Annotated in this window: 49 protein-coding genes and 1 pseudogene; 34 read left to right on the forward strand and 16 right to left on the reverse strand. The window is 71.7% G+C overall.

Features of this window, described 5'->3' with window-relative positions; translation table 11 throughout:
• Positions 1-132: 132 nt before the first annotated feature.
• The 7 genes from GWK25_RS16010 (at position 133) to GWK25_RS16040 (ending at position 9,382) form a co-directional block, all read left to right on the forward strand.
• Positions 133-972: an RNA methyltransferase gene (locus GWK25_RS16010; RefSeq protein ID WP_215450888.1), complete on the forward strand. Its 840-nt coding sequence runs from the start codon at positions 133-135 to the stop codon at positions 970-972.
• A 53-nt stretch (positions 973-1,025) separates the two neighbouring features.
• Complete coding sequence (locus GWK25_RS16015; protein ID WP_215450889.1) at positions 1,026-2,162, forward strand: ATP-binding protein; 1,137 nt, start codon at positions 1,026-1,028, stop codon at positions 2,160-2,162.
• Positions 2,163-2,297: 135 nt separating this feature from the next.
• Complete coding sequence (gene pheS, locus GWK25_RS16020; RefSeq protein WP_215450890.1) at positions 2,298-3,419, forward strand: phenylalanine--tRNA ligase subunit alpha; 1,122 nt, start codon at positions 2,298-2,300, stop codon at positions 3,417-3,419.
• Entirely contained in the window at positions 3,419-5,932 is a 2,514-nt protein-coding gene (pheT, locus tag GWK25_RS16025) for a phenylalanine--tRNA ligase subunit beta (RefSeq protein ID WP_215450891.1), read from the forward strand. The genes pheS and pheT overlap by 1 nt, the downstream gene beginning before the upstream one ends.
• 247 nt (positions 5,933-6,179) lie before the next feature.
• Complete coding sequence (locus GWK25_RS16030) at positions 6,180-7,187, forward strand: PP2C family protein-serine/threonine phosphatase (RefSeq protein ID WP_215450892.1); 1,008 nt, start codon at positions 6,180-6,182, stop codon at positions 7,185-7,187.
• A 211-nt stretch (positions 7,188-7,398) separates the two neighbouring features.
• Positions 7,399-8,739, forward strand: a complete 1,341-nt coding sequence (locus tag GWK25_RS16035) for a transcriptional regulator (RefSeq protein ID WP_215450893.1) — start codon at positions 7,399-7,401, stop codon at positions 8,737-8,739.
• Positions 8,740-8,836: 97 nt separating this feature from the next.
• Entirely contained in the window at positions 8,837-9,382 is a 546-nt protein-coding gene (locus GWK25_RS16040) for an NUDIX domain-containing protein (protein ID WP_215450894.1), read from the forward strand.
• A gap of 30 nt (positions 9,383-9,412) precedes the next feature.
• On the opposite strand, the gene GWK25_RS16045 is transcribed toward GWK25_RS16040, so the two are convergent.
• Both GWK25_RS16045 and GWK25_RS16050 read right to left on the reverse strand, forming a co-directional pair.
• Entirely contained in the window at positions 9,413-9,670 is a 258-nt protein-coding gene (locus GWK25_RS16045; protein ID WP_184896212.1) for a hypothetical protein, read from the reverse strand.
• Between the two features lie 207 nt (positions 9,671-9,877).
• On the reverse strand, positions 9,878-10,753 hold the full coding sequence (locus GWK25_RS16050; protein ID WP_215450895.1) for a 3-hydroxybutyryl-CoA dehydrogenase: 876 nt from the start codon (positions 10,751-10,753) through the stop codon (positions 9,878-9,880).
• Between the two features lie 178 nt (positions 10,754-10,931).
• Between GWK25_RS16050 and GWK25_RS16055 the strand changes: the two genes are divergently transcribed.
• Entirely contained in the window at positions 10,932-12,191 is a 1,260-nt protein-coding gene (locus GWK25_RS16055) for a glycoside hydrolase family 10 protein (RefSeq protein WP_251828880.1), read from the forward strand.
• A gap of 54 nt (positions 12,192-12,245) precedes the next feature.
• Here the strand turns inward: GWK25_RS16055 and GWK25_RS16060 are convergent, their stop codons facing one another.
• Together GWK25_RS16060 and GWK25_RS16065 are read right to left on the reverse strand one after the other, a co-directional pair.
• Positions 12,246-12,443, reverse strand: coding sequence for a DUF1918 domain-containing protein (locus tag GWK25_RS16060; protein ID WP_215450896.1), 198 nt, complete (start codon positions 12,441-12,443; stop codon positions 12,246-12,248).
• Between the two features lie 110 nt (positions 12,444-12,553).
• The gene (locus tag GWK25_RS16065) at positions 12,554-13,492 is read right to left on the reverse strand and encodes a DMT family transporter (protein WP_215450897.1); all 939 of its coding nucleotides are present in this window, start codon (positions 13,490-13,492) and stop codon (positions 12,554-12,556) included.
• Here GWK25_RS16065 and GWK25_RS16070 point away from each other — a divergent pair.
• The 3 genes from GWK25_RS16070 (at position 13,491) to GWK25_RS16080 (ending at position 16,124) form a co-directional block, all read left to right on the forward strand.
• Entirely contained in the window at positions 13,491-14,957 is a 1,467-nt protein-coding gene (locus GWK25_RS16070) for a PLP-dependent aminotransferase family protein (protein WP_215450898.1), read from the forward strand. The genes GWK25_RS16065 and GWK25_RS16070 overlap by 2 nt on opposite strands.
• Positions 14,954-15,397, forward strand: coding sequence for a GNAT family N-acetyltransferase (locus tag GWK25_RS16075; protein WP_215450899.1), 444 nt, complete (start codon positions 14,954-14,956; stop codon positions 15,395-15,397). The genes GWK25_RS16070 and GWK25_RS16075 overlap by 4 nt, the downstream gene beginning before the upstream one ends.
• Before the next feature lie 151 nt (positions 15,398-15,548).
• Positions 15,549-16,124, forward strand: coding sequence for a histidine phosphatase family protein (locus GWK25_RS16080; protein WP_215450900.1), 576 nt, complete (start codon positions 15,549-15,551; stop codon positions 16,122-16,124).
• On the opposite strand, the gene GWK25_RS16085 is transcribed toward GWK25_RS16080, so the two are convergent.
• Entirely contained in the window at positions 16,069-16,581 is a 513-nt protein-coding gene (locus tag GWK25_RS16085; RefSeq protein ID WP_251828881.1) for a DUF6314 family protein, read from the reverse strand. The two genes, GWK25_RS16080 and GWK25_RS16085, sit on opposite strands and share 56 nt — an antisense overlap.
• A 171-nt stretch (positions 16,582-16,752) precedes the next feature.
• On the opposite strand from GWK25_RS16085, the gene GWK25_RS16090 reads away from it, so the two are divergent.
• Entirely contained in the window at positions 16,753-19,236 is a 2,484-nt protein-coding gene (locus tag GWK25_RS16090; protein WP_215450901.1) for an alpha-L-arabinofuranosidase C-terminal domain-containing protein, read from the forward strand.
• A 122-nt stretch (positions 19,237-19,358) separates the two neighbouring features.
• Here the strand turns inward: GWK25_RS16090 and GWK25_RS16095 are convergent, their stop codons facing one another.
• Positions 19,359-20,150 (reverse strand): LysR family substrate-binding domain-containing protein, encoded by a 792-nt coding sequence (locus GWK25_RS16095; RefSeq protein WP_215450902.1) that lies wholly within the window; start codon positions 20,148-20,150, stop codon positions 19,359-19,361.
• A 163-nt stretch (positions 20,151-20,313) separates the two neighbouring features.
• Here GWK25_RS16095 and GWK25_RS16100 point away from each other — a divergent pair, with 163 nt between their 5' ends.
• The gene (locus tag GWK25_RS16100) at positions 20,314-20,715 is read left to right on the forward strand and encodes a DUF5997 family protein (protein WP_215450903.1); all 402 of its coding nucleotides are present in this window, start codon (positions 20,314-20,316) and stop codon (positions 20,713-20,715) included.
• 138 nt (positions 20,716-20,853) lie between these two features.
• Positions 20,854-22,389: a hypothetical protein gene (locus tag GWK25_RS16105; RefSeq protein WP_215450904.1), complete on the forward strand. Its 1,536-nt coding sequence runs from the start codon at positions 20,854-20,856 to the stop codon at positions 22,387-22,389.
• 60 nt (positions 22,390-22,449) lie between these two features.
• Here the strand turns inward: GWK25_RS16105 and GWK25_RS16110 are convergent, their stop codons facing one another.
• Together GWK25_RS16110 and GWK25_RS16115 are read right to left on the reverse strand one after the other, a co-directional pair.
• Positions 22,450-23,190 (reverse strand): VOC family protein, encoded by a 741-nt coding sequence (locus GWK25_RS16110; RefSeq protein WP_215450905.1) that lies wholly within the window; start codon positions 23,188-23,190, stop codon positions 22,450-22,452.
• Positions 23,191-23,439: 249 nt separating this feature from the next.
• Complete coding sequence (locus GWK25_RS16115; protein ID WP_215450906.1) at positions 23,440-24,165, reverse strand: hypothetical protein; 726 nt, start codon at positions 24,163-24,165, stop codon at positions 23,440-23,442.
• A 252-nt stretch (positions 24,166-24,417) separates the two neighbouring features.
• Here GWK25_RS16115 and argC point away from each other — a divergent pair, with 252 nt between their 5' ends.
• Genes argC through GWK25_RS16140 form a run of 5 tightly spaced genes read left to right on the forward strand, consistent with a single transcriptional unit; the run spans position 24,418 to position 29,266 of the window.
• Positions 24,418-25,446: an N-acetyl-gamma-glutamyl-phosphate reductase gene (gene argC, locus GWK25_RS16120; protein WP_215450907.1), complete on the forward strand. Its 1,029-nt coding sequence runs from the start codon at positions 24,418-24,420 to the stop codon at positions 25,444-25,446.
• Positions 25,443-26,597, forward strand: coding sequence for a bifunctional glutamate N-acetyltransferase/amino-acid acetyltransferase ArgJ (argJ, locus tag GWK25_RS16125; protein ID WP_215450908.1), 1,155 nt, complete (start codon positions 25,443-25,445; stop codon positions 26,595-26,597). Before argC ends, argJ begins: the two co-directional genes overlap by 4 nt.
• On the forward strand, positions 26,594-27,502 hold the full coding sequence (argB, locus tag GWK25_RS16130) for an acetylglutamate kinase (RefSeq protein WP_215450909.1): 909 nt from the start codon (positions 26,594-26,596) through the stop codon (positions 27,500-27,502). Before argJ ends, argB begins: the two co-directional genes overlap by 4 nt.
• Entirely contained in the window at positions 27,499-28,716 is a 1,218-nt protein-coding gene (locus tag GWK25_RS16135; protein WP_215450910.1) for an acetylornithine transaminase, read from the forward strand. The genes argB and GWK25_RS16135 overlap by 4 nt, the downstream gene beginning before the upstream one ends.
• 7 nt (positions 28,717-28,723) lie before the next feature.
• On the forward strand, positions 28,724-29,266 hold the full coding sequence (locus GWK25_RS16140) for an arginine repressor (RefSeq protein ID WP_184896243.1): 543 nt from the start codon (positions 28,724-28,726) through the stop codon (positions 29,264-29,266).
• 158 nt (positions 29,267-29,424) lie between these two features.
• Here GWK25_RS16140 and GWK25_RS16145 read toward each other — a convergent pair whose 3' ends face one another.
• From GWK25_RS16145 to GWK25_RS16165, 5 genes and pseudogenes are all read right to left on the reverse strand, one after another.
• Positions 29,425-30,219 (reverse strand): FAD:protein FMN transferase, encoded by a 795-nt coding sequence (locus tag GWK25_RS16145; protein ID WP_215450911.1) that lies wholly within the window; start codon positions 30,217-30,219, stop codon positions 29,425-29,427.
• Between the two features lie 4 nt (positions 30,220-30,223).
• The gene (locus GWK25_RS16150; protein ID WP_215450912.1) at positions 30,224-31,312 is read right to left on the reverse strand and encodes an FMN-binding protein; all 1,089 of its coding nucleotides are present in this window, start codon (positions 31,310-31,312) and stop codon (positions 30,224-30,226) included.
• Between the two features lie 153 nt (positions 31,313-31,465).
• Positions 31,466-32,803 carry a ferric reductase-like transmembrane domain-containing protein gene (locus GWK25_RS16155; protein ID WP_215457396.1) on the reverse strand — a complete coding sequence of 446 codons (1,338 nt, stop codon included), beginning with the start codon at positions 32,801-32,803 and terminating at the stop codon, positions 31,466-31,468.
• Between the two features lie 167 nt (positions 32,804-32,970).
• Positions 32,971-33,558 carry a pyridoxamine 5'-phosphate oxidase family protein gene (locus GWK25_RS16160; protein ID WP_215450913.1) on the reverse strand — a complete coding sequence of 196 codons (588 nt, stop codon included), beginning with the start codon at positions 33,556-33,558 and terminating at the stop codon, positions 32,971-32,973.
• 786 nt (positions 33,559-34,344) lie between these two features.
• Positions 34,345-35,172, reverse strand: a pseudogene (locus GWK25_RS16165) (hypothetical protein); the annotation flags it as partial.
• 219 nt (positions 35,173-35,391) lie between these two features.
• Here GWK25_RS16165 and argH point away from each other — a divergent pair.
• From argH to GWK25_RS16185, 4 genes are all read left to right on the forward strand, one after another.
• Complete coding sequence (gene argH / locus GWK25_RS16170; protein WP_215450915.1) at positions 35,392-36,825, forward strand: argininosuccinate lyase; 1,434 nt, start codon at positions 35,392-35,394, stop codon at positions 36,823-36,825.
• A 267-nt stretch (positions 36,826-37,092) separates the two neighbouring features.
• Entirely contained in the window at positions 37,093-38,064 is a 972-nt protein-coding gene (locus tag GWK25_RS16175) for an aldo/keto reductase (protein WP_215450916.1), read from the forward strand.
• 109 nt (positions 38,065-38,173) lie between these two features.
• The gene (locus GWK25_RS16180) at positions 38,174-38,758 is read left to right on the forward strand and encodes a TetR/AcrR family transcriptional regulator (protein WP_215450917.1); all 585 of its coding nucleotides are present in this window, start codon (positions 38,174-38,176) and stop codon (positions 38,756-38,758) included.
• On the forward strand, positions 38,755-40,278 hold the full coding sequence (locus GWK25_RS16185; protein ID WP_215450918.1) for an MFS transporter: 1,524 nt from the start codon (positions 38,755-38,757) through the stop codon (positions 40,276-40,278). The genes GWK25_RS16180 and GWK25_RS16185 overlap by 4 nt, the downstream gene beginning before the upstream one ends.
• Positions 40,279-40,383: 105 nt before the next feature.
• Here GWK25_RS16185 and GWK25_RS16190 read toward each other — a convergent pair whose 3' ends face one another.
• Positions 40,384-41,058: a 1-acyl-sn-glycerol-3-phosphate acyltransferase gene (locus tag GWK25_RS16190; protein WP_184896260.1), complete on the reverse strand. Its 675-nt coding sequence runs from the start codon at positions 41,056-41,058 to the stop codon at positions 40,384-40,386.
• Between the two features lie 331 nt (positions 41,059-41,389).
• Here GWK25_RS16190 and GWK25_RS16195 point away from each other — a divergent pair, with 331 nt between their 5' ends.
• From GWK25_RS16195 to GWK25_RS16205, 3 genes are all read left to right on the forward strand, one after another.
• Entirely contained in the window at positions 41,390-42,601 is a 1,212-nt protein-coding gene (locus GWK25_RS16195) for a glycerophosphodiester phosphodiesterase (RefSeq protein ID WP_215450919.1), read from the forward strand.
• 142 nt (positions 42,602-42,743) lie between these two features.
• Complete coding sequence (locus tag GWK25_RS16200; protein WP_215450920.1) at positions 42,744-43,250, forward strand: RNA polymerase sigma factor; 507 nt, start codon at positions 42,744-42,746, stop codon at positions 43,248-43,250.
• 45 nt (positions 43,251-43,295) lie between these two features.
• Complete coding sequence (locus GWK25_RS16205; RefSeq protein ID WP_215450921.1) at positions 43,296-43,793, forward strand: GNAT family N-acetyltransferase; 498 nt, start codon at positions 43,296-43,298, stop codon at positions 43,791-43,793.
• An 84-nt stretch (positions 43,794-43,877) separates the two neighbouring features.
• Here GWK25_RS16205 and GWK25_RS16210 read toward each other — a convergent pair whose 3' ends face one another.
• Complete coding sequence (locus tag GWK25_RS16210) at positions 43,878-44,330, reverse strand: hypothetical protein (RefSeq protein ID WP_215450922.1); 453 nt, start codon at positions 44,328-44,330, stop codon at positions 43,878-43,880.
• Positions 44,311-44,670, reverse strand: a complete 360-nt coding sequence (locus tag GWK25_RS16215) for a hypothetical protein (RefSeq protein WP_215450923.1) — start codon at positions 44,668-44,670, stop codon at positions 44,311-44,313. Before GWK25_RS16215 ends, GWK25_RS16210 begins: the two co-directional genes overlap by 20 nt.
• A 454-nt stretch (positions 44,671-45,124) precedes the next feature.
• Here GWK25_RS16215 and GWK25_RS16220 point away from each other — a divergent pair, with 454 nt between their 5' ends.
• The 8 genes from GWK25_RS16220 to GWK25_RS16255 all read left to right on the forward strand — a co-directional run bounded on the left by GWK25_RS16220 (position 45,125) and on the right by GWK25_RS16255 (position 57,164).
• Positions 45,125-46,210 carry a methionine ABC transporter ATP-binding protein gene (locus GWK25_RS16220; RefSeq protein ID WP_215450924.1) on the forward strand — a complete coding sequence of 362 codons (1,086 nt, stop codon included), beginning with the start codon at positions 45,125-45,127 and terminating at the stop codon, positions 46,208-46,210.
• Positions 46,207-46,944 carry a methionine ABC transporter permease gene (locus GWK25_RS16225; RefSeq protein WP_215450925.1) on the forward strand — a complete coding sequence of 246 codons (738 nt, stop codon included), beginning with the start codon at positions 46,207-46,209 and terminating at the stop codon, positions 46,942-46,944. Before GWK25_RS16220 ends, GWK25_RS16225 begins: the two co-directional genes overlap by 4 nt.
• 78 nt (positions 46,945-47,022) lie before the next feature.
• Complete coding sequence (locus GWK25_RS16230) at positions 47,023-47,856, forward strand: MetQ/NlpA family ABC transporter substrate-binding protein (protein WP_215450926.1); 834 nt, start codon at positions 47,023-47,025, stop codon at positions 47,854-47,856.
• A gap of 180 nt (positions 47,857-48,036) precedes the next feature.
• Entirely contained in the window at positions 48,037-48,675 is a 639-nt protein-coding gene (locus GWK25_RS16235) for a GNAT family N-acetyltransferase (protein ID WP_215450927.1), read from the forward strand.
• A 125-nt stretch (positions 48,676-48,800) separates the two neighbouring features.
• On the forward strand, positions 48,801-50,012 hold the full coding sequence (cbiE, locus tag GWK25_RS16240; protein WP_215450928.1) for a precorrin-6y C5,15-methyltransferase (decarboxylating) subunit CbiE: 1,212 nt from the start codon (positions 48,801-48,803) through the stop codon (positions 50,010-50,012).
• A gap of 347 nt (positions 50,013-50,359) precedes the next feature.
• Positions 50,360-54,820, forward strand: coding sequence for a nicotinate-nucleotide--dimethylbenzimidazole phosphoribosyltransferase (gene cobT, locus GWK25_RS16245; RefSeq protein ID WP_215450929.1), 4,461 nt, complete (start codon positions 50,360-50,362; stop codon positions 54,818-54,820).
• A gap of 181 nt (positions 54,821-55,001) precedes the next feature.
• A complete protein-coding gene (gene cobA / locus GWK25_RS16250) occupies positions 55,002-56,234 on the forward strand; it encodes a uroporphyrinogen-III C-methyltransferase (protein ID WP_215450930.1) in 1,233 nt (410 codons plus the stop codon).
• Positions 56,235-56,339: 105 nt separating this feature from the next.
• Positions 56,340-57,164: an RNA methyltransferase gene (locus GWK25_RS16255; RefSeq protein ID WP_215450931.1), complete on the forward strand. Its 825-nt coding sequence runs from the start codon at positions 56,340-56,342 to the stop codon at positions 57,162-57,164.
• Positions 57,165-57,260: the final 96 nt, after the last annotated feature.

Genomic DNA, 57,260 nt, shown 5'->3' on the forward strand with positions numbered 1-57,260 from the left:
CTTCAAAGATTTATTTCAAGTAATTTTCTGCTTTTCCAAGGACATTTTTTTTTTTTTTCAAGCAGAAGACGGCATCCGAGATGACGTCGAGTCTCGTGGGCTCGGAGATGTGTATAAGAGCCAGCCCCTGAGTTGATCTCCCCCCGCTCCGCCCGCGTCTCCGCGGCCCGGCGGCTCGGGAAGCGGAACTTCCGGGGGAAGGACCGGCTCTTCCTCGCGGAGGGACCGCAGGCCGTGCGGGAGGCCACCGGGCACCGGCCGAACGGCACGCCCACCCTGGTCGAGCTGTTCGTCACGGTCGACGCCGCGGAGCGGTACGCCGACATCGTCGGCGACGCCCGCACCGCCGGCGCCCGCGTCCACCTCGCCGACGAGTCCGTCATCGCCGACATCTCCACGACCGTCACCCCGCAGGGCCTCGTCGGGATCTGCCGGTTCCTCGACACCCCCTTCGCGGAGATCCTCGACAGCCGCCCCAAGCTCGTCGCCGTACTCGCCCACGTCCGCGACCCCGGCAACGCCGGCACCGTGCTGCGCTGCGCCGACGCCGCCGGAGCCGAGGCCGTCGTGCTCACCGACGCCTCCGTGGACCTCTACAACCCCAAGGCCGTGCGGGCCTCCGTCGGATCGCTGTTCCATCTGCCGGTGGCCGTCGGCGTACCCGTGGACGAGGCCGTCGCGGGGCTCAAGGGCATCGGCGTACGCGTCCTCGCCGCCGACGGCGCGGGCCAGGACGACCTCGACGACGAACTCGACAAGGGCACGATGGGCGGGCCCACGGCCTGGGTGTTCGGCAACGAGGCCTGGGGGCTGCCCGAGGAGACACGGGCGCTGGCCGACGCCGTCGTCCGGGTACCGATCCACGGAAAGGCGGAAAGCCTGAACCTGGCGACCGCCGCCGCCGTATGTCTCTACGCGTCCGCCCGTGCACAGCGCGCCTTCGGAGGGTGCCGCACCGTCACGCCCAGCTAGTAGGGTGACGGGCTCGGGGGCCCACTGCACAGAGCGAGAGGTGGGGTACGGGGATGAGGGTCGGCACCAGCGGCACACCGGTGGCACGGGACGTGCGCGCCACATCCGCGGCCCGGCAGGGCGATCTCGCCGAACTGGGCATCCACCCCGACGACCTCCCCGACGGACTGGTCGTGGCCGACGAGAACGGCCGCGTGATCTGCTTCAACGCCGCAGCCGCCCGGATCACCGCCACCCCCGCCGCCGACGCCCTCGGCCGCCCGCTCGAATGGGCCCTCCCCTTAGAAGACCTCGAAGGCCGCCGCTGGTGGCAGCTGACCGACCCGTACGGGGGCCTCGCCATCCGCGTCGGACAGCCCGAGCGGAACCTGCTGCTGCCCGGGGCGCGCGAGATCCTCGTATCGGCCCGCTACCTCCGCAGCGAACCCACCGGCCCCGTCCGCCGCGTCGTCGTCTCCCTGCGCGACACCGAGGCCCGCCGCCGCACCGAACGCAGCCACGCCGAACTCATCGCCACCGTGGCCCACGAACTGCGCTCACCCCTGACCTCGGTCAAGGGGTTCACCGCGACGCTGCTCGCCAAGTGGGAGCGGTTCACGGACGACCAGAAGAAGCTCATGCTGGAGACCGTCGACGCCGACGCCAACCGGGTCACCCGGCTCATCGCCGAGCTGCTCGACATCTCGCGCATCGACTCGGGGCGGCTCGAAGTACGACGCCAGCCCGTGGACATGGGCGCGGCCGTCGGACGGCACATCCAGGCCTATGTCGCCGCCGGACAGCCCGCCGACCGCTTCCTGCTGCGGATCGAGCAGCCGCTGCCCGCTCTGTGGGCCGACCCCGACAAGATCGACCAGGTGCTGAGCAACCTGCTGGAAAATGCGGTGCGGCACGGCGAGGGAACCGTCACGATTGACGTCACGGCCACGGAGTCCCCCCGGGAGGGCGAGGACACCGCCACGTCGGTCACGGTGAGCGACGAGGGCAGTGGCATTCCGGAGGAGTCCATGAACCGCGTCTTCACCCGCTTCTGGCGGGGCAGCAAGCGCGGTGGCACCGGTCTCGGGCTGTACATCGTCAAGGGCATCGTCGAAGCCCACGGCGGCACCATCACCGTCGGACGCGCCCCCGGCGGCGGCGCCGAGTTCCGATTTACGTTGCCCGTGGCGGCGCCGGCCTATCTGGCCTGAGCACCACGGGCGCGTTCGTACACCTCCACCCCGTTAGACTCGGCCTTTGGCACCTTTGTGTCCCAAAAACCGTGACGATCTGTCCACGAGTCGGTACGGGGACCATCCGCCAGCCAATCGGAAGCACGGGAAGAGATGTCGGCACCGAATAAGTCGTACGACCCTGTAGAGGTCGAGGCCTTGAAACCGGAAGAGATCGAGCGCATGCGGGACGAGGCGCTCGCCGCCTTCGCCGCCGCGGACTCCCTCGACGCGCTCCAGGAGGCCAAGGTCGCCCACACCGGGGGCACCTCCCCGCTGGCCCTCGCCAACCGCGAGATCGGCGCGCTGCCCCCGCAGGCCAAGGCCGCGGCCGGCAAGCTCGTCGGCCAGGCCCGGGGCGCGGTGAACAAGGGCCTCGCCGCCCGCCAGAGCGAGCTGGAGGCCGAGCGCGACGCCCGGGTGCTGGTCGAGGAGGCAGTGGACGTCACGCTGCCGTACGACCGCGTCCCCGCCGGCGCCCGCCACCCGCTCACCACGCTGTCGGAGCGCATCGAGGACATCTTCGTGGCCATGGGCTACGAGGTCGCCGAGGGCCCGCAGGTCGAGGCCGAGTGGTTCAACTTCGACGCGCTCAACATCGGCCCGGACCACCCGGCCCGGGGCGAGGCGGACACCTTCTTCGTGCAGGGCCCCGAGGGCGGCACCGAGTCCGGTGTCGTGCTGCGCACCCACACCTCGCCCGTGCAGATCCGCTCCCTGCTCGACCGCGAGCTGCCGGTGTACGTGATCTGTCCCGGCCGTGTGTACCGCACCGACGAGCTGGACGCCACGCACACCCCGGTCTTCCACCAGGTCGAGCTGCTCGCCGTCGACGAGGGCCTGACCATGGCCGACCTCAAGGGCACCCTCGACCACATGGTCCAGTCGCTGTTCGGCGAGGGCATGAAGACCCGGCTGCGGCCGAACTTCTTCCCGTTCACCGAGCCGTCCGCCGAGATGGACATGCTCTGCTACGTCTGCAAGGGCACCTCCGTCGGCAACCCCGACCGCCCCTGCCGCACCTGCTCCAGCGAGGGCTGGATCGAGCTGGGCGGCTGCGGCATGGTCAACCCCCGGGTCCTCGTCGCCTGCGGCGTCGACCCCGAGAAGTACAGCGGATTCGCCTTCGGGTTCGGCATCGAACGGATGCTGATGTTCCGCCACAACGTCGAAGACATGCGAGACATGGTCGAGGGTGACGTCCGGTTCACCCGGCCGTTCGGGATGGAGATCTGATGCGGGTCCCGCTTTCCTGGCTGCGGGAGTACGTCGACCTGCCGGCCACCGAGACCGGTCGTGACGTACAGGCCAAGCTCATCTCGGCCGGCCTGGAGGTGGAGACCGTCGAGCAGCTCGGCGACGGCCTCAAGGGCCCCCTCGTCGTCGGTCAGGTGCTGACCATCGAGGAGCTGACGGAGTTCAAGAAGCCCATCCGCTTCTGCACCGTCGACGTCGGAACCGCCAACGGCACCGGCGAGCCCCAGGAGATCGTCTGCGGCGCCCGCAACTTCGCCGTCGGCGACAAGGTCGTCGTGGTCCTCCCCGGCGCCGAACTGCCCGGCGGCTTCGCCATCTCCGCCCGCAAGACCTACGGCCGCAACTCCCACGGCATGATCTGCTCCAGCGACGAGCTGGGCATGGGCGACGACGGCACCAAGGGCATCATCGTGCTGCCGCCGGAGACCGAGGTCGGCAAGGACGCGATCGAACTCCTGGAGCTGGTCGACGAGGTCCTCGACATCGCCGTCACGCCCGACCGCGGCTACTGCCTGTCGATCCGCGGCGTCGCCCGCGAGACCGCCATCGCCTACGGCCTGCCGCTGCGCGACCCGGCCCTCCTCGACGTACCCGGCCCGAACGCGTTCGGGCACCCCGTCCAGGTCTCCGACCCGATCGGCTGCGACCGCTTCACCGCCCGCACCGTCACCGGGCTCGACGCCGAGGCGCGCTCCCCGATCTGGCTCAAGCGCCGGCTGCAGAAGGTCGGCATGCGCCCGATCTCGCTCGCCGTCGACATCACCAACTACGTGATGATGGAGCTGGGCCAGCCGCTGCACGCCTACGACCGCGCCCTCGTCCAGGGCACCATCGGCGTCCGCCGGGCCGAGGAGGGCGAGAAGATCGTCACCCTCGACGGCACCACCCGCACCCTGCACGCCGAGGACCTGGTGATCACCGACGAGCGCGGCCCCATCGGCCTCGCCGGGGTCATGGGCGGCGCCAACACCGAGATCGCCGATCACGACGATGTGGAGAACGCCTCCGTCGACGTCGTCATCGAGGCCGCCCACTTCGACCAGGTCGCCATCGCGCGCACGGCCCGTCGGCACAAGCTGTCGTCGGAGGCGTCCCGCCGCTTCGAGCGCGGCGTCGACCCGCTGGCCGCGGCCGCCGCCGCCCAGCGCACCGTCGACCTGCTCGTGCTCCTCGCGGGTGGCACCGCCGACGCGGGCGTCACCGAGGTGATCGCCCCGTCCGCGCCCCGCACGATCACGATCCCGGCGGACCACCCGGACCGGGTCGCGGGCGTCGCGTACGGCCGCGAGACCGTCGTACGCCGCCTCCAGGAGGTCGGCTGCGACGTCTACGGCCAGGACGAGCTGATCGTCACCGTGCCGTCCTGGCGGCCCGACCTCACCGACCCGAACGACCTCGCCGAAGAGGTCATCCGGCTGGAGGGCTACGAGAACCTGCCCTCCACGCTGCCCAAGCCCCCCGCGGGGCGCGGCCTCACCCACCGGCAGCGACTGCACCGCCGGGTCGGGCGGGCACTGGCCGGTGCCGGATACGTCGAGGCGCCGAACTACCCCTTCATCGGCGAGCAGGTCTTCGACCAGCTCGGCCTGGAGGCGGACGACCCGGCCCGCCGCGTCGTCCGGCTCACCAACCCGCTCAACGACGAGGAGCCCGCGCTGCGCACCTCGCTGCTGCCGGGTCTGCTGGGCGCGCTGCGGCGCAACGACGGCCGGGGCACGCACGACCTCGCCCTGTTCGAGACCGGCCTGGTCTTCCTGCCCCGCGAGGAGCAGCGGGTCGCCGTCGCGCTGCCGGTCGACCGTCGGCCCACGGACGAGGAGATCGCGACGCTGAACGCCGCGCTGCCCGAGCAGCCGCGCCACGTCGCCGTCGTCGTCGCCGGGGCCCGCGAGCAGGCCGGCTGGTGGGGCAGGGGCCGCCCGGCCGACTGGGCCGACACCGTCGAGGCGGGCCGCGCGGTCGCCCGCGAGGCCGGTGCCGAACTGGTCGTCCGCAAGGGCCAGTACGGTCCCTGGCACCCCGGCCGCTGCGCCGAGTTCGTGGTCGTCGCCGACGGCACCGAGGGGGTCGTCGGCCACGCCGGTGAGCTGCACCCGCGCGTCCTGAAGGCGCTCGGGCTGCCGGCCCGGACCGCCGCGATGGAGATCGACCTGGACGCCCTGGAGCAGGTGGGGGACAGTACCCCGCAGGCGCCGAGCATCTCCACGTTCCCGGTCGCCACGCAGGACGTCGCGCTCGTCGTCGACGCGTTCGTGCCGCACGCCGACGTGGAGGCCGCGCTGCGTGAGGGCGCGGGTGAACTCCTCGAGGGCATCCGGCTGTTCGACGTGTACGAGAACGCGGAGCAGCTGGGTGACGGGCGGAAGTCGCTGGCGTACGCGCTGCGCTTCCGGGCCGCGGATCGCACGCTGACCGTGGACGAGGCGTCGGCGGCCCGGGACGCGGCGGTCGCCCTCGCGGGCGAGCGTACGGGGGCCGTGCTGCGCAGCTAGGGCACCTGAGGGGTGGGGGAACTGCGGTTGTACGGCGGCTGCGGATCGTTCGTGGCCTGTCGCGCAGTTCCCCGCGCCCCTGAGAGGCATGGGGCAAGCCCTGATGCCCCCAGCCCTCCGTGTGGTCACCTCACTCATTCGGGTGACAAAGGTGAGTGATCGCCCCCAACCGGGCGTGCTGTGGACAGAATCGGACCGGCCTCTCTGGGCCGTACGCGCTGTCCGGGCCTGATGGGGGGCCAACGGCATGATTCGAAACAGGGTTGAGGCCCCTCGTCGGGCGTGGTCCCGGGGGCGCCGCCTCTCCGGTCGGCTCGGTGCCGGGATCGTCGGCGGTGCCGTCGTCCTCGCAGTCGGCACCGGGCTGATGCTCCACGTCAGGCGGAAGTTGCTGCGGGAAGTGCGGCAGGCGCGCGTGGTCGCGGGCGTCGCCCGGAACGTGCTGCTCAGGCCGCTGCCCGCACGGATCGACGGGCTCGCCACCGCCGCCGCCCAGCTCTCCGCCGACCGGGGCGCGACCGTCGGCGGCGACCTGTACGAGGTGATCGCCACCGAGCACGGGGTACGGGTCGTGATGGGCGACGTGCGCGGCCACGGCCTCGCCGCCCTCGGGACCGTCGCCGCCGTCCTCGGCAGCTTCCGCGAGGCCGTCCACGACGAGGCCGAACTCGCCGGAGTCCTCGCCCGTCTCGACCGCGCCCTCGCCCGCCATCTCCGGGACCGTGCCGGCAGCGAGACCGCGGAGGACTTCGTCACCGTCCTCCTGCTGGAGATCACCCCCGACGGCGAACTCCACGCCCTCAACTGCGGCCATCCCTGGCCCTACCTGCTCAGCGTCGGCCGCGCGTCGCCCGTCACCCGGGCCGACCCCCTGCCCCCGCTCGGCCTCTTCCCGCTGCCCGCCGAGCTCCCGGTCACGCCCTGCGGCCAACTCCTCCCGGGCGAGGCCCTGTTCCTCCACACGGACGGCGTGGAGGACGCGAGAGACGGCCAGGGCCGCTTCTTCCCCCTGGCGGCCGCGCTGAGGGAAGCCGTGAGCGGCCGCCCCATCTGTCCTCAGGCCGTCCTGCGGGCGGTGTTCTGGCAGCTCCTCCGCCACGCAGGAGGAAGGCCCAAGGACGACATCGCGATACTGCTACTCCGCAACGAACGTCCACTTGTCTTGAGGGGCGCGGGGAACTGCGCGACCAGAGTCCCGGGGCACGGCCACCAACGACCCGCAGCCGACAACCCTCCAGTCGCCCCCACCCCGTAGTCGCCCCCGCTCCGCCCGGACGGGCCACCGCACTGTACGAGGGGGAGCCGGCGGCCCGGCCGGCCTCTTGGCGAGGGATCCCAGTCAACCTGTCCGAAACTCTCTGCGACAGCGCGCACACAGCCCGAATTCGGGCGTTCCCTTCACACCCCGTGTGAAGAGGGAGGCGCTACGCTGCGATTCGCCGGCACCGAGCCACCGGAGGGCCTCCATGCAGCCCAACACCCTGCTCGACGCGATCCTCGACGAGGCCGGTATCTCCCACGCCGGTCTCGCCGCCCATGTCAATCAGGCGGGGCGGGCCCGGGGGCTGGAGCTGAGATACGAACACACCGCCGTGGCACGGTGGTTGAAGGGGCAGCGGCCGCGAGGACAGGTGCCCGACCTGATCTGTGAGGTGCTCGCCGCACGCCTGCGCAGAACCGTCACCCTCGACGACATCGGGCTCGGTGTGCCGGGCGAGGCGGCTTCCCCGCACGGTGCCGGGCTCTCCGGTTTCGTGGAGCGCGCCACCGCCCTGTGGCGCTCCGACGAACAACAGCGGCCGCACGTCCTGGGCGCCCCCGCCGTCACCGGGACCCCCGCCGTGATGCCCGTCTGGGAGTGGGAGAACCCGCCGGAGGACGTCGACGTCTCCCGTGGGGGACGACATCACGTCAGCCTGGCCGACATCGAGATGCTGCGCGCCGCCCGGACGCACTACGAGCAGATGTACCGCAAGGCCGGGGGTGTCGCCACCCGCACCCGGATCGTCGGGTTCCTCAACGCCGAGGCCGCACCGCTGCTGCGGGGCAGCTACACCGACGCCACCGGCCGCCAACTGCACCGCGCCACCGGGGGGTTGGTCGCGATCGCCGGGATCTGCGCGTACGACTCCGACGCCCATGGCCTGGCCCAGCGCTACTTCCACCAGGCGCTGCGGCTGGCCAAGGCCAGCGGGGACCGGGGGCTCGGAACGTATGTGATCGCGCTCCTCGTCAACCAGTCGCTGTTCATGCGGGAGTACCGGCAGGCCGTCGCCTTCGCCGAGGCGGCGCTGCGTACGGCCGGTACGGACATCACCCCGGCGCTCGCCTCCGATCTGTACGCGATGCAGGCGAAGGCGTACGCGCACCTCGGCGACGGCACGAGCGCGCTGTCCTGCATCCGGCGGGCGGAGCAGGCCGCCGAGCGCATCCGGCGCGGGTGCGAACCCGATGAGACCGGCTATGTCCAACCCGGCCTGGTGAACGTACAGGTGGCGGAGGCACTGCTCAGCCTCGGTGACCTGACGGCCGCGGCGGAGCATGCCGCGGCGGCCGTCGAATCCCCGGCGCACGACCGGGGGCGGGTGCACCGGCTCGCGATGTTCAGCCAGATCGAACTGCGGCAGGGCAACGCGGACAAGGCGGCGGCCACCGCCGTCGAGATGGCCGAGCGGGCGCGCGGAATGGAGTCCATGCGCCTGCGTGACAGACTGCGGGCGGTCCGCGAGCACCTCGTGCGCAGCGGCTGCGCGGGGACCTCCGAGGCCGCCGAACTCATCGACGGGGCACTGCGCGTACCGCTCTGACGCCGCCCCGGGGCGCGGCCGTGCACCGGCTGTGCGCCTGCTGTCACCAAGCTCCTGCTGCGATATTGCCACTTACTCGGCGGAAGGTGGCAGAACCGTGCAGTGGACGAAACAGAGCGAACAAACTGTGTACTCGAACCGCTGGTTCAGCGTCAATCTCGCGGATGTGGCGTTGCCGGACGGGCGGCACCTCGATCACTTCCTGATACGGCTGCGGCCCGTCGCCGTGGCCACCGTGGTCAACGACTCGAACGAGGTGCTGCTCCTGTGGCGGCACCGCTTCATCACCGACAGCTGGGGCTGGGAGCTCGCGGCGGGCGTAGTCGAGGACGGCGAAGCCATCGCCGAGGCGGCGGCCCGTGAACTGGAGGAGGAGACCGGATGGCGGCCGGGACCCCTGCACCACCTGATGAGCGTCGAGCCCTCCAACGGGCTAGCCGACGCCCGGCATCACATCTACTGGGCCGACGAGGGCGTGTACGTCGGCCACCCCGTGGACGACTTCGAGTCGGACCGTCGGGAATGGGTCCCCCTCAAGCTCGTCCCCGACATGGTCGCCCGCGGCGAGGTCCCGGCCGCCAACATGGCGGCCGCCCTGCTCCTGCTGCACCACCTACGGCTCGGGCAGGACGCCCAGCCCTGAACCCCCCGTCACGTCCCGCCCGAGGGGCTCTCAGCGGCCCAGCGCCTGCCAGATGGACACCACCAGGGCGCCCAGTGCCGTGAGGGCCGCCACCGCGGGCAGCGGCCAGCGGGCGTGCTCCAGGCTGACGACCCGCGCGCTCAGATCGTCCAGTTCCTTGGCGGTCTGCTCGGCGCGGTGGCTCAGCAGGGTGTGCCCGCCTTCGACGCGCGCGTGTGCCACGTCCAGACGGCGGCGTAACTCTGCGAGTTCGCCATGGAGCACGGGATGTTCGGGGTCGATGGCCACGAGTCCGCTCCTCTCTGTAGTCGTCCTCATCCCTTGCATGCGCACGTGAAGTCAACTCGCCTGGTGGGCGGGTGGGGAGAGTGTGCGAGCGGCATATGCGTGTCCGCCGCGCACACGGTGTGTGAATACGACGGGCCCGGCACCTTCTCCGGTGCCGGGCCCGTGCGCGAAAGGGAACTGACCGTGCGTAGTCGAACGGTCGGGAGATCAGGCGTAGGCGTAGAAGCCCGAACCCGTCTTGCGGCCCAGCCGCCCCGCGTCCACCATGCGCTGGAGCAGCGGGGGAGCGGCGTACAGCGGCTCCTTGTACTCCTCGTACATGGAATTGGCGATGGAGACGATGGTGTCCAGGCCGATCAGGTCGGAGAGCTTCAGCGGGCCCATCGGGTGGGCGCAGCCCAGCTCCATGCCGTTGTCGATGTCCTCGCGGCCCGCGATGCCCGACTCGAACATCCGGATCGCGGAGAGCAGATACGGCACCAGCAGCGCGTTGACGACGAAGCCCGAGCGGTCCTGGGCCCGCACGGCGTGCTTGCCCAGCACCTTCTCGGCGAACAGCTGCGCCCGGCTGAGCGTGCCCTCGGAGGTGGTCAGCGCCGGGATCAGCTCGACGAGCTTCTGCACCGGGGCCGGGTTGAAGAAGTGGATGCCGATGACGTGGTCGGGCCGCGAGGTGGCGACCGCGAGCTTCACCAGCGGGATCGAGGAGGTGTTGGAGGCGAGGATCGCGTCCGGGCGGGTCACCACCTGGTCGAGCACCTGGAAGATCTCCGTCTTCACCTGCTCGTTCTCCACGACCGCCTCGATGACGAGGTCACGGTCGGCGAACTCGCCGAGATCGGTGGTGAAGCTCAGGCGCGCCTGGGTCCCGTCCAGCTCCGCCTCGGTGATCTTGCCGCGCTCGGCGGCCTTGGACAGGGAGTTGAACAGCCGGGTACGGCCGATCTCCAGGGCTTCGCCGGTGGTCTCGGCGACCTTGACGTCCAGTCCGGCGCGGGCGCACACCTCGGCGATGCCCGCTCCCATCTGGCCGCAGCCCACGACTCCGACGCGTGCAATGTCTCCCGCCGGGATGTCCGTCACATCGTCCCTTTCACAGTATTTCGTGCCTGGCAGATACCCCTGGTGGGGGCCTGCGCCAAACCTGCACGTTACCCGCGACGCCTACTGATCAGTATTCCGGGTGTCACATGGAAGGCTTGGTCCGGGAACGGTCCGCGACGGGGCGGACACGCGGGACGCGGTACGCGGAGGTACGAGGATGCATCGCAAGCCACGGATGTCACGGCGGGCCTTCTGGGCGACCGCGGCGGCGACCCTCGTGGCGGCCGGCGGAGTGGCGGCGGGCACCGCCATCGCCGGCGGGGAACCGAGACCGCGCCGCAGGGCGGGCGAGGGCGAGCTGCGCGGTATGTGGCTGGCCTCCGTCCTCAACCGGGACTGGCCCTCGAAGGCCGGCCTGACCGCCGCCGAACAGCGCGCCGAACTCCTCGCCCACCTCGACACGGCCGTGGACCGCCGTCTCAACGCGGTGATCTTCCAGGTCCGCCCCAGCGCAGACGCCCTCTGGCCCTCACCGCACGAGCCCTGGTCGCAGTACCTCACCGGAACCCAGGGCAAGGACCCCGGGTGGGACCCGCTGGGCACGGCCGTCGAGGAGGCGCACGCCCGGGGGCTCGAACTGCACGCCTGGTTCAACCCGTACCGGGTCGCGGTCCACACCGACCCGAGCCGGCTGGTCGCCTCGCACCCGGCCCGGCAGCACCCCGACTGGGTCGTCCCCTACGGCGGCAAGCTCTACTACAACCCCGGCATCCCCGCCGTCCGCGCCTTCGTGGAGAAGGCCATGCTCGACGCCGTCCGCAGGTACGCCGTCGACGCCGTGCACTTCGACGACTACTTCTACCCGTACCCGGTGGCCGGTCAGGTCTTCGACGACGACGAGGCCTACGACCGGTACGGCGCGAGCTTCCCCAACCGGGCGGCCTGGCGGCGCGACAACATCGACCTGCTGGTGCGGGAGACCGCGGCCCAGATCAAGACGATCCGGCCCGGCACCCAGTTCGGGATCAGCCCCTTCGGCGTGTGGCGCAACGCCGAGACCGACGCGTCGGGCTCGGACACCCGAGCGGGCGTGCAGACCTACGACGACCTGCACGCGGACACCCGCAAGTGGGTCCGGGAGAACTGGATCGACTACATCGTCCCGCAGCTGTACTGGAACATCGGCTTCGCCGCGGCCGACTACGCCAAGCTGCTGCCCTGGTGGGCGCAGACCGCCCGGGGCAGCGGGACGCGGCTGTACATCGGGGAGGCCCTCTACAAGGCGGGCGACCCGGCGCAGCCCGCGGCCTGGCAGGACCCGGCCGAGCTGTCGTCGCACCTCACCCTGGCCCGCGACTTCCCCGAGGCGCGCGGACATGTCTTCTTCTCGGCCAAGGAGGTCGGCGTCGACAAGATCGGCGCCATGGCACGCGTGGTCGCCGACCACTACCAGCGGCCGGCGGAACCACCGCGCTGACGGAACCCGGGGAAGGGCTCGTGGTACTGGGCCCGGGGGCGCCGGGAAGGACGATTACCTGGGGTCCTCGGGGTGGCGGACGACGGTGTCCGGGCCGGGGGACATCAGTGCCTCGTGCCCGTCGTCGTCGAACCTGACCCGGTAGGGCGGATTGCCGTCCTGACCGAGCACCTCCAGGACCTCCGCGGTCCGGTCGTGGTGCCCGACGGTCCTGCCGTGCACCAGCAGGGTGTCGCCTACAACTGCTCGCATCGGGGGCCTCCTCGTTCTGCACGGGAGTGGCGGTCCGTGACCGCAGTCTATTGCGGGCGGCGCCGGATGGACCTGTGTGCGTACGGCTCTCGCGTGCTCCCGCACCCGACTCAGGCGGACGAGCGCTGGGTGACCGCGATGCAGACCAGCACGGCGGCGGCCGTCAGGGGCGCGGCCGGGGTGAGCTGCTCGCCGAGGAGCAGCACCGACCACACCAGTGTGAGCAGCGGCTGCGCCAGCTGCAACTGGCTGGCCTTCGGTATGCCGATCGCCGCCATGCCCCGGTACCAGACGACCAGCCCCAGGAACTGGGACCCGGCCGCCACCCACAACAGCCCGGCCACGCTGTGCGCGGTCAGCAGGGCGGGCTCGTACGACAGGGCCAGCAGTGCGCCCGGCACGCTCAGCGGCAGGCAGAGCACCAGGGCCCAGCCGATGACCTGCCAGCCCGGCATCACCCGGGCCAGTCGCCCGCCCTCGGTGTAGCCGGCCGCGCACACCAGCAGGGCGCCGAAGAGACAGAGATCGGCCGTGGTGAGGGCGCCGCCGCTCTGGGTCACGGTGAACGCGAGCACCGCGGCGGCTCCGGCGAGGGCGGCGGTCCAGAAGGTACGCGAGGGACGGGTGCCCATGCGCAGGGCCGAGAACAGGGCGGTCGTCAGCGGGAGCAGCCCGACCACGACGGCGGCGTGCGCGGTGGTGGAGGTCTGGAGCGCGAGAGTGGTCAGCGTCGGGAAGCCCAGCACGACACCGGCGGCCACGACCGCGAGCCCCGCCCAGTGCCGTCGGCCCGGCAGGGGGACCCGCAGGGCCAGCAGACAGACACCGGCGATGACGGCGGCCAGCACGCTGCGCACGCCGACCAGGGACCAGGGGCCGAAGCCCTCCAGGCCCCAGGTGGTGGCGGGGAAGGTGAGAGAGAAGGCGGTGACACCGAGGGCGGCCTGGAGCGTGCCGCCGGCGCGAGGACGTGGACCGGGCGCGGCGGGGGCGTGATGGCTGCCCACCGCTACTGAAGTTTCGGTGATAGCGCTACTCTCTACTCTCATGCACGAGCGTAGCAGTGTCGCGGAACTGGTGGAACAGCTGAGAAAAGAGCTCGACCGCTACTCTGTCGGTGGAAAGCTGCCGTCGAGCCGTGCCCTCGTCGAGCGGTTCCGGGTGAGCCCGGTGACCGTGTCGCGGGCCTTGGCGCACCTGGCCGCCGAGGGGCTGGTGGTGACCCGGCCGGGTGCGGGCGCCTTCCGGGCGAGCCCGCGCGAGAGCGGCACGGCCTCGGTGGGGGACACCTCCTGGCAGGAGGTCGCGCTGAGCGCGGACGGCAGCGCCGAGCCGTCGCCCCGCACGGTGGACGCCTCCGGGGTCCTGGTCTCGCTCGCCTCTCCGCCGCCCGGCGTCATCGAGTTCAACGGAGGCTATCTGCACCCGTCCCTCCAGCCGGAGCAGGCGATGGCCGCCGCCCTGTCCAGGGCGGGGCGGCGGCCCGGGGTGTGGGCGCGGCCGCCGGTCGAGGGGGTGCCCGAGCTGCGCGAGTGGTTCGCGCGGAGCATCGGCGGGGCGATCACCGCGGCCGAGGTGATCGTCGCGGCGGGCGGCCAGTCCGCCCTCACCACCGCGCTGCGCGCCCTCGCGCCCCCAGGGGCGCCCGTCCTCGTCGAGTCGCCCACGTACCCCGGCATGCTGGCGATCGCGCGGGCGGCCGGACTGCGCCCCGTACCGGTGCCCGTGGACGCGCACGGGGTCAGGCCCGCCCTCCTCGCCGACGCGTTCAAGGCGTCCGGGGCGCGGGTCTTCGTCTGCCAGCCGCTCTTCCAGAACCCCACCGGCGCCGCCCTGTCGGCCGACCGCAGGGCAGAGGTGCTGCGGATCGCCCGCGAGGCGGGGGCCTTCGTCGTGGAGGACGACTTCGTACGCCGACTCGTGCACGAGGACGCCGGGCCCCTGCCCCGGCCACTGGCCGCCGACGACCCCGACGGCGTGGTCGTGCACGTCTCCTCGCTGACCAAGGCGACCTCGCCCAGCTTCCGGGTGGGCGCCCTGGCCGCACGGGGCCCGGTCCTGGAACGGCTGCGCGCCATCCAGGTCGTCGACACCTTCTTCGTGCCGCGCCCCCTTCAGGAGGCCGCACTCGAACTCGTCGGCTCGCCCGCCTGGCCCCGCCATCTTCGCGCCGTTTCACGGGAGTTGAAGCTCCGTCGGGACGCCCTCACCTCCGCGCTGCGGTCGCTTCTGCCCGAACTCGCCCTGCCCCACATCCCCTCCGGCGGCTACCACCTCTGGCTGCGCCTGCCCGACGGCACGGACGAGGCGGCCCTGGTCGCCGCCGCCCTGCGCGCGGGCGTAGCCGTCACCCCGGGCCGCCCCTACTTCAGCGCCGAACCCCCGGCCGGGCACCTGCGGTTGAGCTTCGCCGGGGTCGCGGGCGCGGGCGAGATCGCGGAAGGGGTGCGGCGGCTGGAGGAGGCCGTAAAAGGTTCGACAGCGGGCGCCCCGGCTGCGAACGTCCTGTCATGAACGACGAGTTGACGCCCACCGTCCCGGAGGGCTACGAGATCTCCGACGATCCCGGACGCATCGACGTCGGACGGGTCCACCACTGGCTGTCCACCGACGCCTACTGGGCCCTCGGCCGCACCCGCGAGAAGCAGGAGAGCGCGATCCGGGGATCCCTCAACTTCGGTGCGTATGAGGCGGGTTCGGGGGAGCAGGTCGCGTACGCGCGGGTGGTGACCGACGGGGCCACCTTCGCCTGGCTCTGCGATGTGTACGTCGCCCCCTCGGCGCGGGGGAACGGGCTCGGCACCGCGCTGGTCGCGGCCGTGCGCGAGCACCTGCGGCCCAGCGGGCTGCGACGCCTCCTGCTCGCGACGCACGACGCGCACGGCGTCTACGCGAAGCTCGGGTTCGAGCCGCTGGCCAAGCCCGAGCAGTACATGGCGCTGCTGTTCGACTGAGGGGCGGCGGAGGGGCGGCGGAGGTGCGATGGATAGGTCGCGTGCGGCGTCCGGTGCGGTGTCGCGTGCGCGGAGTGCGGGACGCAGAACCCCGGGTAACTCCTGAGTAACGCCTCTTGACCTGCGCAGGGCCCCGTTCCACCATCGCCGCATGCATCTTCGGGTCACGTTCGTCGCCGCCGCGCGCTGCTCCTCGCTGCTCGCTGAGCGTTTCGAGGACGACCGGCCGCTGGACCAGGCCGGCTGGGACGAGGTGCAGCGCGCCGCCCATGAGCTGGTGCCGCTGGCGGCGGCCGAGCTGCGCTACTGCTCGCCCACGCCGCGCAGCCGGGCCACCGGGGACGCCCTCGGCTACGCGCCGCTGGCCCAGCCCGCGCTGCGGGACTGCGACATGGGCCGGTGGCGCGGCTTCACGCTCGGCGAGGCCATGGCGCGGGAGCCCTCGGCCGTGGACGCCTGGCTGGCCGACCCGCGCGCGACCCCGCACGGCGGGGAGTCGCTGGTCGGCTTCATCTCCCGCATAGGCGGCTGGCTCGAGACCCGGCCGGTGGGCGCGGGCGGCCGGGTCGTCGCGGTGGCCGAGCCGTCGGTGCTGCGCGCCGCCCTGGTCTACGCCCTGAAGGCCCCGCCGTCGTCGTACTGGAACATGGACATCCGTCCCCTGTCGACGGTCACGGTCGCGGGCCACGCGGGCCGCTGGAACCTGAGGCTGGGCGCCGCGCAGTAGGGAGGGCCCCGGCCGGGGGGTCTCGGGTGTAGTCGGTGACCAGGAGCTGGTCCTTCGCGGGGCCGCCCACCCGCCAGGTCGTCCGCCAGCGGTCCTCGCCGTACACCGAGAACTCGCCCCGGTAGAGGTCGGCGGCGCAGGGGTGTTCCGTCCGCCAGTGGCCCGTGGTCAGATCCAGGTCGTGGAAGGGGCGGCCGTCGGCGAAGCGGACGTCCACCGTCCCGGGCGCGGCCCCCGGCAGGAAGCGCAGCGTACGTTCGGCGGGACGCGCGACGCTCTGCCAGACGAAATTTCCGGTCTCCCGGTGCAGGAGGCCGCCGCCGTCCAACGGGCTGAAAACGGTCGTTCCGGAGAACTCCCCTTCCGCGCCGCTCGCCAGATCCCGCACGGACCGCAGGACCCGCCACTCGCCGCGGAGATACGCCGACGCGTCGGGAACTGGCAGGAAACCGCTCATCCGTCCTTCCTCTCCGAGACTTTCGGTGCCGTGCGACCCGTTGACGGTGTCTTGGTGGCCTCCCTATCTTGCCGTTCGAAGTGCTGATCATCATTCAGTATTTCGAACAACTTCCATCCGTCCATGTAACTCCTGCACCTCACGACCCCCACCCCGAGCCGCGGAGTATCCATGTCACGCAGTACCCGCACCCGTTGGAGACTCGGCCTCACCGCCACCGCCTTCCTGGTGGCCGCCGCCTCCGTCCCGGCCCCCGCGCACGCCGAGGACGTCACCGACTACGCGATCACCGTCGACCCCAGGGCCAGGGGCGCGAAGATCGACGACACGATGTACGGCGTCTTCTTCGAGGACATCAACCGGGCCGCCGACGGCGGTCTGTACGCCGAACTCGTGCAGAACCGGTCCTTCGAGTACTCGACCGCCGACAACCGCGCCTACACCCCCCTCACCTCGTGGGCCGTGGACGGCACCGCACAGGTCGTGAACGACGCGGGCCGACTCCACGAGCGCAACCGCAACTACCTCTCCCTGGGCGCCGGTTCGGCCGTCACCAACGCGGGCTACAACACCGGCGTCCACGTCGAGGAGGGCAAGAAGTACGACTTCTCCGTATGGGCGCGCGCCGACGGCCGTACCGCGCTGACCGTCACCCTCCAGGACACCGACGGCACGCTCGCCGAGGCCCGTCGGGTCTCGGTCAAGGGCGGCTGGGCCAAGTACCGGGTCACCTTCAAGGCGACGCGGACCAGCTCCCACGGCCGTCTGACCGTCGCCTCCGCCGACGCCGTCTCCCTCGACGAGGTGTCGCTCTTCCCGCGCGACACCTACAAGGGGCACAGGAACGGCCTGCGCAAGGACCTCGCCGAGAAGATCGCCGCACTGGAGCCGGGCTTCGTCCGCTTCCCCGGCGGCTGCCTGGTCAACACCGGCTCCATGCAGGACTACAGCGAGGCCTCGGGCTGGGAGCGTACGCGCTCGTACCAGTGGAAGGACACCATCGGCCCGGTGGAGCAGCGCGCCACCAACGCCAACTTCTGGGGCTACAACCAGAGTTACGGGCTCGGCTACTACGAGTACTTCCAGTTCTCCGAGGACATCGGCGCGATGCCGCTGCCCGTGGTGCCCGCCCTGGTCACCGGCTGCGGCCAGAACCGGGCCACCGACGACGAGGCCCTGCTCCAGCGGCACATCCAGGACACACTGGACCTCATCGAGTTCGCCAACGGGCCCGTGACCAGCACCTGGGGCAAGAAGCGGGCGCAGATGGGCCACCCGAAGCCCTTCCGTCTCACCCACCTCGGCGTCGGCAACGAGGAGAACCTGCCGAACGAGTTCTTCGCCCGCTTCCAGAAGTTCCGGGCCGCCATCGAGGCGAAGTACCCCGACATCACGGTGATCTCGAACTCCGGCCCCGACGACACGGGCACCACGTTCGACACCGCCTGGAAGCTGAACCGCGACGCGAACGTCGACATGGTCGACGAGCACTACTACAACAGCCCGCAGTGGTTCCTGCAGAACAACGACCGCTACGACTCGTACGACCGGAAGGGCCCCAAGGTCTTCCTCGGCGAGTACGCCTCCCAGGGCAACGCCTTCAAGAACGCGCTCTCCGAAGCCGCGTTCATGACCGGCCTGGAGCGCAACGCCGACATCGTGAAGCTGGCCTCCTACGCGCCGCTCCTCGCCAACGAGGACTATGTGCAGTGGCGCCCCGACATGATCTGGTTCAACAATCACGCGTCGTGGAACTCCGCCAGTTACGAGACGCAGAAGCTCTTCATGAACAACGTCGGCGACCGTGTGGTGCCGTCGACGGGCACCGGCACCCCGGCGCTGACCGGCCCGATCACCGGAGCCGTGGGCCTCTCCACATGGGCCACGACGGCCGCGTACGACGACGTGCGGGTGACCTCGGCCGACGGGACGTCCCTGTTCGCCGACGACTTCAGCGGTGACGCCTCGAAGTGGAACCACACCGGTGGCGGCAACTGGAGCGTCCAGGACGGCCAGTACGTGCAGAGCGACGCGGCCGCCGAGAACACCATGGTCACCGCCGGCGACACCGCCTGGCACGACTACGACCTCAAGGTGAAGGCCACCAAGAAGTCCGGCAAGGAGGGCTTCCTCGTCGCCTTCGGCGTCAAGGACACCGGGAACTACTACTGGTGGAACCTCGGCGGCTGGAACAACACCACCAGCGCGGTCGAGCAGGCCGTCGACGGCGGCAAGTCCTCGCTGATCTCCAAGCCGGGCACGATCGAGACGGGCCGGACCTACGACGTCGAGGTCGAGGTGCGCGGGCGGCAGGTGACCCTGCTGCTGGACGGCAAGGAGTGGGGGAGCTTCACCGACGACAAGCCGGCCGAGCCGTTCCGGCAGGTCGTGACGCGGGACGTGAGGACGGGCGACCTGATCCTCAAGGTCGTCAACGCCCAGGGGGTGGCCGCGCGTGCGGCGATCGACCTCGGCGGTGCGAAGGTGCGCTCCACGGCGGCCGTGACCACGCTCACGGCCGCGCCGGACGCGGTGAACACGGAGACGGCCACGCCGGTGGCGCCGGTGAAGTCCACGTTCAGTGGGGTGGCCGCGAAGTTCGGCTACACGTTCCCGGCGAACTCCGTGACGTTCCTGAGGATCAAGAAGCGGTGAGGAGAGGGGGCCTGGCTTCGTGAGTCGGGTGCGGGTGTGTGGGGGACGGTCGCGCCCACGCGGCGGAGCCGCAGATCGACACGTCCCGCACCCCTGATCGGCCTGCGGCCCGTCGAGGGCGGCTACGAGCGGCGGCGGGGCTTTCCGGGCCTGCCGCCGCTCTTGGCGTTCCTGCCGCCGGACGAGCCGCCCCGGGAGGTGCGGGCGGTCGGCTTGCCGGTGCCGGGGCGCTTGGGCTTCTGGTGCGCGTTCTGCTGCGCCTTCTGCTGTGGCTTCTTCTCCTCCGGGGGCTTCGCCCGGCCCCGCGAGCTGTTGACCGTGCGGCCGCGGACGATGCCGATGAAGTCCTCGACCATGTCGGTGGTCGCGTCCTGGGGCCAGGACAGGGCGACACGGGACTCGGGGGCGTCCGTGACGGGCCGGTAGGTGAGGTCCTTGCGGTGGTGGAGCCGGGCCAGCGACTGGGGGACGACGAGCAGTCCGATCCCGGCCGCCACCAGCTCGATCGCGTCCGCCGTGGTGGCGGGACGCTCGAACGCGGGCTCTCCCGGCGGGCGTTCCCAGTCGAGGGTGTCGTCCAGAGGGTGCAGCACGACCTCGTCCGCCAGGTCCTCGGTGGTCACCTCCTCGACCGCCGCGACGGCGTGGTCCTTGGGGACCACGACCACCGTGGTCTCGGTGTAGAGGGGGATCGCGCTGAGGTCGGTGTCGTCCACCGGCAGCCGTACGAAACCGGCATCGGCCCCGCCGTCCCGCAGCACACCGAACGCCTCGGCGGCGGACACCTGGAGGAGGGTGAGGGGGATGTCGGGCAACCGCTCGTTCCAGATCCGCACCCACTTGGCGGGCGTCACCCCCGGGACGTAGGCGAGCCGGAACGAAGGGAGCGAGGAGGATGCTTCCGAGCCTGTCACGTGACCAGGCTAACGGGCGGGGCGACGGGCCCGGTCCTCGCCGCCGGGCAGCGGTCTCCTCGCCACCGAACAGGCAAGGGGCCTCGCCGCCGGGCAGCGGTGTCCCCGGCGCCGGGCGGCGGCGTGGTCGGAGGTCGCGCACGCGCTCGATACCCTTGACCCCATGACGTCGCACCAGACCACCCAGACCATGAAGCCCGCCACCGCGGCGAAGAAGCTGGGTGTGTACCTCCAGGCCACGCCCGCCGAGTTCCAGGAGGGCGTCGTCTCGCGCGCCGAGCTGAGCGCGCTCCAGACGAACCCGCCGGCCTGGCTGGAGGAACTGCGCCGCAACGGCCCCCACCCCCGCCCGGTGGTCGCCGAGAAGCTGGGCGTCTCCATCGCGGGACTGGCCCGCGGCGGAGTCACCGAGCCCCTCACCACCGAGCAGATCGAGGCCCTGAAGCAGGACAGCCCCGAGTGGCTGCAGAAGGAGCGCGCCACCCAGGCCGAGGTCCGCAAGGAGGGCGCCCGCATCAAGAAGCGCAACGCCGAACGAGCGGCCCAGGCGGACGACCGACGCTAGGGCCTTTGCCTTTCCGGCCGCGACGCGGCGGCCGTGGACTGCAGCGGCACCACGACAGCCGCGCTGCGGTGGTACGAGGAGCCGCGCGGCGGTAAAACCACGAGCCGTGCGGTGGGGGCCCGGGGCAGGATGCCCCCTGTGGATCCTCTCCTGTGCGGGCTCGCCGGCAATCCGGGGCTGCCGGTCGCGCTGCTCGACCGGCTGATCGCGCTCGCGGACCCCGAGATCGACGACGAACTCGCCCACCGCGACGATCTGGGCCGGGCGCAGGCGATCACGTTGGCCGCGCGGGACGAGGCGGGCGGTGTGCTGCTGGCGTACGAGGGCCTGCTGACCGCCGCCGACGTCGACCCCACGGCACAGCCACGGGTCGCCCTCGCCCTGCTGGACGAACGCGTCGGCGACCCCGCGTGGGCCCGCCTCCTCGCCGCGTCCCCGGTCGTCGCACACCGGGAGCGGCTGGCCGCCTGCCCGGGCCTGCCGCCGGATGTGGTGGAGACCCTCGCGGCCGACCCGGACGTAGGGGTCGTCGTGGAGCTGGCCCTGTGGGGCGAGCCGGACGTGGCCGCGCGGCTCGCCCGGCATCCGCACGCCGAGGTCCGCCGCGCGGTGGCGGCCAACGAGGCGACGCCACCGGAGGTGCTGGCCGCCCTCGTCGGCGGCGAGGCGCTGCCTCCGGCGCGGCACTGCCTGGTCTGCGACCGGGAGGAGCCGCCGTTCGCACACAGCCCGGACTGCGCACGGCCCGACTGCGATCTGCGGCCGGGCGCCTCCTGCGACGGCTCCCACGAGTCCACCGCCCTGGACATCCTGCGGGCGGCCCTGGAGAACCCGGCCACCCCGGCGGACGCGGCGGCGGGCTTCGCCGACCACCCCTCCATGCTGCTGCGCTGGGCGCTCGCCGGCCGCCCCGGCCTGCCCCCGCAGGCGTACGAGCGGCTCGCCGTGGACCCCACGCCCGGCGCGCGCGCCGACCTCGCCGCGAACCCCGCGATCGGCGAGACCCTGATGCGCGCGCTGGCCGGCGACAGCTCCCCCGACGTACGGCGCGCGCTCGCGCACAACCCGCGCGTGCCGCTCGACGTCCTCACGGAACTGGCCGCCACCACCCGGATCGGTGCCACGGTGCTGCCGCGGATCGCCTCCGCCACGGCCGCCGAGGCCGAGGAGCTGGCCCGGTCGCCGCACGCCGCCGTACGCGCACTCCTGGCGCGACGGCGTGATCTGCCGGCCGGCATCCGTGATGCGCTGGCCGACGATCCCGACGCCAAGGTGGTCGCGGCCGTCGCCGCGCACCCCGGTCTCTCCGAGGCCCGGCTGCACGCCATGGTCGACCGGCACAGCGTCCAGGTCCTCACCGGCACGGCGGCCAATCCGGACGCCACCCCGGCCGTCCTGGAGCGCGTGGCCCGGCACCGGCCGCCGGCGCGGAAGGCGCTGAGCGAGATCGCCCGGCACCCCCGGGCCACGGCCCCCGCGCTCCTGCCGTGCCTGGCGGACGAACGGTTCCGGCCCCTCGCCGCGCGCCACCCGGCCCTCCCGCCGGAGGTGGTCGTCGAACTGCTCTCCGACCCCGCCGCCCCGGTGGCGGAAGCCGCGGCCGCCAACCCGTCCCTGCCGCTGGCCGTGATGGAGGAACTGACCAGGAGGGCGACCGACGGCCGTGCCTCCTGAGAGGGAGGGCCGTGCGCGAGGTGCCGGGGTGACGGGCCCGACGCGATCGCGGACTCCGCGTCAGGGCAGCGCGAGGACGCAGAACTCGTGGCCCTCCGGGTCGGCCAGACAGGTCCACGGGACCTCGCCCTGACCGATGTCGAGGTCGGTGGCGCCGAGGGCGCGCAGCCGGGCCACCTCCGCCGCCTTGTCGTCACCGGGGTACGGCAGCAGGTCGAGATGGACACGGTCCGGGACGGGGGCGGTGGCGGGCGTGCGGAGGAACTCCAGGTAGGGGCCGACGCCCCGCGCGGAGCGCAGCACGGCCTGGTCGTCGGTCACCTCGTGCACGGCCCAGTCCGTCGCCCCGCCCCAGAACCGGGCCATGACCCGAGGATCCGCGCAGTCGACGACCACCGCGGCGATCGGGCCGGTGTCCCGGTAGACCTCGCGGGGCTCCAGCACACAGAACTCGTTGCCCTCGGGGTCGGCGAGGACGGTCCACGGGACGTCTCCCTGACCCACGTCGACGGGGGTCGCGCCGAGCGCCCGCAGCCGCGCGACCAGCTCCGCCTGGTGCGCCTCGGAAGCGGTGGCGAGATCGAGATGCGTACGGTTCTTCGTCGCCGTCTTGCCTTCGGGGACGGGAACGACGTCGACGCCGACCGCGACCGGGTGCGGCCAGACCAGGCCGCCGACGGGCCCGACATAGGTGGTCACGCCAGGGCTGTAGGCGGTCCAGCCCAGCGCCTGCGCCCAGAACCGTCCGACCGCCCCGGCGTCGAGAGCCTTGATGTTCACTTGAACGGGTCGCAGCGCCATGCCGGCGATCTTATGCGCCCGCTCCCGCCGACCTGTGACTGAGCGGCGTAGCTGGCCTGTCTGGCCAACTACGTGCACACGCGGGACACAGCTTCGGGCGTGGACGGTGGCGTGCTGGTCAGAGTTCCCAGTCCGCCGAGGCGAAGGTGTCTTATGGGCGAGAAAGCGTGCTCGGGGGTAGCTGGAGCCGGACCGCGAGAACGTCGATGCGTTCAACGAGCCGAAGCGTGCGGCGGGCCGTAGTCGAGTTCAGGTACTCCGGGCTGTGGTGACGTTCTCGATGAGAGTGGCGATGACCGCCTCGTCGGGGCCCGGATCCGGCTTGAACGTGGCGAGCTTCTCGGGTGGGAGCGGCCCGGTGGTGTCCAGGACCTGCATCGTCGCGATGACGCCTCCGACCCGTACGGCGGTCACCAGGGTCCAGGCGAAGCCTCCGTTGTCCATCCGGGACAGGGTCCGGTAGCGCAGTGCGTTCTCCCCGAGGGCCGGGACGTCTAGCGCCTCGGTCGTGACGGACGCCTTTCCGATCGTGTTGCTGAAGCTGAACCGGCTGCATGCCCCGACGGCCTCGCGCAACTGCTTCATGCGGGCCCGTGCGGCCCCTTCCGGATAGCTCATCAGGTTGGTGCTCCTGGGAGCTATGGAGGTCCCAGCCCGGTACATGATCGACGAGGCTGCGGCAGCCTCCTCACCATCACCCCCGGTGGCCTCCCTCACATGCCGGCAGACCTCCGGGGAGACGGTCTCCTTGACGTCGAGGGAGGAGTCCGGTTCAGCCCCGTCCCGAGAACTGCTCCCCGTGATCTCGAAACCGACGGCCTGGTCCGCGGTGAGCAGCGCGGCCTTCAGCTCGGCAGCGGTCAGCGGTTCGGAGTGCTCCGCCGCCTTACCGGCTGCCGTGCTCGTCGCCGGCCCCGGCTTTCTCCCGGCTTCGATGGGCTCGGCACTGTCCCCGCACCCTGCGGTCAGTCCCATCGCAGACAGGAGCGCCACCGCTGGCACCAGTCTTCGTCCGCTCTTTCGCACCATCAGGTCCCCACCCTCGAACTCGCACTGTTCACATACGTACTGGCGAACGATATCCGTGCATGCCCAGCGTCCTGACGTACCAGTGAGTGATGGTGATCGGCTTTCCAGGTGGTCAACGACCCTCGCGCGTGCAGCGGAGGCAAGATTGCATAAACGTGCAACGAAACGTATAGTCATGCCATCCAAGAGGAGGGTTCCATGGCGGTACGCGTGGCGGTGGCGGGAGCGAGTGGTTATGCGGGCGGCGAAGTGCTGCGCCTGCTGCTCGCCCACCCCGAGGTCGAGATCGGTGCACTGACCGGCAACTCCAACGCCGGCCAGCGCCTGGGCGCGCTCCAGCCGCACCTGCTGCCGTTGGCCGACCGAGTGCTCCAGGAGACCACCGCCGAGGTGCTGACGGGCCACGACGTGGTCTTCCTCGCCCTGCCGCACGGGCAGTCCGCGGCCGTGGCCGAACAGCTCGGCCCGGAGGTGCTCGTGGTCGACATGGGCGCCGACTTCCGGCTGAAGGACGCGTCCGACTGGGAGAAGTTCTACGGCTCGCCCCACGCCGGCACCTGGCCCTACGGCCTCCCCGAACTACCGGGTGCCCGCGCCGCGCTGGAGGGGTCCAAGCGCATCGCGGTACCCGGTTGCTACCCCACGGCCGTCACCCTGGCCCTGTTCCCGGCCTACGCGGCGGGCCTCGCCGAGAACGAGGCCGTGATCGTCGCCGCCTCCGGCACCTCCGGCGCGGGCAAGGCGCCCAAGGCGCACCTGCTGGGCAGCGAGGTCATGGGGTCGATGACCCCGTACGGCGTCGGCGGCGGACACCGGCACACACCCGAGGTGATGCAGAACCTCGGCGGCGTCGCGGGCGAGCCGGTCACCGTGTCCTTCACGCCGACCCTCGCACCGATGCCCCGCGGCATCCTCGCCACCTGCAGCGCGAAGGCGAGGCCCGGAGTCACCGCCGAGTCCGTGCGCACCGCGTACGAGAAGGCCTTCGCCGACGAGCCGTTCGTCCACCTGCTCCCCGAGGGGCAGTGGCCCGCCACGGCGTCCGTCTACGGTTCCAATGCCGTTCAGGTGCAGGTCGCGTACGACGAGGCGGCGGGCAGGATCATCGCGATCAGCGCCATCGACAACCTCACCAAGGGCACCGCCGGTGGCGCCCTGCAGAGCATGAACATCGCCCTCGGACTCCACGAGACGACGGGGCTTTCCACGATCGGAGTCGCACCGTGAGCGTGACGGCAGCCAAGGGATTCACGGCGGCGGGCATCGCCGCCGGGATCAAGGAGAACGGCAACCCGGACCTGGCCCTCGTGGTCAACAACGGGCCCCGCCTCGCCGCCGCGGGCGTCTTCACCTCCAACCGTGTGAAGGCCGCGCCGGTGCTCTGGTCCGAGCAGGTGCTGAAGGGCGGCCGGGTCTCGGCGGTCATCCTCAACTCCGGTGGAGCCAACGCCTGTACGGGCCCGAAGGGCTTCCAGGACACCCACGCGACCGCCGAGAAGGTCGCGGAGGTCCTCGACGGGCACAGCGCGGGCGAGATCGCCGTAGCCTCCACCGGCCTCATCGGCGTACTCCTGCCGATGGACAAACTGCTGCCGGGCGTGGAGACGGCCGCCGCGCAGCTCTCCGAGCACGGCGGCGAGAAGGCCGCCATCGCCATCAAGACCACCGACACCGTGCACAAGACGTCCGTCGTCACCAAGGACGGCTGGACCGTCGGAGGCATGGCCAAGGGCGCGGGCATGCTCGCCCCCGGCCTCGCCACCATGCTCGTCGTCCTCACCACCGACGCGGACCTGGAGAGCGACGTCCTCGACAGGGCCCTGCGCGCCGCCACGCGGACGACCTTCGACCGGGTCGACTCCGACGGCTGCATGTCCACCAACGACACCGTGCTGCTGCTCGCCTCCGGTGCCGCCGAAGTCACCCCGGAGTACGCGGAGTTCGCCGAAGCCGTACGCCAGGTCTGCGACGACCTCGGCCAGCAGCTCATCCGGGACGCCGAGGGCGCCAGCAAGGACATCAAGGTCGAGGTCGTGAACGCGGCGACCGAGGACGACGCCGTCGAGGTGGGCCGCTCCATCGCCCGCAACAACCTCCTCAAGTGCGCCATCCACGGCGAGGACCCCAACTGGGGCCGTGTCCTGTCCGCCATCGGCACCACGTCCGCCGCCTTCGAGCCGGACCACCTCAACGTCGCCATCAACGGCGTCTGGGTCTGCAAGAACGGCGGCGTCGGCGAGGACCGCGACAAGGTCGACATGCGCTACCGCGAGGTGCACATCGTCGCCGACCTCGCCGCCGGGTCCGAGACGGCCACGATCTGGACCAACGACCTCACCGCCGACTACGTCCACGAGAACAGCGCGTACTCCTCATGAGCACCACGCGGAAGCACACCGCCCTCCCCAAGGCCCAGATCCTCATCGAAGCGCTGCCCTGGCTGACCCGCCACAACGGCAGGACGGTCGTCATCAAGTTCGGCGGCAACGCCATGATCGACGAGGACCTGAAGGCCGCCTTCGCCCAGGACGTCGTCTTCCTGCGGCACGCCGGCCTCAACGTCGTCGTCGTGCACGGCGGCGGCCCGCAGATCAGCGCCGCCCTCGACCGGCACGGCATCGTCAGCGAGTTCAAGGCCGGCCTGCGCGTCACCACCGAGGACGCCATGGACGTCGTACGCATGGTGCTCGCCGGACAGGTGCAGCGCGAACTGGTCGGACTGCTCAACCAGCACGGGCCGCTCGCCGTCGGACTGACCGGCGAGGACGCGCACACCATCACCGCCACCAAGCACCAGCCCGAGATCGACGGCGAACTGGTCGACATCGGACGGGTGGGCGAGATCACCGCGATCGACACGGGCGCGATCGAGGCACTCCTCGCCGACGGCCGCATCCCGGTCGTCTCCTCGATCGCCCGTAGCCAGGACGACGGACATGTCTACAACGTCAATGCTGATACGGCGGCTGCGGCACTCGCTGCGGCGCTGGGCGCCGAGACCCTCATGGTCCTCACCGACGTCGAGGGCCTCTACGAGGACTGGCCCAACTCCGACGAGGTGATCAGCCGCCTCACCGCTTCCCAACTGGAGAAGCTGCTGCCGGAGTTGTCCTCCGGCATGGTGCCGAAGATGCAGGGCTGCCTGCACGCCGTCCGGGGCGGCGTCCGGACCGCGCGCGTCATCGACGGCCGGGTCCAGCACTCGATCCTGCTGGAGATCTTCACCGACGAGGGCATCGGCACGATGGTCGTGCCGGATGCGGAAGAGGGGGACGCCGAATGACCGCCAACGAGGAGCTGGCCCAGCGGTGGCGGAGCTCGCTGATGAACAACTACGGCACCCCGAGGCTCTCCCTGGTCCGCGGCGCGGGCACCCGGGTGTGGGACGCCGACGGCAAGGAGTACGTCGACTACGTCGGCGGTATCGCGGTCAACGCGCTCGGCCACGCCCACCCGGCGATCGTCGAGGCGGTCAGCACCCAGATCGCCTCCCTCGGCCATGTCTCCAACCTGTTCGTCGCCGAGCCGCCCGTCGCCCTCGCCGAGCGGCTCCTGGAGCACTTCGGCCGCGACGGCAAGGTCTTCTTCTGCAACTCGGGCGCCGAGGCGAACGAGGGCGCGTTCAAGATCGGCCGGCTGACCGGGCGGACCCACATGGTCGCCACCGAGGGCGGCTTCCACGGCCGGACCATGGGCGCCCTCGCCCTCACCGGCCAGCCCGGCAAGCAGACCGGCTTCCACCCGCTGCCCGGTGACGTCACCCACGTCCCCTACGGCGACGCGCAGGCCCTCGCCGCGGCCGTGACCGAGGAGACCGCCCTCGTCATCATCGAACCCGTCCAGGGCGAGAAGGGCGTCGTCGTCCCGCCGGCCGGCTATCTGAAGGCCGCGCGGGCCATCACGGCCGCTGCCGGCTCGCTGCTGGTCCTCGACGAGGTGCAGACCGGCGTCGGCCGGACCGGGCACTGGTTCGAGTACCAGGCGCACGAGGGCGTCCTGCCGGACGTCGTCACCCTCGCCAAGGGTCTCGGCGGCGGACTGCCGCTCGGCGCGACCGTCGCCTTCGGGCGGGCCGCGGAACTCCTTCAGCCGGGGCAGCACGGGACCACCTTCGGCGGCAACCCGGTCGCCTGCGCCGCCGGCCTCGCCGTCCTTGAGACCATCAGGGCGGAAGGGCTGCTGGAGAACGTCAAGCGGCAGAGCGAGAAGCTGCGGGACGGGATCGAGTCCCTCGGCGACCCGATGATCGACCATGTCCGTGGCGCGGGCCTCCTGCTGGGTATCGTGCTCACCGAGCCGCTCGCGCCCCTGGCGCAACAGGCCGCTCAGGACGCCGGTTTCCTGGTGAACGCGCCCGCCCCCGATGTCGTACGGCTGATGCCGGCGCTCAACATCGGTGACGCCGAGGTGGACGCCCTCCTCCAGGCACTGCCCGGCATCCTCGACGCGGCGCGGGCGGCACACGAAGCAAGTGGGGACGGACGAGCCGGAGAATGAGACGACGATGAGCCAGGCGCAGGAGCACGACCAGGCGGGGCCCGCGGTGCCGCAGACCCGTACCGCACGCCACCGGCGGATCGTGGACATCCTCAACCGGCAACCCGTGCGGTCGCAGAGCCAGTTGGCGAAGCTGCTGTCCGACGACGGGCTGAGCGTCACGCAGGCGACGCTCAGCCGGGATCTGGACGAGCTGAACGCGGTGAAGATCCGCAACACCGACGGCGACCTCATCTACGCGGTGCCGAGCGAGGGGGGCTTCCGTACGCCTCGGGCTCCGCTGGGGGAGTCGGCGAAGGAGGAGCGGATGCGGCGCCTGTCGGCGGAGCTGCTGATCTCCGCCGAGGCCTCCGCGAACCTGGTCGTGCTCCGCACGCCGCCGGGTGCGGCCCAGTTCCTCGCCTCGGCCATCGACCAGGCCGAACTGCACGACATCCTGGGCACGATCGCGGGCGACGACACGTTGCTGCTGATCAGCCGGGATCCGGTGGGGGGCCAGGCGTTGGCGGACCATTTGCTGCGGTTGGCCCAGAACGGGAACGGCCACTGACGGGGTGGGTTTCGCGGGGACGCCGACCGCGGGTCCGTCGTGGCCGGTCGCGCAGTTCCCCGCGCCCCTGAAAGACGGGTTGCGCCCGCTTTCCCTCAACGCTGGGCTGCGCCCGCTGCCCGAACTGCTGTCATAGCTGAGGGCAGTCGTGCCGCCGCTCAGCCCAGTCGCGACGCCAACCCTCTGGTGCAGCGGACCTCGTCCCCCGCCGTGATCAGCAGCGCTTCCGCGTCGTCGAGGGACTCCAACCACGCGAGGCCCGCCCGCGAGCCCATCGCGAACGCCGCCGTGGCCCAGCAGTCCGCCCAGGTGAGGCTGGGGGCCACGACCGTCACCGAGACCAGGTCGGTCACGGCGGACTTGCCCGTGCGGGGGTCGACGATGTGCGCGCCCCGCTCCGCCGTACCGGACGTGGCGACGGCCAGGCGATCCGCACCGGCGGCCGTGACGACCGCGGCCAGCCCTCCGGGCCGGAGAGGATCGGCGACGCCCACGCGCCACGGCCGGTCCGGTCCGGGGACGCCGCACAGCTGCACGTCGCCGCCCCCGTTCACGCTCACCCCGACCGCCCCGGCCTCGACCAGCCGCAGCGCGGCCCGCTCGGTGGCCCACCCCTTCACGAGGCCGGTCGGATCGAAGCGGCCCTCGTACGACGCGCTGAACCAGCCGTCGCTCACCCGCTCGGCCTCGGCGCACAGTTGGAGCACCTCGGCGACCTCGGCGTCGCACTCCTCGATCGTCACCTCGCCCCGGTCGAGCCGGGAGATCTGGCTGTGCTCGCGGTAGGTGCTGAACACCTCGTCCACGGCATGGAGTCCGGCCACCGCCTCCGCGAGCGCGGCGCGGACCGCTGTGGGCTCGCCTCCCCGGATGTCGAAGGAGAAGACGGTGCCCATCACCTCCTCGGCGTGCCGCAGCGGGGAGGGCGCGGCGGCTCCGGCGGGTTCGGCCATCGGATCAGCCGGCCTGGTCCAGTGCGGACTGGAGGGACTGCTTGTAGCCACCGCTGGTGTACGTGGCACCTGAGACAGCATCGATGTCAGCGCTCCCTGCCGAGACGGCGTTCTGGTTGAGCTCGGGGATGGCCGTGCTGCTGATCTGGGTCGAACGGCCGCCGCTGGGCTGCTGCAGCGCCTCGGCGTTCGTGATCTTGCCGTCGGTGACCGTGACACGGACCTGGACCGGGCCGTAGTCCGTCTGGATCGTGGAACCGGTGAGCACCTGGGTGCCCGTCGCCTGCCCCGCCTCGGAGCCCTCGCCGTCCTCGGCGCCGCCGCCCGCGTCCTGCGAGCCGCCCGCCTCGACCTCGGACCCGGAGCCCTGCGCGTTGCCGGCCTGGTCCAGTGCGGACTGGAGGGATTCCTTGTAGCCGGCGCTGGTGTAGGTCGCGCCGGAGACCGCGTCGATCTCGGCGCTGCCGGCCGCCACGGCCGCCTGGTTGAGCTTGGGCACCGAGTCGCCGGTGATCTGGGTGGAGCGGCCGCCGCTCGGCGCCTGGATCGCCTCCGCGTTGGTGATCTTCCCGCCGCTGACCGTGATCCGGACCTGCACCGGGCCGTAGTCGGTCTGCACGGTGGTCCCCGTGAGCACCTGGGCGCCCGAGTCCTGAGCGTTGCCGGCCTGGTCCAGTGCGGACTGGAGGGATTCCTTGTAGCCGGCGCTGGTGTAGGTCGCGCCGGAGACCGCGTCGATCTCGGCGCTGCCGGCCGCCACGGCCGCCTGGTTGAGCTTCGGGATCGCGTCGGCGCTGATCTGGGTGGAGCGGCCACCGCTGGGCTGCTGCACGGCCTCCGCGCCCGTGATCTTGCCGCCGTTGACGGAGATCCGGACCTGCACCGGCCCGTAGTCGGTCTGGACGGCGGTGCCCGTGAGGGTCTGCGCGCCGGCCGCCACCCCGCCCTGTGCCGAAGGAGCGCCCCCTGCCGCTCCCGCCTGTACCGAACCGGCCGGGTCGGAGGCCGGCTTCAGCGACAGCAGCAGCACGATGCCGGACACGGTGGCGGCGGTGGCGAGCAGGGTCCGCCGGATGGGGTGGCTCTTCTTCATCGCTCCTTCAACTCCTGAAGTGTGAAGTCTCGCGGGGCAGACCCGTCGGACGAACCCGCGGGAAAGCCTGAGAAGTCGGGGTGGGGCAGGTGGTGGCGACCGGCGGCTGGAACGGTCGGTCGGATGGGGATACGCGGCGGGCGGCCCCGCCGCTCACATCTCGAACGATTCGTGGTGGATACGCCGGGTCGGGACACCCGCGCCGCGCAGGGCCTCGTACACGCCCTGGGCGAAACCGGGCGGCCCGCACAGGAACACGTCGTGGCTCTCGATGTCCGGGATCTTGCGGCGCAGCGAGTCCGGGGAGATGTCCGGGCGCTCGCCCTCGGGGCTGTTCACCGCGTACATCAGCCGGGCTCCGCGCTCCTCGGCGATCAGCGCCAGCTCGTCCCACAGGGCCAGGTCCTGGGTGGTGTTGGCCCGGTAGAGCAGGGTCAGGTCGCCGGCCGCGCCGGGCAGCGTCTCGAACAGGGCCCGCATCGGCGTGATGCCCACACCGCCGGCCACCAGCAGCACCTTGCCCCGGCTGCGCTTGCCGGCCGTCAGCGCCCCGTACGGGCCCTCGGCCCACACCCGGGTGCCGGGCTCCAGGTCGCGCAGGGCCGAGCTGTGGTCGCCGATCGCCTTGACCGTGATCCGCAGCATGTTGGGACGGGGTGCCGCCGACAGCGAGTACGGGTGGGAGCTGAACCGCATGCCGGGGGCGAGGAACCGCCAGCGGAAGAACTGCCCGGCTTCCGCGCCCATCCGGTGCAGCTTGCGCCCGCTCATCAGCACGGAGACGATCCCGGGCGACTCCTCGATGACCGCCTCGACCCGCAGCCGGTGCCGCATGTTGAGCCGGATCGGTGTGATGATCCGGTACCACAGCACCAGCGCGGTCACCGATCCGTACAGCGCGTACCAGCCGGTCTTCGCCGCGGGCGTGACGGCGAACTCGTTGCCTGTGGAGATCTGGTGCCAGAACGTCAGGAACGTGGCCGCGTAGGTCAGCAGGTGCGTGTGGTACCAGAAGTCGTACGGGATCCGCTTGCGCACCGGGCCGATCGACATCAGCCCGATGAGCACCAGCAGACCGGTGCCGATGGCGGCCTTGCCCATGTCGGGCAGCTGGTTGATGGAGTCGATGGTCTGCTGCAGGATCGCGGTGTGGGTGAGACCGGCCTGCAGCGCGTACCCGTACATCGTCAGGACGACGTGCGCGACGACCAGGCAGAGCGTGTAGCGGCCGGTCATCGCGTGCCAGCGGGCGACCCGGTCGGAGCCCACGCGGCGTTCGAGCGCGGGCACCCGGGCCATCTGGAGCACGACCAGGGCCATCATGTAGCCGCCGAGCAGACCGGTGATCCGCCCGGCGTTGACCATCTTGCTGCCCTGGTCCGCGATGGAGGGCGTGTTGTCCCACCACAGCCACACCACCGCGGCCACGCCCGCATAGAAAACGATCAGCAGCGGGACGGCGGGGGAGCGGCGAGGTCGGATGCGGCGCATCGTCTGGCGGCGCGCGGCGCGACCTCCGGCGATCGTGGACACGGTTCCTCCGTGGTGGGCTGGACCCTTGGCCCACACGTACGTGCAGCGAGTGCCGTGTGTTCAACCGTGTGAACAACTGCCTTGCGGAACGATCCCTACCGGTGGGCGCGCCATGCCCCCTGCCGTCAGGCGACGGACGGCGGCAGCGGCAGGGGCAGTCCCGGCAGGCCGTCCATGCTGGTCGCGATGTGTTCCTTGGAGCCGAAGTAGGCGCTGAGCGACTCGTCGTCCTCACGGGCGAAACGCCGCCCGTGCAGGTCGCGTTCGTCCTCGTACGTCATGAACGGCACGGCGTAGCCGCAGCTGTCGCGTATGTGCTCGGCGCGGACCACGATGATCGCGCGCAGGCCGTGCGGCGTGGGGTCGATGTCGGGGAAGCGGGCGCGGAGCCCGGCGAAGCGCGGGTCGTCGCGGAAGACGGCCTCGCCCGTGCCGTGCACGCGCACGATGCTGGGCGGGCCCTGGAAGGCGCACCACATCAACGTGATCCGGCCGTTCTCGCGCAGGTGCGCGATCGTCTCCGCGTGGGAGCCGGCGAAGTCCAGGTAGGCGACGGTCCGTTCGTCGAGGATGACGAACGAGCCCTTCAGCCCCTTGGGGGAGAGATTGATCGTGCCGTCGGCGGACAGGGGCGCCGTGGCGGTGAAGAACAGCGGCTGTGCCTCGATGAACGTCCGCAGGCGGCCGTCGATGCGCTCATAAGTCTTTCCCATGTCTAACGATTATCGACGGAAAGCTTTGCCTGTCTAACGAATTGGGGCCGGGAACACGGATTCCGGGTGGACCCCCAAGGAGATCCACCCGGAATCAGGTCTTCCGTGTCCGCCCCGGCCGGCGCGCGGGGCGGACACGGCCCCTGTCGCTCCGATGGAGCGCAGGAGGTCACCCGCCGAACGGAGCGACCCGTCGCGGACGATTCATCGCGACGGCCCCTCGCGGACGGCTCATCACCACGGTCCCTCGCGGACGGCTCGTCGTGAACGGACCCTCATGGCGACCGGCCGCTCCATGGCGACCGGTCCCCCTGCGGCCGGCGGACCACCGGACCACCGACGTGGTGGGCCGGCCGTCCGGCCGTACTACTGGTTGAGCTGGCAGGGCGCGAGGGCTTCGAGGCCTTCGGGCTTGGCGGCGGCGCGGCCGATGGCGGTCTCGATGCGGTTCAGCGCGGCGACGCGCTTGTCCTCCAGCGGGCCGAGGATGGCGTTGTTGACGAAGTTCGGGCCGCCCTGGCCGACGGTGTCGATCAGGCGCTGGTTGGCTTCCTGGATCTGGGTGTCGAGGAGGGCGAGGTTGCGGTCGACCTCGGCCTGCGCGGAGGCCGGGATCGCCGGGAGTTCGCCCTCGACCTCGGGGCAGCTGATGGTGCCGGCGGCGCCCGCGTCGCCCGCGTCGGCGCCACCTTCATCGGCGCCCGCGCCCGCCTCGGCGCCCGCACCGGCCTCGGCGTCGGCCTCCTCGTCGGCCCCGGCCTCCTCACCTGCGTCCGCGGCACCGCCCTGGTTGAGCTGGCAGGGCGCGAGTGCTTCGAGGCCTTCGGGCTTGGCGGCGGCGCGGCCGATGGCGGTCTCGATGCGGTTCAGCGTCGCGACGCGCTTGTCCTCCAGCGGGCCGAGGATGGCGTTCTGCACGAAGTTGGCGCCGCCCTGGCCGACGGTGTCGATCAGGCGCTGGTTGGCTTCCTGGATCTGGGTGTCGAGGAGGGCGAGGTTGCGGTCGACCTCGGCCTGCGCGGAGGCCGGGACGGCCGGGAGTTCGCCCTCGACCTCGGGGCAGCTGATGGTGCCCGCGGCACCCGCGGCACCCGCGTCGCCCGCGTCGGCGGCGCCCTCGCCCGCACCGGCACCCGCACCGGCCTGCGCCCCTCCGTCGGCCGCCGCGGCACCGCCCTGGTTGAGCTGGCAGGGTGCGAGTGCTTCGAGGCCTTCGGGCTTGGCGGCGGCGCGGCCGATGGCGGTCTCGATGCGGTTCAGCGCGGCGACGCGCTTGTCCTCCAGCGGGCCGAGGATGGCGTTCTGCACGAAGTTCGGGCCGCCCTGGCCGACGGTGTCGATGAGGCGCTGGTTGGCCTCCTGGATCTGGGTCTGCAGCTGGGCCAGGTTGCGGTCGACCTCGGCCTGCGCGGAGGCCGGGATCGCCGGGAGGCTGCCCTCGACGGCCGGGCAGGCGATGGTGCCGGGCGAGGCGTTCCCCGCGGCGTCCTCGTTGTTGGCACCCTCGCCGGCGAGGGCGGAACCCGCGATGACCGCTCCGGAGAGCACGACCGCGGCGGCGCCGCCGATGATCCCTACGCGACGCTTGTTGTACTTCGGAAGAGCCCTGGACATGCGGATGCCTCACTCGGGTCGGGTGTGGTCGGTGTATACGAACGCGGCGCCTGCGTCCGGTGTGAGTTACGTGAAAGCGGTTTCGTTTGTTCAAAGGTTTCTCGGCGTCTCTTGAACTTCTCTCAGATTGACGATTCATGCAGAGTTCTGCATACTCATGCATGGCAGGGAACGCAGTAAGCAGTGAACGCAGTCAGCGGAGATCTAGGAGCAACGCGAGTGAGCAGCAACAGCGGTGACGTACGGCTCTGGGGCGCCCGTTTCGCCGACGGGCCCGCCGAGGCCCTGGCGAAGCTGTCCGCCTCCGTCCACTTCGACTGGCGGCTGGCCCCGTACGACATCGCGGGCTCCCGCGCCCACGCGCGCGTGCTGCACAAGGCGGGCCTGCTCACCGAGGACGAGCTGTCCCGGATGATCGCGGGCCTGGACCAGCTCGAAGTGGACGTGGCGTCGGGCGAGTTCGTCGGCACGGTCGCCGACGAGGACGTGCACACCGCCCTGGAGCGCGGTCTCCTGGAGCGCCTCGGCCCGGACCTGGGTGGCAAGCTGCGCGCCGGCCGCTCCCGGAACGACCAGGTCGCGACCCTCTTCCGGATGTACCTGCGGGACCACGCCCGCACGATCGGCGGACTGATCGCCGACCTCCAGGACGCCCTGATCGGCCTGGTGGAGGCCCACCCGGACGTGGCCATGCCCGGCCGTACCCACCTCCAGCACGCCCAGCCGGTCCTCTTCGCCCACCACGTCCTCGCGCACGTCCAGTCCCTCTCCCGGGACGCCGAGCGGCTGCGGCAGTGGGACGAGCGCACGGCGGTCTCCCCGTACGGCTCGGGCGCCCTCGCGGGCAGCAGCCTCGGCCTGGACCCCGAGGCGGTCGCCAAGGACCTGGGCTTCGAGCACGGCAGCTCCGCGAACTCCATCGACGGCACCGCGTCCCGCGACTTCGTCGCCGAGTTCGCCTTCGTCACCGCGATGATCGGCGTGAACCTCTCCCGGATCGCCGAGGAGGTCATCATCTGGAACACGAAGGAGTTCTCCTTCGTGACCCTCCACGACGCCTTCTCGACGGGCTCGTCGATCATGCCGCAGAAGAAGAACCCGGACATCGCGGAGCTGGCCCGGGGCAAGTCCGGCCGCCTGATCGGCAACCTGACGGGCCTGATGGCCACGCTCAAGGCGCTGCCCCTGGCCTACAACCGCGACCTCCAGGAGGACAAGGAGCCGGTCTTCGACTCGATCGACCAGCTGGAGGTCCTGCTTCCCGCGTTCACCGGCATGATGGCCACCCTCACCGTCCACCGTGAGCGCATGGAGGAGCTGGCCCCGGCCGGCTTCTCCCTCGCCACCGACGTCGCCGAGTGGCTCGTCAAGCAGGGAGTCCCCTTCCGGGTCGCCCACGAGGTCGCCGGTGAGTGCGTCAAGGCCGCCGAGGCCGAGAACAAGGAACTGAACGACCTGACGGACGGCCAGTTCGCCAAGATCTCCGCCCACCTCACCCCCGAGGTCCGCAGCGTCCTGAACGTCCCGGGCGCCCTCGCCTCCCGCAACGGCCGCGGAGGCACGGCCCCCAGCGCGGTGGCGATCCAACTGGCGGACATCAAAAGGGACGTGACGGCCCAACACACCTGGGCCACAGCCAAGACCGCCAAGTAACCAAGGCCCCCGCGCCCTGCATCGTCAGGGGCGCGGGGAACTGCGCGAAACCCCCCACCGGACCCGCACCCTCCCTCCCCCTCCCCCTCCCCCTCCTCGGCGCGGAGCGCGAGGGGGGGCGAAGGGGCGCAGCCCCTGGAGGATGGGGCGGGTAAGGGCGGCGGGGGAAAACTCCCGGAACCCGGAACCCCCGCACCGCACCACGAAGGTCATCACGGGTTACGTTGGCTCAGGAACCGCAAGGAGCCGACCCGAACGGAGCCCGCGATGCCCTTCGCCCGACTGGCCACAGCCACCACCCCCACCTGCCACATCGGTTTCGGCCTCGCCGCAGTCGCCCGCCCCGGCTACATCAACCTCGGCCGCGACGCCGACCTCGGAGAGACCCGCACCGTAGAGGCCCTCCGCACCCGCACCCACGAACTCCTCGACGCCGCCTACGCCCAGGGCGTCCGTTACTTCGACGCCGCCCGCTCCTACGGCCTCTCCGAGGAGTTCCTCGCCGACTGGCTCCGCACCCGCCCCGGCCTCGACGACGTGGTCATCGGCAGCAAGTGGGGCTACACCTACACCGCCGACTGGACCACCGACGCCGAGCGGCACGAGGTCAAGGACCACAGCCTCCCGACGTACGAGCGCCAGCGCGCAGAGACCGCCGAACTGCTCGGTGACCGGCTCGACCTCTACCAGATCCACTCGGTGACCCCGGACAGCCCGGCCCTCACCGACAAGGAACTCCACGTCAAACTGGCGGAGGCGGCGGCCCAGGGCGTCACCGTCGGGTTCTCCACCAGCGGTCCGGCCCAGGCGGACGCCATCCGCACCGCCCTCACCGTGACCGTCGACGGCGAACCCCTCTTCCGTACCGTCCAGTCGACGTACAACGCGCTGGAGACCTCCGCAGCCCCCGCCCTCGCCGAGGCGCACGATGCCGGTCTGACCGTGATCGTCAAGGAGGGCATGGCCAACGGCCGCCTGGCAGGTCCGCAAGCACCGGACGCCCTCAAGGCCGTCGCCGAGCGGACCGGCCTCGGCTGTGACGCGGTCGCCCTGGCGGTGGTCCTGCGGCAGCCGTGGGCCGGAGTCGTTCTCTCCGGTGCCGCCACCATCAACCAGCTCGCCTCCAACCTGCACGCGGCGGTCGTCGACCTAGATGACGACCAGCTGACCCGCCTCGCGGCCCTCGCCGAGGACCCGCGGACGTACTGGGAGAAGCGCGCCAGCCTCCCCTGGCACTGACCGCGGCGGCTCCGGCGCGGGGCGAAAGACCTCGGACACCCACCCACGGCCATGAGACGCTCATGCCCACATTGAGACATTGATGTCTCACATGGGTTATGGTTGTCTCATGGCCGTCGATCGTGAACACGTGCTGCGCAGCGCAGCCGCCCTGCTGACCCGCAAGTCCACCGCGACCATGGACGAGGTCGCCAAGGCCGCCGGGATCAGCCGGGCCACGCTGCACCGCCACTTCGCCGGACGCGACGTGCTCGTACGGGCGCTGGAGGCGCTCGGCATCGAGGAGTGCGAGACCGCGCTGGACGCGGCGCGCCTCGACGAGGGCCCGGCGCGCGACGCCGTACGCCGGCTCGTGCGCGAGATCGAACCCGCCGCGGGCCTGCTCGCCTTCCTCTACACCGAGAACCAGCTGTTCGAGGGGGAGGGGCAGCACGAGGGCTGGGCCCGGATCGACGACCGTGTCGCGGCCCTCTTCAAACGCGGCCAGGCGGCCGGCGAGTTCCGCATCGACCTCACACCGGCCTGGCTCACCGAGGCGCTCTACGGCCTGCTGGCCTCCGGCGCCTGGGCGGTCACCGAAGGTCGTGTGGCCGCCAACGACTTCACCTTCATGATCACCGAGCTGTTGCTCGGCGGCGCCCTGCGTCACCCCGAACAACCGGGGCAGCCCGAACAACCGAGAGAGGAATCATGACCAGCACCCTGCGGCCGGCCCGCACCGTCGAGGCGGAGAAGAGGCCGGGCCGCTGGCTCGCGCTCGCCGTGCTGGTGCTCGCCGTGCTGCTGGTGGCCGTCGACGCGACCGTTCTCGGTCTCGCGACCCCCTACATCAGCGAGGACCTGAAGCCCTCGGGCACCCAGCTCCTGTGGATCGGCGACATCTACTCGTTCGTCATCGCGGGCCTGCTCGTCTCGGCGGGCAGCCTCGGCGACCGCATCGGCCGCAAGAAGCTGCTGCTGATCGGCGCCACGGCGTTCGGCGCGATCTCCGTGCTCAACGCCTACGCGACGACGCCCGAGATGATGATCGTCGCGCGGGCGCTGCTCGGAGTCGCGGGCGCGACGCTGATGCCCGCCACCCTCGCCCTGATCCGCAACCTCTTCCATGACCCGCGCGAGCGCAGCCTCGCCATCGGCGTCTGGGGTGCCACGGCCTCCGCCGGCACGGCCGTCGGCCCGGTTGTCGGCGGATTCCTGCTCGAACACTTCTGGTGGGGCTCGGTCTTCCTCATCAACCTGCCCGTGATGGCCGTCCTCGTCCTCGTCGGCATCAAGCTGCTCCCCGAGTCCCGCCACCCGAACCCCGGACCGTGGGACATGCTCAGCGTCGGCCTGTCGCTGGTCGGCATGATCGGTGTCGTGTACGCGGTGAAGGAGGCCGCCACCCACGGCGTCGACGGCATCGCGCTCGCCACCGGCCTCTTCGGTGCCGCCGGGCTGTTCTTCTTCGTGCGCCGTCAGCTCACGCTGCCGCACCCGCTGCTGGACATGCGTCTGTTCCGCAACCGGGGCTTCTCCGGGGCCGTCCTCGCCGACCTGCTGACCATCCTCGGCCTGTCCGGGCTGGTCTTCTTCCTCTCCCAGTTCCTGCAACTGGTCCAGGGCCGGGGCCCGTTGGAGGCGGGGCTCGCCGAGCTTCCGGCGGCGATCGGAGCGGTAGCCGCGGGCCTGGTCGCCGGGGCGGCGGCCCGCCGGTTCTCCGTCCGTTCCGTGGTGGCGGGGGGCCTCGCGGCCATCGGTCTGGCCCTCGCCCTGCTCACCCTGGCCGACACTTCCACCGGCTACCCGCTGATCGGCGTCGCCCTCCTGGTCGTCGGCATCGGAGCCGGCTTCTCCTTCACCGTCACCGCAGACGTCATCCTCTCCAGCGTCCCCAAGGAGCAGGCGGGCTCGGCCTCGGCGGTCTCCGAGACGGCGTACGAGCTGGGCGCGGCCCTCGGCATCGCGGTCCTCGGCTCGATCGTGACAGGCGTCTACCGTGGCTTCCCGGCGCCCGCGGGCACCCCGGAAGGTGCGCACGAGTCATTGGGCGGCGCGGTCGAGGCGGCGGCGGGAATGCCGTCGGACAAGGCCGAGGCCCTGCTGTCCTCCGCGAGGGACTCCTTCGTGGACGGCCTCACGATCGCGTCGGGCGCGGGCGCGGCGGTCCTTTTGACCACAGCGGTGGCGGCATGGTTCATGCTACGCAACCAACACCTGGAGACCCCCGCCTGACACCAGCACCCCCAGGGCCGCGCGGAACGGCACGGCCAGCCCCCACCGCCCCGCACTGAACCAACGACCGCAGTCCCGGCACCCCAGCGGAGCGGCGCCGCGGAGCTACGCCGCTTCCTTGGCCTTGGACGCGTACATGTCCACATACTCCTGCCCCGACAACCGCATCACCTCGGCCATCACAGAGTCGGTCACCGCCCGCAGCACATACCGGTCCCGATCCATCCCCTCGTACCGAGAGAACTCCATCGCCTCACCGAACCGCACGGTGACCCGCCCCGGCCGGGGCAATCCCGCCCCGCCCGGCTGCAGCTTGTCCGTCCCGATCATCGCGAAGGGAACGACCGGCGCCCCGGTCATCAGCGTCAGCCGGGCGATCCCGGTCCGCCCCCGGTACAGCCGGCCGTCGGGCGACCGCGTCCCCTCGGGGTAGATGCCGAACACCTTGCCCTCGTCCAGGATCCGCCGCCCGGTCATCAGGGCGGCGACACCGCCCCGGCCGCCGTCGCGGTCGACGGGGATCATGCCGACCCCGGTGAAGAACCAGGCCATCAGACGGCCCTTGATCCCCTTGCCGGTGACGTACTCGTCCTTGCCGATGAAGAACACCTGCCGGTCGCAGACCAGCGGCAGGACCATCGAGTCGATGAAGGTCAGGTGGTTGCCGGCGAGGATCACCGGACCGTCGCCCGGAATGTGCTCCGCGCCTTCCACCCGGGGGCGGAACATCAGGCGCATGATCGGTCCGAGCACTGCCTTGATGAGCACGAAGCGGGACAACGGGCCCTCCCATGTCAAGCGTTCCGGTACAAGTCTGTGCAGGTGAGGACGATACTCCCGGCCCATGGGGCGGCGCACGTCGGGTTCACCGAGTGGATACCAACTGTTGACGCTGTTTTACCTGCGGTGACGCTGTGGTGGCGGGATGTCACCCGGGCGCGCCGTGTGACGGACATCGCGTCACCGAACCGACACACCGTCAAATTCCGCCACCCGCATGACACAAGGCGTCTTCCGCGTGTTCGGTCCCAGGTCTCCCGACAGTCACCTCATGACACCTACGATCGTCCCGCTTTGACAGGTGCAGGGCATCACGGTGGAGGAGCCGGTCATGGGGACGCAGGAGTCGCGGCAGTCGCAGGACGCGAAGGGCGCGAACGAACAGGGCCGCGGAACGGGCCGACGGGCGCTGCTCGGTGCCGCGGTGCTCGGCGCGGGCGGAGCGGTCCTCGGACTGCCGGCCGAGGCGAGAGCCGACGAGGCGGCGCCGCAGGCCAAGGCGGCCGGCCACTCGGGCGGCGGCTACCGGAGCCTGCCGGTGCCGACGATCATCGCCCACCGCGGAGCCAGCGGCTACCGCCCTGAGCACACGCTCGGCTCGTACCAGCTCGCCCTCGACATGGGCGCGCACGTCATCGAGCAGGACCTCGTGCCCACCAAGGACGGCCATCTCGTATGCCGTCACGAGAACGACATCACCGGGACGACCGATGTCGCCGCGCACCCCGAGTTCGCGGGCCGCAGGACCACCAAGGTCGTCGACGGCGTCACCTACACCGGCTGGTTCACCGAGGACTTCACCCTCGCCGAGCTGAAGACGCTGCGCGCCAAGGAGCGCATCCCGGGCAACCGCCAGGAGAACACCCTCTACGACGGCCGCTGGGAGATCCCCTCCTTCGAGGAGGTGCTGCGCTGGGCCGAGAAGGAGGGCAGGAAGCGCGGCAGGCGCGTCTGGCTGCACGTCGAGACCAAGCACCCCACCTACTTCCGCAAGCTCGGTCTCGGTCTGGAGGAGCCGCTGGCCAAGCTGCTGCGCAAGTACGACCGGCACCGGAAGAACTCGCCCGTCTTCCTGCAGTCCTTCGAGCCGAGCAGCATCCAGCGGCTGAACCGGCTGGTCGACAGCCCGCTCGTCGTCCTGCTCTCCGGCGCCGCCACCCGCCCCTGGGACTTCGTCGAGGCCGGCGACCCGCGCACCGTCGCCGACCTGGTCAAGCCGGCCGGCCTCGCCTGGATCGCCTCGTACGCCAACGGCATCGGCCCCACCCTGGACCTGATCATCCCGCGCGACTCGGGCGGGAACCTGACCACGCCCACCACCCTCGTCGCCGACGCGCACGCCGAGGGCCTGATCCTGCACCCCTACACGCTGCGCAACGAGAACACTTTCCTGCCCGCCGACTTCCGCAAGGGCACGGACCCCAACGCCTACGGCGACTCCTTCGGCGCGCTCAAGGTGTACTTCGACACCGGTATCGACGGCATCTTCACCGACAACCCGGACACCGGGCTGCTGGCCCACGCGGACTTCGTCGGCGACTGAACGAACGGCACATGGGTTCGAACGTCAACGGCCGAACATGGCAGGTGAGTTCGAACGTCAACGGTTGAGCCCCTGACCCCCGATTGGGGTGACTCCCGTCCGCCCCGGCAACCCCTGCCGGGGCGGCGGCGTCCCGGGGCATATGACACACGACATGCTCGCCGGCCTCCGCCCGCTGCTGGTCGCGGAGGTCTCGGCGGAGGCGTACGCGGCCGGGGCCGAGGCGGGGGACCTGGAGCAGGCGGTCTGGCTGCGCCTGCTGGAACGGCTCGACGCCGATGGCCCGCCCGAGGATCCCGAGAGCTGGTTGCGCAGCGCGGTCCGCTTCGAGGCCCGGCTCAGCCGCCGCACGGCCCGGCTCGAACGGTCCTACGTCGCCGAGCCCTCCGACGAACACGTGCCGGGCCCCGAGCAGCAGGCGCTGACGGCGGCCCGCCGCCGCGCGCTGTACGCGGCCGTGCGCCGCCTCCCCGGCCGCTGCCCCCGGCTGCTCGCCGCCCTGCTGTCGCCGAAGGACCTCACCTACCGTGAGATCGCGGGGGAGTTGGGTATCTCACAGGGCAGCCTCGGCCCGGAACGTTCCCGATGTCTGGGATGTCTTCGGCGATTGCTGACGGCGGAGGTTGCGGCACGCGAACCACGGGGATAGGAGTGAAGGACATCGGGTGAGCAGGTGAGCGGGAGGCGTGCACACATGGGCATGAGCGTGACCATCTCGGTGGCGACCGAGCAGGACGCCGAGCAGATCTTCAGGCTGCAGTACCTGTGCTTCCAGAGCGAGGCGGCACTGTACGGCAACTACCGCATCGATCCGCTCGTCGAGAGCCTCGACTCCGTCCGTGCGGAGGTCGCCTCGGCCTGTGTCTTCGTGGCCAGGCTCGGGGACGAGGTGATCGGCTCCGTGCGCGGCGCACTCGACGCCGACGGCACCGCCGCGATCGGCAAACTCTGCGTCCACCCGCGCCTCCAGGGTCACGGCATCGGCGCGAGGCTCCTGCGAGCCGCCGAGGCGGCCCTCGCCGAGGAGCGCGGCGCGACCAGGTTCCGTCTCAGCGCGGGCCACCGCAGCGAGGGCAACCTCCGGTTGTACCGCCGGGTGGGCTACGAGACGGTCGGCACCAGCCAGGGCCAGGACGGCGTACCGATGGTGGTGCTGGAGAAGCCGGCGGAGACGTACGCCACGACGGCGTGAAGGAGCGCCCGGTGGAGGGTGCCGCGTCGGGTCCCTGTGGCGGCACCCGGTCCGTGGCGGCTCGTCGCGCGATTCCCCGCGCCCCTATCGGGGCGCCCGCGCGCCCTTGGTGAGCCAGTACATCGCGGTGATGGGCAGCAGCACGGGAATGAACAGGTACCCCATGCCGAAGTCGGACCACACGGTCGCGTCCGGGAAGGCGGACGGTTCGACCATCGTCCAGGTGCCCACGACCAGTACACCCAGCAGCTCGGCCGCGCAGCACAGCCGCGCGGCCTTCCGGGCGAACTCCCCGCCCCGCACCAGCGAGTACGTGATGAACCCGTACACGACACCGGCGAGCGCGGACAGCGAGTACGCGAGCGGCGCGTGCTCGAACTCCGTCGAGATCTGCACGGCGGACCGCGAGACGGCCCCGACGACCATCACGCCGTACAGCCACACCAGCAGCATCCCCGGCCCGCCGATGAGGCGTGTCGGCCTCTCCCGCTGCGGCACCTCGTCCGTGGCGGTCACGTCAGCCTCCCCAGATGTCATAGAGCCGCACCTGCAGCACGGCGAGCACCACGCCCCCGGCCGCGACGGTCGCACTGCCCCAGCGGGTCCGCTCCGCCAGTGACATGAAGCCGGTCACGGGGACACAGGCGAACGCCCCGAGGAGGTAGGAGACGAAGATCGTGGCCCCCTGCTCCGGCTTCTCCCCGCGCGCCAGCTGCACGATCCCGACGACCAGCTGGACGAGGGCCAGCACCGACACCACGGCCATGCCGATGAAGTGCCAGTCCTTGGTCGGCTGATCGCGATACGCGGCCCAGCCGCACCACGCGGCGAGCAGGAGCGCGGCGACGGCGGTCGTCACCGTCAGGGCAACAAGCATGCCGCGACCCTAGTACGGCACAAAACCCCCGCCGCGCCCGGCCCCGGACCAGGAAGCCCCCGAGGCGCGCACCGTGGCCTTGGCCACAGCGCCGGATGCCCACAGGGTGGACGACACCATCCTGCACCTGCGGAAACGTAACGTACCCCTGTCCGTAATGCGGACAGCCCTCGCTCACCTGCCACATACATCTGCTTTACTGATCTCATGACCACGACGAGCTGCCGCACCCTTGCGACCGAGGCGACGATGACGCCCGGTGCTCGTTGTATGTGTCGAATGTGCGCCTTCTAGAAGGCCCCGCACGCCGCCGCGCGTGACGGAACAGAGCCTCCCCGCGCACCTGTTCTCCTCCGGTTCCCTCGCCACCGCGAGAACCGTGTCGCGTCCCTGACCGCTTGCACCCGTGCCCGGGCACACCCACGCCCGCGCACTCGACAGTGACGGAAATCCAGTGATCACCACATCGGGCCTGACGAAGATCTATCGGGCCGACCGAGGTCGTGGCCGCGAGGTCACCGCCCTCGACGGCGTCGGTCTGCATGTCCGCGAGGGCGAGGTGTACGGCGTCATAGGCCAGTCCGGCGCCGGCAAGTCCTCGCTCATCCGCTGCGTCAACCTCCTCGAACGCCCCACCTCCGGCACCGTGACCGTCGCGGGCCAGGACCTCACCGCCCTGGCCGGCCGCGGCCCCCGCGCCGGGCGGCAGCTCCGGCAGGCGCGCAGCCGGATCGGCATGGTCTTCCAGCACTTCAACCTGCTCTCCTCCCGCACCGTCCAGGAGAACGTCGAGCTGCCGCTCGAGATCCTGGGCAGGTCGGGCCAGGAGCGCTCCCGCAAGGCCCTGGAACTGCTCGACCTCGTGGGCCTCGCCGACAAGGCCAGGGCCTACCCGGCCCACCTCTCCGGCGGCCAGAAACAGCGCGTCGGCATCGCCCGCGCACTGGCCGGGGACCCGAAGGTGCTCCTCTCCGACGAGGCCACCAGCGCCCTCGACCCGGAGACCACGCGCTCGATCCTGACGCTGCTGCGGGACCTGAACCGGCAGCTGGGCCTGACCGTCCTGCTCATCACGCACGAGATGGATGTCGTCAAGAGCATCTGCGACTCCGCCGCCCTCATGGAGAAGGGGCGCATCGTCGAGTCCGGCACGGTCAGCGAACTGCTCGCCACTCCCGGGTCCGAACTGGCCGCCGCGCTCTTCCCGGTCGGCGGCGAGGCCACCGGCGACGACCGCACGGTCCTCGACGTCACCTTCCAGGGCGAGGCCGCGACCCAGCCGGTCGTCTCGCAGCTCTCCCGCACGTACAACATCGACATCTCGATCCTCGGCGCCGCCCTCGACACCGTCGGCGGCCTCCAGATCGGCCGGATGCGCATCGAACTGCCCGGCCGCTACGAGGACAACGTGGTCCCCGTCGGCTTCCTGCGCGAGAAGGGCCTCCAGATCGACGTGGTCGGCCAGGAGACCCGGACTACCGCATCGACGACCGCCCCGACATCCCTGACGTCCACGCCCGCGAAGGAAGGTGCCAAGTGACCTGGTCCGAGATGCGACCCCTGCTGGAGCAGGCGTGTTGGGACACCCTCTACATGGTCGGCTGGTCCACCCTCATCGCGATCGTCGGCGGACTCCCGCTCGGCATCCTGCTGGTCCTCACCGACCGAGGCGGCCTGCTGCGACACGTCCTCGCCAACAAGGTCATCGGGCAGATCGTGAACATCGCCCGCTCGATGCCGTTCATCATCCTGATGGTCGCGCTGATGGGCTTCACCCGCTGGGTCACCGGCTCGACCATCGGCCGCGAGGCCGCCATCGTGCCGCTCGCCATCGGCGCGATCCCGTTCTTCGCGCGCCTCGTCGAGACGTCCGTCCGTGAAGTGGACCACGGGCTCGTCGAGGCCGTGCAGGCCATGGGCGGCAACACCTGGACCGTCGTCCGCAGTGTCCTGGTCCCCGAGTCCCTGCCCTCGCTGATCTCGTCCGCCACCACGACTGTCGTCGCCCTCATCGGCTACTCGGCCATGGCCGGCACCGTCGGCGCGGGCGGCCTCGGCGACATCGCCATCCGCTACGGCTACCAGCGCTTCGAGACCGAACTGATGTGGATCACCGTGGCGGTCCTCGCGGCCGTCATCTCCGCCATCCAGTTCGCGGGCGACCACACCGCCCGCGCCCTGCACCGCCGTGGCGGCCGGTCCGGCCCCGCACCGGCACTCCGGCTGCTGAGGGCCAAGGCCGAGCCCACCGCGCCCGGGGCCACCAAAACCTGAACACGTTCCTCGGCCACTCGAAGTCTTCCCGTCCCACCCAAGACGGGACCGCTCCACCCAAAAGGAAAGGCACTTTTCGTGCGTAACACCGCCAAGCTCACCACCGCCGTGCTCGCCGCCGGAGCCCTCACCCTCGGACTCACCGCCTGCGGCGCGGACAAGACCGACGGCGCGTCCGACACGAGCGGCCCGCTGATCGTCGCCGCCAGCCCCACCCCGCACGCCGAGATCCTGAACTTCGTCAAGGACAACCTGGCGAAGGACGCGGGCCTCGACCTGGAGGTCAAGGAGTTCACCGACTACGTCCTGCCGAACACGGCGACCGAGGACGGCTCCGTGGACGCCAACTATTTCCAGAACCAGCCGTACCTCGACGACTTCAACAAGAAGCAGGGCACCCACATCGTGCCCGTCGTCACCGTGCACCTGGAGCCGCTCGGCCTCTACTCGAACAAGGTCAAGAGCAAGGACGACCTCAAGAGCGGCGCGACCGTCGCCGTCCCGAACGACACGGTCAACGAGGCGCGTGCGCTCAAGCTCCTCGACTCCGCCGGGATCATCACGCTCAAGGACGGCGTGGGCACCGACGCGACCCCCGCCGACATCACCGAGAACCCGAAGAAGCTCGAGTTCAAGGAGCTGGAGGCGGCTCAGACCCCGCGCTCCCTGGACGATGTCGACGCCGCGGTGATCAACGGGAACTACGCCCTGGAGGCCGACCTCTCGCCCGCCGACGACGCCCTCGCCGTCGAGCCGGCCAAGGACAACCCCAACGGCAACTTCCTCGCCGTCAAGGAGGGCAACGAGGACGACCCGCGCGTCGAGAAGCTCGCCGAGCTGCTCACGTCGGACGAGGTCAGGAAGTTCATCGAGGACAAGTGGAGCAACGGCTCCGTCATCCCGTCCTTCTGACCGTCCTGCGATCCGTTCTCCGATCCGTACATATTCCGACCGTACGTATACGGCGTATCGCCACGCATGGGGTCCGCTCCCTCACGGGGAGTGGACCCGTGGGTGCGATTCAGTGCTTTCATGCTGCATGCTGGGCAGTTCAGCAGGCTCTCAAAGTTTTCGAAGGTTACGGAGCGGCGCATGACGAGCACCTTTCCCGACATCTCCATCAGCACGGATCGGTTGGTTCTGCGCCCGTTCGACGAGGACGACATCCAGGCGTTCACCGAGATGATGAACGACGAACAGGTGATGGCCTGGACCGACGTCCCGCAACCCTTCACCGAACGTGAGGCGCGTACCTGGATCACCGAATACGCGCCCACCGAACGCACCTCCGGACGCGGCCTCGACCTCGCGGTCACCGAGTTCCTCACCCAGCGACTGGTCGGCGTCATCCAATTGACCACGACGGACTGGCACGTACGGGCCACGGAGCTTTCGTACGTCGTCGCCCCCTGGGCGCGCGGCGAGGGCTACGCCTCCGAAGCCGCACTCGCCACCGCCCAATGGCTGTTCCGCGAGCAGAAGTTCGAACGCATCGAGCTGCGCACCGCCGCCGACAACACCGCCTCCCAGCAGGTCGCGCAGAAGATCGGCTGTATCAGCGAGGGAGTGCTGCGCAACGCCTGCATAGCGCGGACCCGCACCGCCGAGGACGGCTGGACCGAGATCCGCACGGACTTCATCGTCTGGAGCCTGCTCCCCGAGGACATCGAGGGCGTCAGCGAGGAACTGGCCGACAGCGGTGGTTTCGGCTCCTACTCGGACTGGAACTGAACAACCCACGGGTAAGCGCGAGGCCGCCGCCCGGCCGCCGGGGCCCACCCCGTCACCAGGTACCCTCACGGGACCCCGAGCGGGCAAACCGACGACCTGCGAAGACCCTCTGGAGACTGACGACGATGGCCGACCGGGTCACGGTGATCGGCTGGGACGGCTCCCCCCTGACCGCCGCGGCGCGCTCCGCCCTCGCGGCCGCCACACTGGTGGCCGGCGCGGCCCACCACCTCGCCCTGCCCGAGGTGCCCCCGGCCGCCGAACGCATCCGCCTCGGCAGTGTCGCCCTCGCCGCCCGCCGCATCGCCGGCCACCGCGGCACCGCCGTGGTCCTCGCCGACGGTGACCCGGGCTTCTTCGGCGTCGTCCGCACCCTCAGGGCCCCCGAGTTCGGCCTGGAGGTCGAGGTCGTCCCCGGCGTCTCCTCGGTGGCCGCCGCCTTCGCCCGTGCGGGCATGCCCTGGGACGACGCCCAGGTGGTCGTCGCCCACCGCCGTACGCTGCGCCGCGCGGTCAACGTGTGCCGCGCCCACGCCAAGGTCGCCGTCCTCACCTCGCCCGGCGCCGGACCCGCCGAACTGGGCCTGCTGCTCGAAGGAGTTCACCGCACCTTCGTGGTCTGCGAGGAACTCGGCACGGAACGCGAGCGGGTCACCGTCCTCAGCTCCGACAGGGCCGTCGACCGCACCTGGCGCGATCCCAACCTCGTCATCGCCATCGGCGGCCCCGCCGCCGCGGCCGAGGGCGGCGGCTGGCTGGCGGGCCGCGACCTCGCCACCGGACCGCGCGGCTGGGCGCAGCCGTCCCACGTCTACGGCGCCGCTCCGGGCGAGGGCGAGGCGGAACTGCTGCGCTCCTCCCAACTCGCCCGCCTGGGCCCGCGCGTGGGTGACCTCGTCTGGGACATCGGCTCCGGCAGCGGCGCCTTCGCCACCGAGGCCGCCCGCAGCGGGGCCGCCGTCATCGCCGTCGACCGCGACCCCGAGGCCTGCGGCCGCACGACCCTCGCCGCCCGCCGCTTCGGCGTCCAGCTCCAAGTGGTCCACGGCGCCGCCCCGCACGTCCTGGAGAACCTGCCCGAACCCGATGTCGTCCGCGTCGGCGGCGGGGGAGCGACAGTCGTCTCCGCCGTCGCGGACCGCCGCCCCCAGTGCATCGTCACCCACGCGCTCACCCGCCCCGCCGCCGAACGGATCGGACGCGACCTGGCCGAGCACGGGTACGAGGTCCGCTGCGAGTTCGTCCAGTCCGTCGAACTCGATACAAGGGCCTGGACGGAGAGGGAACGGAGCGTCGCGTTCCTGCTCAGCGCGACTCTGCCCGAACGTTCCCCGTGATCCGGTTGTCGTACCGGCGCGGTAGGCTGGCCGACTGTCGTACCGCACTTCGACACCCGGCACTTCGTCGGTCAATGTCCTAAAAACGCGCCCGGTTTGGGAGCGTGTGTGGTACGGCGCAACGGGGAGGACGCGCAACGTGGCGCAGTCCACAGCGGACCGTCGCGGATCAAGCTGTCGCGACGGGGGGACGACCGGGACAATGGCCCTTCAATGGCTTTGTCGACATGCAGGCGGGTCGTCACGTGCCGCTGGGCACGCACGCTCGTTCTCCACAGTGGGGCGGTAGGTGCGCCGTTCCCGGGCCAGCTGGCATGGAGGCACTAACCGATGGGCGAGGGGTACGCATGACCGACACCGGCCAGGTCCCGGGCGAGGGACTGCCGGAGAGTGCAGGCATGGTGGAGCAGCCGGGCGTCCCCGCGCCGGGTGCGTACACCTACCTCTCCGAGACCGCCGCCGAGGACGAGGACCTTCTGCTGCCGGGCGCCCAGGGCGCGTGGGGCAACGAGATGCCGCCGCCCGCCCCCGAGCCCGTCGTCCAGGTCGTCCACGAGCCGGGCCCGCACGAGATGTCCGGCCGCGACAGCGGCGCGCACGACCTCAGTGCCGTCCGTACCCCCGTCGCGACGCCCGTCCCGCAGCCGCCGGTGGCCCGCCGCCCGCTGCACCTCGGCCCGCCGACCCCCGACGCCTCCGCCAGCCCGGTCCGCTCCCTCGCCGACCGTGGCCCGGCCGGCGCTCCCGTGCCGCCGGGCGCCGCACGCCACTCAGGCCCCTCCACCACCGGCCCGGAGTACCTCGACGGGACCCCGCAGCCCGTGTCGCAGTGGGTGGGTGCCCCCGCCCAGGCAGCTCCCGCGCCGGGAGTCGGCGCAGGGGGAGCGGCCGCAGAAACGGTCGTTCCGCACGAGGCGCACCTGTCCGTGGCCGTGGCCGAGGCGCCCCTGGCGGCGGAGGTTCCGCAGGGCGCGGCGGCCGACGAGGAGACCCAGGACCCCGAGGCCCTCCACCAGGCTCAGGACGCCGCCTACGCCCTGGCCCAGGAGGCGGCGGCCGCCCAGTTCCGCACCCCGGAGGCGGTCGGGACGCCGGTCGCGGCACAGCTCCAGGCCTCCGAGGTCACGGAAGCCCCGGAGACCGTCGAGGAGCAGCTTCCGGAGCCGACCGAAGCGCCGGCGGCCCATGTCGAGGCCACGGTCGCCGATGCCGGCGTCGCGGCCGCCGATGCCGCCGGCACTGCCGCCGAGGTTCCGCAGGCGGCCCAGGCCACGGCTGAGGCCGAGGCCGAGGCCCCGCAGTCGGCCGAGGCACCCACGGTCGTCGAGCCCGCTCAGGCCCCGGAAGCCGCGGAAGCACCCGCCGCCGACCAGCACCAGAGCCCCGCCCCCGAGGCCGCCGCCGCGCCCACGGCTCCGGAGACAGCCGAGGGCGCGGCCGGTGCCGAGGCGGTCGAAGAGCCCGCTCAGGCCGCGCCGCCGCAGCCCGAGCCGGCCGCGATGACTCCCGAGGCCCAGGTTCCCGACGCCCAGGTCGCCGAGGCCCCGGTCGCCGAGGAGACCGCCGCTGACGCCGAGGCCGCACAGGCACCGGAAGCGACACCCTTCCCCCCGGCCGCCCAGGACCCGGAGCCGATCGCGGCACAGACCGCCGACGAGGCACAGGACGCCCCCCGGCCCGCACCGGAGACGGAGGCCGCCGCCCCGGGCGACGCTTCCGCCGAGGACCGGCCCGCCGAGGCGCCCGCGCCGTCGCAGCCCGAAGTCGGGACCGCCGACCCGGCGATGCCACCGGCAGAGGCAGCGACCCCTGAGCAGCCCGCGACAGCTCCCGGGCAGCAGCAGACGCCGACCGCCGTGCCCGACGAACCGGCCTCCACCGACACCCCGGACCCGCAGACCGCGACCGTCGCGCCGGACGGGGAGAACGCCGCCGCGTCCCCGGCCGAGCAGACCGCCGAGGTCCAGCCGGGCATGGCCCCGAACATCGATCCCGCACAGGTCCCCGCGGAGTCGGCGCAGACCGCGGCAGCCGAGGAGCCCCAGCCGACGGAGACGGACCAGCCGGTTGCGCACCCCATGGCCCAGGACCCGCACGTCACCGAGCCGGACGCACCCGCCGCGAACCCGGTGAACCAGGACCAGGACCCGGCCCGAAACCAGACGCAGGACCAGGACCCGAATCAGGACCAGGACCAGGACCGGGCCGTGGCGGCGCAGGCCGCCGTGACCGACCCGCAGCCGGAGCCCGCGCAGCCCCTCGCCTCCGACGCCCTCGCCGAGCCGGGGGCCACGGAAGCGGACGCGGCGGTCCAGCCGACCGAGGGCGCGGACGCCCAAGCCCCCGCGCCCGCCCCAGCCCTCGCCGACGAGTCGACCGGCGAGGTCCCGCCTCCCGCCGACCACGCCGAGCCCATGGCCGAACCCACGCCCGTGGACCCGGCCTCCGTGGACCCCTCGGCCGCCGAGCCGCTCGCCGCAGACGCCCAGGCGGCTCCGGCCTCCGGGGTCGACGCCCCGCAGGGCGCCGTCATCCAGCCCCCGGCCGAGCCCGAGGCCGACGCCCCGGCCCTCGCGGTGAGCTCCCAGGAGCCCGAGACCGAGACCGACACCGACCGGTCGGCGGGACATCCCACGCCCGCCGACGGCTCCGTGCCCACCGCCGCGCAGCCGGCCCCGCCCCAGGGGCTGGTGGTTCCGCCGCTCCCCGAGGACGGCACCCCGACGCCCGCCGCCGCCGAGTTCCCGGCCGCCGAGGGGCAGACGGACGCGCCCGAACCACAGGCGGAGACGGCTGAGGGCGCGCCGGAGCCGGAGGGCGAGCCCGTGGCCGCCAGGGTCCCCGCCCCCCGGGACTCCGAGGCCGAGACGATCGTCGTACCGCAGCCCCTCGCGGCGGCCGACGCCCACCCGGACGTCGTCCAGAACGCCGAGGACCTCGACACCAGGGCCGCCGGCCAGGAGGACGACGAGACGACGGCGCCGGAGACAGAAGCAGTGGAATCAGCCGAAGAGAGCGCGGCCCCGGTGGACGAAGCACCCGAAGACGTGAGGGACGAGGCGCGGCAGCCCACCGGTCCGGCCGCGCCCCCCTACGACGACGCCGAGCGCGAGGCCGTCCTGAAGGTCATGCGGGAGCGCCGGGACATCCGTAACGGCTTCCGCTCCGACCCCATCCCGCACGACGTGCTGCTCCGTGTCCTGGAGGCCGCCCACACGGCCCCCTCCGTCGGCCACTCGCAGCCGTGGGACTTCGTGGTCATCCGGTCGGCCGAGACCCGCCGCACCATGCATGAACTCGCCCAGCGCCAGCGCGAGGCCTACGCCAAGTCGCTGCCCAAGGGCCGGGCGAAGCAGTTCAAGGAACTGAAGATCGAGGCCATCCTCGACACCCCGGTCAACATCGTCGTCACCGCCGACCCGACCCGCGGCGGCCGCCACACCCTGGGCCGCCACACCCAGCCGCAGATGGCGCCCTACTCGTCCGCCCTCGCGGTCGAGAACCTGTGGCTCGCGGCCCGCGCGGAGGGCCTCGGCGTCGGCTGGGTCAGCTTCTTCGACGAGCGTGAGATGGTCCGCGCCCTCGGCCTGCCCGAACACCTGGAGGTCGTGGCGTACCTGTGCGTCGGGTACGTGGACGAGTTCCCGGAGGAGCCCGAGCTGATGCAGGCGGGCTGGGCCAAGCGCCGCCCGCTGTCCTGGGTCGTCCACGAGGAGACGTACGGCCGCCGCGCCCTGCCCGGCGCCGAGCCGCACGACCTCCTCGCCGAGACCGTCGCCGGTATCCGCCCGCTGGACGCCAAGGCGCTCGGCGAGGCGTGGGAACGCCAGAAGCGCATGACCAAGCCGGCCGGCGCCCTCGGCATGCTGGAGATCATCTCCGCCCAGCTGGCCGGGCTGTCCCGTCAGTGCCCGCCGCCGATCCCGGAGCCCGCGGCCGTCGCGATCTTCGCGGGCGACCACGGTGTCCACGCCCAGGGCGTCACCCCGTGGCCGCAGGAGGTGACGGCCCAGATGGTCGCCAACTTCCTCGGCGGGGGAGCGGTCTGCAACGCCTTCGCCGCCCAGGTGGGCGCCGAGGTCTGCGTCGTGGACGTGGGCGTGGCGAGCGACCTCCCGGCCACCCCGGGGCTGCTGCCGCGCAAGGTCCGCGCCGGTACGTCCGACATGACCACCGGCCCCGCGATGACCCGCGAGGAGGCCAAGCAGGCCATCGAGGTGGGCATCGAGACGGCCCGCGACCTGGTGGCGGCCGGCAACAAGGCGCTGCTCACGGGCGAGATGGGCATCGCCAACACCACGGCGTCCGCCGCCCTGATCGCCGTCTTCACCGGCGCCGACCCCGCCGAGGTCACCGGCCGAGGCACCGGCATCAACGACGAGACCCTCGCCCGCAAGACCGAGGTCGTCCGCCGTGCCATCGAACTCCACCAGCCGGACCCCGCCGACCCCATCGGCGTCCTGGCGGCCATCGGCGGCTTCGAACACGCCGCCATCGTCGGCCTCCTCCTCGGCGGCGCCTCCCTCCGTACGCCGGTGATCCTCGACGGCGTCAGCGCCGGCGCTGCGGCCCTGGTGGCCCGCGCCATCGCTCCCGAGGTCCTCGCCGCGTGCATCGCGGGCCACCGCAGTGCCGAGCCGGGCCACGTGGCCGCCCTCCAGAAACTGGGCCTGCGCCCCCTGGTCGACCTCGACCTTCGCCTCGGCGAGGGCACCGGCGCCCTCCTCGCCCTCCCGGTGGTCCAGAGCGCGGCACGAGCCATGCACGAGGTGGCGACGTTCGACTCGGCGGGGGTGACCGAGAAGTAGGAGAAGCAAGCAGGGGGGAGGGTGGATACCACCGTCCGCCGGGCTGAACTCGACAACGGCGCTCAGCCACGCACCTGCTGAGCCCCACCCCCCACCCGCCCCTTAGAATCCGCACGTCAGGGTCGCTCCACAGCCGCAGCGCACCTCACCCGCACGAAGCCCCGCAGGGAGCCGCACCCTCATGGCCGAACACCCCGCCTACCCCGTGGGCCTCCGCCTCGCCGGCCGCCGAGTGGTCGTCATCGGCGGCGGCCAGGTCGCCCAGCGCCGTCTGCCCGCCCTCATCGCGGCCGGTGCCGACATCGTCCTGGTCTCGCCGAGCGCGACGCCCTCCGTGGAGGCGATGGTGGACGCGGGCGAACTGACCTGGGAGAAGCGCCGCTACGCGGAGGGCGACCTCGCCGAGGCCTGGTACGTCCTGATCGCCACCGGCGACCCGGAGGCGAACGCCCGCGCGTCCGCCGAGGCGGAGCGCCACCGCATCTGGTGCGTGCGCTCCGACAGTGCCGAGGAGGCCACCGCCTGGACCCCCGCGACCGGCCACAGCGAGGGCGTCACGGTCGCCGTCCTCACCGCCCGCGCCGAGGGCCGCGACCCCCGCCACACCGCCGCCATCCGTGACGCGGTCGTCGAGGGCCTGCGCGACGGCACCCTCGTCGCCCCCCACCACCGCACCCGCACCCCCGGCGTCTCCCTCGTCGGCGGCGGCCCCGGTGACCCGGACCTGATCACCGTGCGCGGGCGCCGCCTCCTCGCCGAGGCCGACGTCGTCATCGCTGATCGTCTCGGCCCCCGCGACCTCCTCGCCGAACTCCCGCCCCACGTCGAGGTGATCGACGCGGCGAAGATCCCCTACGGCCGCTTCATGGCCCAGGAGGCCATCAACAACGCGCTGATCGAACACGCGAAGCAGGGCAAGTCGGTCGTCCGCCTCAAGGGCGGCGACCCGTACGTGTTCGGTCGCGGGATGGAGGAGCTCCAGGCCCTCGCCGAGGCAGGCATCCCGTGCACGGTCGTCCCCGGCATCTCCAGCTCGATCTCGGTCCCGAGCGCGGCCGGCATCCCGGTCACCCACCGGGGCGTCGCCCACGAGTTCACCGTGGTCAGCGGTCATGTGGCCCCCGACGACGAGCGCTCCCTGGTGGACTGGCCGGCCCTGGCACGCCTCACCGGCACCCTCGTGATCCTCATGGGTGTCGACAAGATCGGCCGGATCGCGGAGACCCTGGTGGCGAACGGCAAGTCCCCGGACACCCCGGTCGCCCTGATCCAGGAGGGCACCACGGCCGCCCAGCGCCGGGTCGACGCGACCCTCGCCACCGTCGCCGAGACCGTGCGGACGAGAGAGGTCAAGCCGCCGGCGGTCATCGTCATCGGTGAGGTGGTGAAGGTGGGCCCCGGGTCGTCCGCGTAGACCCCGGGAGACGCCCCCGGATCAAGGGGAGCGGAATTGTAACCACCGGTAACCCACCCGCCCCGAGCCGTTGGCACCACACCCAGGACAAGGCAGTATCACCCTGTGGCCGATCTCATCACCGTTGAGGACCCCGACGACCCGCGCCTGCGCGACTACACCGGCCTGACCGACGTGGAGCTGCGCCGCAGACGCGAACCCGCCGAAGGCCTGTTCATCGCCGAGGGCGAGAAGGTCATCAGACGGGCCAAGGAAGCCGGCTACGAGATGCGCTCGATGCTGCTCTCCGCGAAGTGGGTCGACGTCATGCGCGACGTCATCGACGAACTCCCGGCCCCCGTCTACGCGGTCAGCCCCGAGCTCGCCGAACAGGTCACCGGCTACCACGTGCATCGGGGCGCCCTCGCGTCCATGCAGCGCAAACCGCTGCCGACGGCCGACCAGCTCCTGGGGGCCGCCCGCCGAGTCGTGATCATGGAGTCGGTCAACGACCACACCAACATCGGCGCGATCTTCCGTTCCGCCGCAGCCCTCGGCATGGACGCGGTCCTGCTCTCCCCGAACTGTGCCGACCCGCTCTACCGCCGTAGCGTCAAGGTCTCCATGGGCGCGGTCTTCTCGGTCCCGTACGCCCGTCTCGACACCTGGCCCAAGGGCCTCGACGCCGTACGCGACGCCGGCTTCACCCTTCTCGCCCTCACCCCGGACGAGAAGGCGAAGTCCCTGGACGAGACCGCCCCGCACCGTATGGACCGCGTGGCCCTGATGCTCGGCGCCGAGGGCGACGGCCTCTCCACCAAGGCCCTGATGTCCGCCGACGAATGGGTCCGCATCCCGATGGCCCACGGAGTCGACTCCCTCAACGTGGGCGCGGCGGCGGCGGTCGCCTTCTACGCGGTGGCGACGGGCCGCCCCCACCCGGCCCCGTAAGGGGTGCGGGGAACGGCGCGACCAGCCCCCACGCACCCGTGCACTCGCGGCGGCGAACGACCGAACGGCGGCCCGAGCTCTGTCTTCCGACTGCCC

Origin of the sequence: Streptomyces sp. ATCC 21386 (genome assembly GCF_018728545.1) — a bacterium.
GTDB lineage: Bacteria > Actinomycetota > Actinomycetes > Streptomycetales > Streptomycetaceae > Streptomyces.

Bases quoted from the DNA above. Each gene is read 5' to 3' on its own strand.
- GWK25_RS16195 (WP_215450919.1), top strand. From the start codon at position 41,390: ATGGGGACGCAGGAGTCGCGGCAGTCGCAGGACGCGAAGGGCGCGAAC.
- GWK25_RS16175 (WP_215450916.1), top strand. From the start codon at position 37,093: ATGCCCTTCGCCCGACTGGCCACAGCCACCACCCCCACCTGCCACATC.
- GWK25_RS16030 (WP_215450892.1), top strand. From the start codon at position 6,180: ATGATTCGAAACAGGGTTGAGGCCCCTCGTCGGGCGTGGTCCCGGGGG.
- cbiE (WP_215450928.1), top strand. From the start codon at position 48,801: ATGGCCGACCGGGTCACGGTGATCGGCTGGGACGGCTCCCCCCTGACC.
- GWK25_RS16100 (WP_215450903.1), top strand. From the start codon at position 20,314: ATGACGTCGCACCAGACCACCCAGACCATGAAGCCCGCCACCGCGGCG.
- GWK25_RS16085 (WP_251828881.1), bottom strand. From the start codon at position 16,581: ATGAGCGGTTTCCTGCCAGTTCCCGACGCGTCGGCGTATCTCCGCGGC.
- cobA (WP_215450930.1), top strand. From the start codon at position 55,002: ATGGCCGAACACCCCGCCTACCCCGTGGGCCTCCGCCTCGCCGGCCGC.
- GWK25_RS16155 (WP_215457396.1), bottom strand. From the start codon at position 32,803: ATGCGCCGCATCCGACCTCGCCGCTCCCCCGCCGTCCCGCTGCTGATC.
- GWK25_RS16035 (WP_215450893.1), top strand. From the start codon at position 7,399: ATGCAGCCCAACACCCTGCTCGACGCGATCCTCGACGAGGCCGGTATC.
- cobT (WP_215450929.1), top strand. From the start codon at position 50,360: ATGACCGACACCGGCCAGGTCCCGGGCGAGGGACTGCCGGAGAGTGCA.
- GWK25_RS16015 (WP_215450889.1), top strand. From the start codon at position 1,026: ATGAGGGTCGGCACCAGCGGCACACCGGTGGCACGGGACGTGCGCGCC.
- GWK25_RS16235 (WP_215450927.1), top strand. From the start codon at position 48,037: ATGACGAGCACCTTTCCCGACATCTCCATCAGCACGGATCGGTTGGTT.
- GWK25_RS16145 (WP_215450911.1), bottom strand. From the start codon at position 30,219: ATGGCCGAACCCGCCGGAGCCGCCGCGCCCTCCCCGCTGCGGCACGCC.
- GWK25_RS16110 (WP_215450905.1), bottom strand. From the start codon at position 23,190: ATGGCGCTGCGACCCGTTCAAGTGAACATCAAGGCTCTCGACGCCGGG.
- pheT (WP_215450891.1), top strand. From the start codon at position 3,419: ATGCGGGTCCCGCTTTCCTGGCTGCGGGAGTACGTCGACCTGCCGGCC.
- GWK25_RS16210 (WP_215450922.1), bottom strand. From the start codon at position 44,330: ATGACATCTGGGGAGGCTGACGTGACCGCCACGGACGAGGTGCCGCAG.
- GWK25_RS16160 (WP_215450913.1), bottom strand. From the start codon at position 33,558: ATGGGAAAGACTTATGAGCGCATCGACGGCCGCCTGCGGACGTTCATC.
- GWK25_RS16090 (WP_215450901.1), top strand. From the start codon at position 16,753: ATGTCACGCAGTACCCGCACCCGTTGGAGACTCGGCCTCACCGCCACC.
- pheS (WP_215450890.1), top strand. From the start codon at position 2,298: ATGTCGGCACCGAATAAGTCGTACGACCCTGTAGAGGTCGAGGCCTTG.
- GWK25_RS16205 (WP_215450921.1), top strand. From the start codon at position 43,296: ATGGGCATGAGCGTGACCATCTCGGTGGCGACCGAGCAGGACGCCGAG.
- GWK25_RS16080 (WP_215450900.1), top strand. From the start codon at position 15,549: ATGCATCTTCGGGTCACGTTCGTCGCCGCCGCGCGCTGCTCCTCGCTG.
- argB (WP_215450909.1), top strand. From the start codon at position 26,594: ATGAGCACCACGCGGAAGCACACCGCCCTCCCCAAGGCCCAGATCCTC.
- GWK25_RS16150 (WP_215450912.1), bottom strand. From the start codon at position 31,312: ATGAAGAAGAGCCACCCCATCCGGCGGACCCTGCTCGCCACCGCCGCC.
- argC (WP_215450907.1), top strand. From the start codon at position 24,418: ATGGCGGTACGCGTGGCGGTGGCGGGAGCGAGTGGTTATGCGGGCGGC.
- GWK25_RS16065 (WP_215450897.1), bottom strand. From the start codon at position 13,492: ATGAGAGTAGAGAGTAGCGCTATCACCGAAACTTCAGTAGCGGTGGGC.
- GWK25_RS16135 (WP_215450910.1), top strand. From the start codon at position 27,499: ATGACCGCCAACGAGGAGCTGGCCCAGCGGTGGCGGAGCTCGCTGATG.
- GWK25_RS16215 (WP_215450923.1), bottom strand. From the start codon at position 44,670: ATGCTTGTTGCCCTGACGGTGACGACCGCCGTCGCCGCGCTCCTGCTC.
- GWK25_RS16200 (WP_215450920.1), top strand. From the start codon at position 42,744: ATGACACACGACATGCTCGCCGGCCTCCGCCCGCTGCTGGTCGCGGAG.
- GWK25_RS16140 (WP_184896243.1), top strand. From the start codon at position 28,724: ATGAGCCAGGCGCAGGAGCACGACCAGGCGGGGCCCGCGGTGCCGCAG.
- GWK25_RS16075 (WP_215450899.1), top strand. From the start codon at position 14,954: ATGAACGACGAGTTGACGCCCACCGTCCCGGAGGGCTACGAGATCTCC.
- GWK25_RS16070 (WP_215450898.1), top strand. From the start codon at position 13,491: ATGCACGAGCGTAGCAGTGTCGCGGAACTGGTGGAACAGCTGAGAAAA.
- GWK25_RS16180 (WP_215450917.1), top strand. From the start codon at position 38,174: ATGGCCGTCGATCGTGAACACGTGCTGCGCAGCGCAGCCGCCCTGCTG.
- GWK25_RS16115 (WP_215450906.1), bottom strand. From the start codon at position 24,165: ATGGGACTGACCGCAGGGTGCGGGGACAGTGCCGAGCCCATCGAAGCC.
- GWK25_RS16055 (WP_251828880.1), top strand. From the start codon at position 10,932: ATGCATCGCAAGCCACGGATGTCACGGCGGGCCTTCTGGGCGACCGCG.
- GWK25_RS16060 (WP_215450896.1), bottom strand. From the start codon at position 12,443: ATGCGAGCAGTTGTAGGCGACACCCTGCTGGTGCACGGCAGGACCGTC.
- GWK25_RS16185 (WP_215450918.1), top strand. From the start codon at position 38,755: ATGACCAGCACCCTGCGGCCGGCCCGCACCGTCGAGGCGGAGAAGAGG.